The sequence below is a fragment of the Methanothermobacter sp. genome (assembly GCA_030055615.1).
GTDB lineage: Archaea > Methanobacteriota > Methanobacteria > Methanobacteriales > DSM-23052 > Methanothermobacter_A.
Genome location: JASFYN010000002.1, coordinates 251,245 through 308,915, shown reverse-complemented (window position 1 = coordinate 308,915; position 57,671 = coordinate 251,245). Strand labels below are relative to the sequence as shown.

Below are 57,671 nucleotides of genomic sequence, written 5' to 3'. Positions count from 1 at the left end.
TAATCGGTTTTCTGAAAGTGTTATGTAGGTGCATTTACCTGTTAGATGATTGAATTTTATTCCATCAAGGAATAGGCCAAATTCGAAGTCTGGGAAATCGGGGTTTTTTATGGGGATTTTGTCGAAAAATCTTGCTGATTCGTATGAGATGTATCCTACGAGTCCGCCTGCGAAGCCTTTGGATTTGTTTTTTTCTTTTAGGAAGTTTTTTATAATGTTAAATGGGTTTTTGGTGTGTATTTTTTCTTTGTTGTCTTTTGTTTCTATTTCGAGGATGTTTGATCTTGCTCTGATGGTTAAGATGGGATTGAATCCTATGAATGAATATCTTGAGAGTCCTGTGTCGCTTTCCATTGATTCTAGGAGAAAAACAGAATCGTTATTGTAGTATAGTTGTTTGAATAATTTAAATGGGTCTTTTAAGTCGAGTTTGAACGTTTTAGGGGTTTTTCCAAAAATATTCACTTCCTTGCATGGTTATTGCTCCTTGTTGTCTATGCACAAAATACTTATACTTTAAAGTACTATTTAAATCTTACCTGTATAATAATGTACATTGGTGATTTTGATGTGGGAAAAAATAAAACACAAATTCCAAAAGTACCCTGCAAGAATAAGCGTGGCAAAAAAGATCGTAGAACTCGGACTCAGAGTAGACCCCACTGGGAAAATATATTGTGGAGACGTGGAAATAAGCGACATGGCACTTGCAAGAGCCACTAACGTAGACAGAAGGACAATAAGAGCAACCACACAAGTCATACTCCAAGACAAAGACCTAAGAGAAATCTTCGAGAACATAATACCAGCAGGAGCCCTTCTCAAAGAAACAGCGAAAAATCTCGAATTTGGAGTGGTTGAAATAGAAGCAAACGCCAACAGCCCAGGCATATTAGCAAAAGCCGCGACCCTAATAGCCTCAAAGGGTATAAGTATAAGACAAGCACATGCAAGCGACCCAGAACTTGAAGAAAACCCGAAACTGACAATTATAACAGAAAAACCTATCCCAGGCGATCTCCTCAAAAAATTCTTAAAAATAGAAGGGGTGAAAAGAGTTTCAATATACTAATCTAGGTTCTCTTCTTCAAGAACCTTTAAAAGTTCATCCCACGCTTCTAAAGACTCCCTCGCAGCCTGATCAGACAGCACCTCAATAGCATACCCTGAATGTACAAGGACATATCTCCCTTCTCTAACATCATCTACAAGATCAAGCTTAACCTTCTGCCTTACACCACCAAAATCAACTACTGCACTATTCTCTTTCTCGTCAATCTCTATTATCTGAGCAGGCGCTGCTATACACATTGCTAATCCCTCTCCATATATATACAGATAACACTATAATATGATACTTGAAACAGCTTACTTATAAAGATTGTTAAATGGGATAAAATCTAATGGGGGCACATCCTATGAATATCATTATAGGAGGGGGGCCTGCTGGAAGAGCAGCTGCCCTAGAATTAGCATCACTAGAAGAAGATGTTACAATCATAGAAAAGGATCACCTAGGCGGCACATGCCTAAACCAAGGTTGCATGGTCATATGCGGATTAAGAGACATAACAAACTTTTTATCTGATGCCAAAACCCTCAATAAACACCAAATACTTGAAGTTGATTACAACATAGAATATAAGAAAATAGCAGATGGAATCAAAAGGACAATCACAAGGATAAGGAAGATAACAGAAAAGGAAACCAAAGATGCGGGGATAGAAGTAATATACGGAGAAGCAAAAGTCCCGGACGATAAACATGTAGAAGTAGAAGGTGAAAGATTCAACTATGATAAACTGATTATAGCAACAGGCGCGAGACCATACACACCCCCAATCAAAGGGAGTGAAAACGCCATAAACTACCGGGACATCTTAAACCTAGAAGAGATCCCAGAAAGTTTAATTATAATCGGCAGCGGTGTTATATCCGCTGAAGTAGCCAACATATTCTCAATACTGGGATCTAAGGTTCATATCATATGCAGAAGAGAATTCCTAGCAAGAATAGACAGTGAAATAAGAGATTACATAACTAGAATACTATTAAAGGATGTTGAAATCCACACAAACACTACCATAAAAAATATAAAAAGAGGAGCTGTTAAAACAGACAAAGGGTATTTTAAGGGGCTTCCATTCTTGGCTACAGGTATGATCCCCAATTCAGAGATAATAGATATTGTTAAAAAAGGTGAAAGAGGGAATATCATAGTCGATGATAGGATGCAGACAAGTTGCAAAGACATTTATGCTGCAGGTGATGTTATTGGTGGGATTGGAACAACGCCAGTGGCTCGCATGGAAGGTGCAATAGCAGGATTAAATGCTGCGGGAATAGAAAAAAGGATGGACTATACCTACATCCCACATGCAATATCACTAGGCTATGATGTAAGTTACATCGAAATGGAAGAAACAAAAGGAGAAAGATCCGTTGAAGGGAAAATACCAGGAGCTGCGGGTCCTGGTTCATTCTGGAAAGTCTTAGATGGTAATACGGGTTTGGGTAAGGTCCAGGTAGACCTTGAAACGGGAACTATAGAAAAAGTTTATTCAATAGCCCCTTCAAGTCGTAATGTGGTATCTTATCTATCGCTCCTCTTAAAGCTAGGCTTTAAAACCTATGATTTCGAAAAATTTATAGAAACTCACCCTTCGACTGATGTCATTTACAAGTTAATGCGTTTCTTTGCAAAATATTAAATTTCCCCCATTGCAACTTTCATGATTATATTGGCGATTCTGTCACCAGCTTTTATAACCTTTTCACTATAAGAGGATGCTTTTTCCTTCATTTCATCTTTCATTTTAAGAGCTTTTTTCAAAGTGTCTTCGAGATTATTAAAATCGCTTTCAAAAACGGCGCCAGGGAACACGGATGCCATGTTATGATATCTACCATACTTAACACCTTTTAATGCAATTATTGGAAGTTTGCATGCTATGGCTTCATGTATCATGACCCCGTCATCAGATAACACTGCAAGGTCAACAAGACTGTAAAGGTCTGGAACCCAATCTATATATCCTAGGTTTATGATCCTAGGACTTTGAAGGTATTTTTCGTAGCGATCTTTTAGTGGGTGGCCTATTACAATAATATTAGCTTTTATGTCAGTTTCACTTATTTTTTTGGCGGCTTTTGCCATTAGTTCAAAAAGTGAGGAACCAGAGGAAAATAATATTGTTGGAAAATCTTCGTTGAATGATGGTGGCATATTTTTAAGCGCATTATCAGGGTTGCCCATTGTGATCTTTGGGTCTATTGGAGAGTATGAACTGTAAACATTCTTCATGTTTTTGATTTTGAAAAGGCCTGATTCTGGTAACATTATAGTTGGATTGAGGATTCTACATATTCTAGCATCGGTTGGTGTGTTTGAGATGCCCACAGCAGGTACTCTGGCTAATTTAGCCGATAGGCAGCCGATTACGGCCCCGCCACCTATAACACCAACCACTATATCCGGTTTAACCCTTTTTATCAGTTTATAACCTTCCCATGTACCCTTTAGGGCTTTTAAAGCAGCTTTAAATAGGCTAGATTTTGTGGCGGCATGGCCTCCGGCTTGTGGTATCAGAATCTTGTGCCATTTTATATTTCTTTTTTTGAATAGTATACCAGGTGCTGTGTGATCTAATGCAAATTCGCATTCAAAGCCTCTAGTAGAAAGATTCTGCGCTATATTAAGTCCCATTACAGCGTCACCACCCATACCACGGCCTGTGATCATGAACAGTGCTTTCATTTTCTTTTCACCTCAAATGGAGGGGTCCTCCACATTATGGGGGTATTTTTCATAGACTCTTAAAGTCTACCCAAGGATTAGCTTGTATAATTCGTTTGTAAAATCCAATGGATAAGATATTGGGCCTCTATGTTGTAACTGCTGAGATGACTATTATCCTAAAACTTTACATAATAAATTATAATATAATTTTTCTTGTTGGTGGTTATGAAATTTTATCCAGAAAAGCCTGATATAAAGAGACTTAGGGAAATAATCCGAGTATTCTGGAAGTATCAGTTTGGTGAATTCCTTGGAAAAACCAAATTTAAGAGGAGGTTATTCCAGCCATTTAGATTATATTTTAGGGATCCTGAGATGGAAGTTGATGCTTCGGCACCCCAGAGGCTTAGATTGGCCTTTGAGGAGCTTGGGCCTACTTTTATAAAGTTGGGGCAGATGTTAAGCACTCGCCCGGATATAGTGGGTGAAGAAATTGCAGAGGAATTATCAAAGTTACAAGATGAAGCAAGACCATTGACTTATAAGGAAGTTGAGGAGACTATAGAGGGGGAACTTAAAAGGTCTATAAATGACATTTTTGGGGATTTTAGGGAGGATCCGATTGCATCTGCTTCTGTTGGCCAAGTTCATGAAGCTAGGTTGAGGGATGGTAGAAGGGTTGCTGTTAAAGTCCAGAGGCCGGGTATAGAGGATAAAATACGTAAGGATATTATTATAATGAAGTACCTTGCGAAGCTTGTGGATAGGAATGTTCCAAGACTTAGATATTATAATCTTCCAGGTATTGTGGAGGAATTTGAGAGGAGTATACTTAAAGAGCTTGATTATTACAATGAAGCTAATAATATAGAAATGTTTCGTTCTCTTTTTGCAGATGATGAGATGATTAATGCGCCTAGGGTATATAGGGAGTATTCCACTTCTCGAGTTCTTACAATGGAATATGTTGAGGGTGTGAAGTTATCAGATATTTTGAGATCGCCAATTAAATTCAATGGGAGGGTTATAGCTAAGCGGGGATTTGAATGTTATTTTAAACAGGTTTTTATTTATGGATTTTTCCATGCTGATCCCCATCCGGCTAATATTATAATCCAGGAGGGTGGAATATTATATTTCATAGATTTTGGGATGGTTGGATACATCGATGAGGATTTCAGAGATAAGCTCATAGAATTGCTAATTTCGATTATAGATTATGATGTGAATGGTATAATAGAAAAGATTGAGTTGATGGGGATAATAAGCGCAGAAACTGATAAGGAAGCTCTTAAGTATGATATAATGGATTTATTAGAAAGATATTATGGGGCGGATCTTCAAAGGATTGGAAATATCATGAAGGAATTTACAATGCCTAGAATGCTAATACGACACAAGATGAAAATCCCTCGAAACTTCGTACTCCTTGTAAGGGCAATAAGCATGATCGAAAGTATAGGTGAAAGATTGGATCCTCAATTTAATGGGTTAGAAATAGCTCAGGAGATGGTTCAGAAGTTAATCATAGCCCGTTTAAACCCATTAAACATTTTCAAAGTGGACATGAAAAAGATTATCCAATTGGAACATCTGATAGGTAAAATCCCCCAAACCCTCATAAGGGGTCTCCAAGTAATAGAAGAAGGGACAATAAAAATAGAATTAGAACACAAAAACCTTGATGAATTAGCAGAGAGAATTGAACGCTCAAGTAATAGAATATCACTTGCATTATTAGCTTCTGCGTTGATCATCGGATCATCCATGGTTATAACAGCAGAACTTCGCATAGCACCTGGAATACCTTACATTGGATCGCTTGGGTTCATTCTCAGTTTTCTGATAGGCCTAGGACTTCTATTTTCTATCTTAAAAGGTGGAAAATACCATTGATCGTGGGTTCACATATTGTGAGGATTGTGAAATAGTCTTCTAAATCCTAGGGCTTTTAAAATCCTATTTTTGATCTTGAATTTTCTATCCTTTAGTATCAATTGTCTTAGCAAGTCTCCGAGTCCTCCCCCACTTATAACATCCATGAAGCAGTCGCCTAATGTTGGGTTTTCGATTCTGAGGTTTTCTTGGATATACTTTTTCAAGTTTTTTCTTCTTATTAGGGCTATTATAAATGTTGTGAGTAGGAAAAACATCAGAACGGTCTCGAATCCCCCGAGGAGGTGGAAGCTTATTCCGAGGGCTATGGCATAACTGTGGTTACCTATTTCACCCATCATGATCTTTCCTTTGTAATCTAAGGGTGAATATGCAAGACAAGTAACTAATAGTAAAAGGGGGAGGTATATTGGTTGGTTTTTGAAAAATGATAAGACTATAACTAAAATTGAGGTTATTATTATGGTGGTGCAGGCAGCTCCTGGTTGCATGTCTGCAATGTTCAAAGGTTGTATCATCAAAGCTACCAAGATGCTTGAAGCACCCATAATAGGATATCCCACAATTGAAATGGTTATTATTCCGATACCTCTTGCTAATTGTCCCCATTCAATTTTTAAGTTTTTTATCTTTTTTCGTCCTATGATGTCGTCGATGAACGCTAAAATACCCATTATACCCACTAAGAGGTTGTAAGGTACGGGCAAAAATAATATGAGGATAATGAATGGTGCCAGGCCGATTCCGCGTGGAGTGCCTCCACGAATTTTAGTGTAGAGGTTAGTGGATCTAGCATATTTTTCTATGAAAAATTTTATTGTTGGTGTTAGTATTAGTGTTATGATTGTTGCGATGATGATTTTGTTTAACATGGCACTTCCACCATCTTATGGTCCGATGTGACCGTGTGTAGTTTGGACAATGACTGTTTTGAGGCCTTCGTTGTTTAGTATTCTTTTTATTTGGATCATTTCACTGAATGATGGTCTTTTGATATTTTGTCTTCTGAATTCTGGCCTATAGTCTAGTACGCAGACTTGGATTTCTGGGTTGATTTTGCGGATTTTTTCTCCCATTTTTTTGATTTCTTTTATGGTTATTAGTTTTTTATTGTATGGTATGCCGACTCCTATGTATACTTCTTCTTTGTAGTTGTCGTTGATGTATTCTGTGGCGTTCCACGAATTTTTTAGGTATTCTTTGGCGATTTTTTTGTCTTTTATGCCTGTGATGTGTTGGAATGTCCCTATTTTGAGTGCTTTGAGGTCTATGCCTATTTGTGTCATTCCTTTTTTTACTAGTTGGTCTATGTATGTTGGGTTTAGGATTGTTCCGTTTGTGTCGACGTGTATGTTAACCTTTCTTTCCTTTTTTATTCTTTTGATTGTTTCGAGTAACCATTCCTTGTTTAGTGTGCATTCTCCGCCTGAGAATGTTATTGTGCCTGTCATGTATATTGATTCGAGGCCTAGTAGTATATTGGCTGTTTCTTTGGGTTCTAGTAGTGGAGCTTTCGCTGTGAAGGCGATGCGATGGTTTTGGCATTGTGGGCATCTTAAGTTGCAACCGTGTGTGAATCCGACAACTTCTATGGGTGTTATGCTATTTTTTAAATAATAGGGTGTTCCAACGCCACCTACCATGTGGGCGCCGAAGCCACTTATAACTCTCAATGGGGCTTTGATTTTTGTTTTTATTTCCATGCCCTCTGATAGTGGTGTTATGCATGATAGTGCTATTTTTTCGTTGATTTTGACTGCGCAGGCCCAGCAGCCTCCGCATTCGCATGGCATGAATATTGTGTTTTTTGGTGATTTCCCTGCGTCTATTCCAGCGGCTTTTAGGGCGTCTTTCACGAGCCCGGCTACTTTCACTTTTTTACCGTCTACTGTAACCTCTACTTTTTCTTTTCTGGTTTTTTCCACTTTTATGGCCTCATATGGGCATGCTAGTGTGCATGCTCCGCATTCGAAACATTCACCTTTATCTGCAGCTTTTTTAACGTTTCCTGCGGGGCATAGTACTAGTTTGCAAGTGTTGCATCTTCTGCAGTTGCTGATTGTTATCCCCATTTTTTGGTCCCTCAATGGGTTTTTTTAGTGTATTTTGAATCTTAATATGGCTGCTATTCCTCCAAGTGCTTCTAGTTGTTTGCCGCCTTCGTGTTCGCTGCTTATTAGTATTATTTCACCGCCCATGTTTTCGACGAGATCTAGTAATGTTTCTTTTTCGCTTACAAGTTTGTCTAGTATTAATAGTTTTTTTATTGCGCCCATGTTAGCTGCTTCTGTAACTTCTTTTTCTCCATAGGCGATCAAATCTGATGATTTTGCTATTTTTTCTAGTATTTCGTTGACGTTTCTGATTTCTTTTGCTATTCTGTTTTCTGTGGCTGCGCATTCGATTGTACCCTTTTTTAGGACTTCTTGTATTCCTACACGGCCTCCTGTTCCTGTGCTTTCTATTATTGAAATTTTAGCTAATTTTGGATGTTTTTCTTTTAGGTAGGAGTGGAAGTCTGTTTTTGTGAATCCTGGTCCTGCGATGACGATGAGTTCTATTCCTTTCAGGTTTTTTATGGCTTCTATTATTTTTTCATAGAACTGGATGATTTTTTTTCTTCGGTCTTTTTGTTGTATTCTTTTGCCTGGGATACCCCCGATAATGGGGCCATAATATTCTATCCCATATTGTCTTATAAGCCCTATATCGGCTGTGTCGTCCTCTAATGCTAATATTATAGCATATAATTTTTTTGATGATTCTATGGCGTCTTTTAATCTTTTCAGAGCCCATTTGGACCAGGTTTCTTTTTTTATGCGTAATGGTGTGTTTAATTTGATTTCTAGTGTATGGTGTGAGCCTAGTGGTACTAGATCTTCAGGGCCTTTTTCTATGGTTCCTGTTGCCCTTAATTTGCCGGTGTATTTATGAAATTTCACGGATTCTACGCGGATTCCTAGATAGAATGTTTTTTTCACGCCTCTGTCACTTCTTATCCTTTCGCCACTGGTATCTTGTATTCTGCGAGTGGTCTTTGAAGATACAAGGTCGCCTTTTTCTATTATATGGGATAGGTGCCATAGGTCGTCAAGGGTTTCAGGGATTAATTCTATTATTCCTTTTTTTTGGTCCTCTTGGATTATTCTCATTGATTCACACCATAGAAAGATCTAATAATATAAGGGACTTACACTAATACTTAGGTTATGCTTAGAATGATATAATATGTTAGGGAGGAGATGTTGAATGGGTGATTATGAAGCTGGAACAGCCACTTTGATCGGTATAATATTTGGGATTGTGATGTTCGTATTTTTTGGGGGAGTTTTTATATACGTCTTTGTAGGTTTTATCGCCACTTATCTGACTAAGGAGGAGGATAGGAGTTCTAGTGTGGGTGCAATAGCAACTTTGATCCTTGCAATTATGTTATTCATTTATAATATGATAATGGGGCCCGAGATGCCATATTGGATAAGTAGTATGCTTGGGGTTGATATGTTCAGTTTTGTTGCTGGTTTTCTTTTAATATGTTTCTTGGCAGTTTGTCTTGGCGGTTTAGGCGGTTTTTTGGCTGTTAAGGCATCCCAGCTGGGTAAAACTGAGCAGGTAGGGTAATATGGATATTGCGGTTATCGGCGGTACACGGGGCCTTGGAAAGTGGATAGCTGGTTTTCTTAAGGGTGAAGGTTTTAAGGTTATTATAACTGGTAGGGATAGGGTTACTGGGGAGAATGCTGGTAGGGAGCTTGGTGTGGAGTATTGTCCTGATAATGTTAGGGCTGCGAGGGGTGCTGATGTTGTTATTATATCTGTGCCTATTGAGAATACTCTTGATGTTATCAGGGAGGTTGCTCCTAATATGCGGAGGGGTTCTTTACTTGTTGATGTGACTTCTGTGAAGGAGGAGCCTGCCCGTTTGATGGAGGAACTTGTCCCTGAAGGTGTTGATGTTCTTCCTGCTCATCCTATGTTTGGTCCTAGGATACGTTCACTTGCTGGGCAGGTTGTGGTTTTAACTCCTTTGAGGAAGTCTAGGTGGGTTGAAAGGGCTGTTAGTTTTTTGAGGGATCGTGGTGCTAGGGTTTTGATTACTTCGCCTGAGAAGCATGATAGGATGATGAGTGTTGTTCAAGTGCTTACTCATTTTGCTTATATTAGTATTGCGTTGACTATTAGGGATTTGGGTGTTGATGTGGGGGAGTCTAGGCGGTTTGCGAGTCCTATTTATAATCTTATGCTTGATACTATTGCTAGGATAGTTTCGCAGAATCCTTATTTGGCTTATTCTATACAAGTTTATAATAGGTATGGTGAAAGAGTGCGTAGAGAGTTTATAGGGGCTGTTGAACGTTTGGAGGATCTTTTAAGGCGTGGAGAGAAGGATGACTTTGTTAGGTGGATGAGTTTCGCCGCTAAGAGTCTTGATGATGTTGAGGCTTCTCTTGGAAGATCTGATAAGGCTATTTTTGCTTTGAATAAAGAATTGGATGTTCTGAAGGATTCTGTTGGTAAGGAGGTTGGTCTTAAACATATTTATTCTGGTAATGTTCATGTTGGTGTTTTAGAGTCTGTTGATCCTGATTTCGCTGTTTTGAAGGTTGGTAAGAGGCGTGTGAGACTTAAAGTGTCAAATATTCGGGTTTTGGATAAGGAGGAGCTTTGGGATTGGAAGGTGAAGAATCTTCCTAGGCGTAGTTATGATATTTCAGCCATGTTTCTTGAAGGTTGTGATCCCGAGGTTATAAGAAGTGTTATTGAAGGTTTGGATGGTGTTGTGAGGGCTAGTGTAGTTGATATTTATAAAGGTGATCAGATTCCTTCTGGGATGGTAAGTGTGACTTTTAGGTTTGAAGTTATAGATCGGGGAGTTTATGAAAGGGTTAAGGGTTTACTTGAAGGTTTTGGCGCGATCATAAGATAATACAATTTTTATCTTATCATATTTAAAGTTACCGAAAAGTTTATATAATATAAAGTGCATTTGTATTATAGTTACAAAAATTTACTAAAATATTAGGGTAACCCCCATAATATTATAAAATAACAAAAAAATAAGATAATAGGTGACTAAAATGGATAAGAAAGAAATAAAACTCAAAGTAGCTGAAGCATTATCACAATCAGATGTGGGCAGAGGCATAGCCCGCCTCGACCCCCAAGCAATGGAAGAACTAGGCATCAAAGACGGCGACATAATAGAAATAGAAGGAAAAAAGCTCACAGCAGCTACGGCTGCATCATCACAATCAGACATAGGCCTAGGAATCATAAGAATAGACGGATACCTACGTAAAAATGCAAGAGCATCAATAGGAGAAGAAGTAACAATAAGAAAAGCCGATGTAAAAGAAGCCGAAAAAGTCGTACTAGCACCAGTAGAACAACAAATCATAATAAGAGGTGATATAAGATCAGCATTCCTCAACAGAGTACTCGTAAAAGGAGACATAATAGTATCAGGTATAAGACAACAAATAACAACAGGTAGCTTGTTCGACGAAATACTCCGAGACTTCATGGACATATCACCACTAGGAGAAATAAAACTAGCAGTAGTATCAACAAAACCCTCAGGAGTCGTTAAAGTCACAGAAATGACAAACGTCGAAATACAACCACAACCAGTAGACGTAAGCAAACTCGAAGGAGTCACAAACCTCGTGGACGTAACTTATGAAGACATCGGAGGCCTAAAAGAAGAAGTCAAAAAAGTAAGGGAAATGATAGAAATCCCACTAAAAAGGCCAGAACTCTTCGAAAGACTGGGCATAACACCACCAAAAGGCATACTAATGTACGGACCACCAGGTACCGGTAAGACATTACTAGCAAAAGCAGTTGCAAACGAAAGCGACGCACACTTCATAGCAATAAACGGCCCAGAAATCATGAGCAAATACGTCGGAGGATCAGAAGAAAGACTCAGAGAAATATTCCAAGAAGCGGAAGAAAACGCACCATCAATCATATTTATCGACGAAATAGACGCAATAGCACCAAAAAGAGAAGAAGTAACAGGAGAAGTCGAAAGGAGAATAGTCGCACAACTCCTAACACTCATGGACGGTCTTAAAACAAGAGGCCAAGTCATGGTCATCGGAGCCACAAACAGGCCAGACGCACTAGACCCCGCCCTGAGAAGACCAGGAAGGTTCGACAGAGAAATAGAACTCGGAGTACCAGACAAAGAAGAAAGAAAAGAAATACTAGAAATACACACAAGGGGAATGCCACTAGCAGATGACGTCGACCTAGATGAGCTAGCAGAGATAACACACGGATTCGTAGGCGCTGACCTAGAATCACTCTGTAAAGAAGCTGCAATGAGAGTGCTCAGAAGAGTGATACCTGAAATAAAAGTCGACGAAGAAATACCAAAAGAAGTCCTCAAAAAAATGATAGTAACCAAAGAAGACTTCAAAAACGCCCTAAAGGACATACAACCATCAGCACTCAGAGAAGTACTAGTACAAGTACCTAACATAACATACGAAGACATCGGAGGTCTTGAAAAAGCAAAACAAGAACTCAGAGAAGCAGTCGAATGGCCCCTAAAATACCCCGAAAAATTCAAAGAATTCGGCATAAAACCACCAAAAGGCATACTACTATACGGATCACCAGGTACCGGTAAGACATTACTAGCAAAAGCAGTTGCAAACGAAAGTGAAGCCAACTTCATAGCAGTCAAAGGACCAGAATTGCTCTCAAAATGGGTTGGCGAATCAGAAAAAGGTGTGAGAGAAGTATTCAGGAAAGCCAGGCAGACAGCACCCACAATAGTATTCTTCGATGAAATAGACTCAATAGCATCCCGGAGAACAGGATCAGAAGCCGACTCAGGAGTAACCCAAAGAGTAGTCAACCAACTATTAACAGAAATAGACGGCCTAGAAGAACTACAAGACGTGGTTGTAATAGCAGCAACAAACAGGCCAGACATCCTAGACCCTGCCTTGTTAAGGCCAGGAAGATTCGACAGACACGTGAAAGTTGAAGATCCTGACAAAGAAGCTAGACTCGCAATATTCAAAGTCCACACAAGGAAAATGCCACTAGCAGATGACGTTGACCTAGAAAAGTTGGCCGAGATGACAGAAGGATATGTTGGCGCGGACATCGAAGCAATCTGCAGAGAAGCAGCTATGCTAACACTCAGAGAAGACATGAACGCAAAAGAGGTTCCAATGAAAAACTTCAAAGAGGCCATGAAAAAAATAAAACCAAAATCAACCATGGTAGAAGAGCAAGTACAATACCTCTAAAAGAACCTCCCCAGACCTTTTTTTAACATTTCTTTATAGAGGAGAAAGGGATTCTCATGCCATATAATGTAAAAGATATTTCATTAGCCCCAAAAGGGAAAGAGAAGATAGAATGGGTTCAAAGGCACATGCCAGTCTTAGAACACATAAAAAGAGAGTTCGAAGAAAAAAGACCATTTGAGGGAATTACAATAGCTTCATGTTTACACCTCGAGCCAAAAACCATCAACCTTGGACTAACATTAATGGCCGGAGGGGCCGAAGTCGCTATGACAGGTTGCAACCCACTTTCCACTCAAGATGATGCTGCGGCAGCGGGAGCATCCCTCGGCCTTAACATTTATGGTTGGCGGGGTGAAACAACCCAAGAATATTATGAAAATATACATCGTGTCCTTGATCATGAGCCAGACATCCTAATAGATGATGGAGCAGACATGATATTCCTCGCCCACAGAGAAAGACCCGAATTATTAGATAAAATAAAAGGTGCATGTGAAGAGACCACCACAGGTATACACCGTCTCAGGGCCATGGCAGAGGATGGGGCGCTACGATTCCCTGTAATGGCAGTTAATGACGCTTATACAAAGTATCTTTTCGATAATAGGTATGGTACTGGTCAGTCAACCCTTGATTCTATAATGGGCACAACTAACATGTTAATAGCGGGCAAAACTGTTGTTATTTGTGGTTATGGATGGTGTGGTCGCGGGATCGCCATGAGAGCTAAGGGCCTTGGAGCTAATGTTATCATAACTGAGGTGGATCCTATAAGGGCCCTAGAGGCTAGAATGGATGGTTTCAGAGTTATGAAAGTTAATGAGGCTGTTAAATATGCTGATATACTTATAACAGCCACTGGGAATATTGATGTTGTCTCCCTAGAAGATTTTAAGAAGATGAAGGATGGTTGTATAATGGCTAATGCTGGGCATTTTAATGTGGAAATAAACCGTGATGATCTTTTAAGTCTTTCAATTGATAATAGGATTATCAAGGAGGATATTGAGGAATTCATATTAAATGACGGTAGAAGACTATATCTTCTCGCTGAGGGTAGATTAGTTAACTTGGCTTCAAGCAGGGGACAAGGCCACCCTGCAGAGATAATGGATATGAGTTTTTCACTCCAAGCACTTTCTGCACAACATCTTTTAAGCATGGATTATGAACCAGGAGTTTATAAATCCCCTGATAAAATCGATTTAAAAGTTGCAAGGTTGAAACTAAAATCCATGAACATAGAGATAGACGAATTAACACCCAGGCAAGTGGAATATTTGAGTAATTGGCAGGAAGGAACATGAGTTTCTTCAGACTGATAGAAAAAGGAGATGAGCCGAGGAGATTATTCGTGGGGGGCTTACACGGAAAAGAAGGTCTTACAACAATAAAGGCCCTTAAAGCATTGAGTTTTGAGGATGTGAAAAATGGTAAACTTGTAATTTATAATTGTGATCCAACATCCTACCTGAGCACCTTGGAAAGATCATATTATAATACAAGACAAGGAAAGGAGATAATTTCATTAATAAAATATTATAAACCATCAATTTACGTTGAGGCGCATTGTTACAAAAATTATAAAAGACTTATAGATCCTAATCGTAAGAGGAGGATTGGAGTACCACCCCTCATCGAATTAGAAAATGGTGTTCTAATAGGCTCAGTATCCCCGCATATAAGGACTACCTTTTTTAAACGGGCTGATGTTTGCATCACCCTTGAAATGCCATGCATCAAAGATAAAATAGACACCAAAGCCCTTAAAACCTATACTAGTATTTTGAAGGTCATAGCATCAATAAAAGATCGTCCAGAATTGGAGGAAAAGCTCGTGAAGAAATACCCTGAACAAGTTGAAACTGCAAGAAGATATGCCATAGAATTTTTCGGCGATTATCCACCATTTTAACTGGGGGGTTTGCAAAATCAAAATCAAAGAATACGTGAAAAGATTACTAGAACTTGTCGAAATGGAAAGAAAGGCCGAGATCGAAGCCATGATCTCGGAGATAAAGCGTTTATCAGCTTCAAAACGTGAAAAGATAGGCAGGGCCATTACCAACCTTGATGGGAAGATCCTTGGCAGGGAACTTGGATTCACCCTTGTCAAATATGGTAGGAAAACCCCCATCGAAACTGAGATAAGCGTTGGTGACCTTGTACTTATAAGTAGGGGTAATCCACTCAGAAGCGACCTTACAGGTACTGTGGCCCAGAAAGGTAGCAGGTTTATAATTGTGGCCATGGAAAAGGTGCCAAGATGGGCTTTAAAAAATGTTAGAATCGATTTATATGCCAATGACATCACATTCCAAAGGATGGAAGATAATCTGAAAAAACTTAACAAGAACACTTATAATATTTTAGAATTCCTCTTGGAGAAGAGGAAACCCACAACCAAAGTTAGAAGAGTGGAATTCGAGTTAGAAGATGAAAGTCTTAACAATTCCCAGAGGGAGGCGATATCAAGGGCATTAGCCTCTAAGGATTTTTTCCTGATCCATGGCCCCTTTGGTACGGGTAAAACGAGAACACTCCTCGAACTCATATTCCAAGAGGTTAAAAAGGGTGGAAAATTGCTCGTAACAGCGGAGAGTAACTTGGCTGTGGATAATATCCTAGAAGGATTAGATGGGAAAGTCGAATGTGTGAGACTTGGACATCCGCAGAGGGTTTCAAAGGAAAACATAGAAAAAAGTTTGGCCTATAAGGTGGAGAATCATCCAGATTATGAGAGGATCTCTGAATTGGAAGAAAAGATCCAAGAGCTAATAAGAGAAAGGGAAAGATATCATAAGCCCACACCATCATTCAGGAGAGGTTTAAGTGACCGTCAGATATTGGCAAATGCGATGAAAAGAAGAGGGAGTAGAGGAATATCGCCTAATGTCATGATATCCATGGCAAAGTGGATTAAAATCAACAAGAAAATAGATAAATTGTACGAGATGATAGAAGATATAGAAAGTAGTATAGTGGCTGATATATTGGATGAGGCGCCTGTTATACTTTCAACTAATTCATCAGCAGCCTTGGAGTACCTTGATGGTATCAAGTTTGATCTTATAGTGGTGGATGAAGCTTCTCAGGCAACAATACCAAGTATTCTCATCCCTCTTTCACGTGGTGGAAGGTTTGTTTTGGCGGGTGATCATAAACAGTTGCCTCCAACTATTTTGAATCAGGATGCTATTGAGTTAGAGAAGACATTATTTGAAGAATTGATAAGATTGTACCCGTACAAGGCATACATGTTGGATGTTCAGTATCGCATGAATCCTCAGTTGATGGAATTCCCCAACATGGAATTTTATGATGGTAGAATAAAAGCAGCACCTGGCCTAGAATATTTCACTATAGAGGATCTTGTGGATGATACAGACTGTGAATGGGAGCTTGGAAGGGAACTTTTAAACCCTGGAAAGCCATTGCTTTTCATAGACACTGCTGATATTGAAGGAAAGTTTGAGAGGAGGGTGAGAGGGTCACCTTCATTACAGAATCAATTAGAGGCTGATCTTGCAGTTATAGTTTCCAATCTTTTTATGAGGAAGGGTGTTAAACCTTCTGATATTGGTATTATAACACCTTATGATGATCAGGTGGATCTTATATCATCCCATGCTAAAGTGGAGGTCAATACTGTTGATGGCTATCAAGGACGTGAGAAGGAGATTATAATTATATCCATGGTTAGGAGCAATAAGGATGGTAGGATAGGCTTTCTCAGCGATTTAAGGCGTCTTAATGTTTCACTTACAAGGGCTAGGAGAAAACTTGTGATTATAGGTGATTCGGAGACTCTTCAAGCGCATCCATCTTATAGGAGGCTTATAAGGTATTCTATTAAAAAGGGTTTTTATTATAGGCTTGGGAAAGAGTCTGTTAGAACCAGTCTGTCAAACTTTTCTGGATAGATTTTTCAATTTGCATCTTTTTTATGGCGTTTTGCACCCTTTCTTCTGAAAATTCATGTTCATGGCAAAGGAACTTTATTATACCATCCTTGTCTGGGCTCCTCCATGAAAGTTTGTAATCATCTGTAACCTCTGGATTGAGGAAGATCTCCCTTAAAATTTCAGGGTCTTCATCTAGTTCTTCGCCTAGATCTTTTAGTACGTTATAGATGTTGCCTTTTTCTTTTATAAGTTTAAGGGCTCTTTTTGGGCCTATCCCTTTTATTCCTTTGTTGAAGTCCGTGCCTACAAGTAATGCTATGTCAACTAACTGTTCTCGTGTGATTTCCAATCTTTTTAGGATAACTTCTAATTCTAGAAGTTCTAGTTCTTGTGCTCTTCCTGTGATGGCAAGGTTTCTAACGATTCTTGGGGCTCCGAATAGTAGGCAGTCGTAGTCTTGTGACGCGACAGCCCATGCATCACCTTTTTGGACTATATAAGACGCTTGAGCTTCGCCTTCTGCCGGTGCTTCAACAAATGGTATGCCCATCAAATCTAAAAGCTTTTTTGAAGTGGATATTATATCAGGGGATATTCTGGCGGATCTTACAGCATATTTTCTGGCTTCATCGATTTCTCCTTCTCTGAGGGCTTCTTTCCATTTTTTTTCGGCTTCAACTCTTACAGATTTCCTTTTTGTGATTGTTTCCATTTTTAAGTGTGGGCTTTTACCATCGAACACATAAACTACTTTTATGCCCTTTTCTATGATGGCTGAGGTTCTATAAAGTATGCCGCTAAGATGTGATGTTATTCTCCCTTTTCTGTCCATTAGGGGTGTTCCATCTTTTTGTCTAATACTGGAGAGGAACTGGTATATGGTGTTTGGGGCGTCGATTGCTATAATGCGCCCATTCAGATCCTCGAATTTTATCTTAGAGGAATATATTATATCCTTGAGTTTAACACCCATAGTTTTATAACTCCAAAATGTTCTCATCCCTATTTGAAGTATGTGAGTGGGAATGTTTCTTTTATTCTTATTAGGATTTTGTCTTTGTGTATGATATTATATGTGCGTGTTAACATTAATGAATTTGTGTGGAATATCCTTTTAAGATCCCTTGTGGGTTCTTCAATGTCTATTTTTTCCACTTCTCTTCTTGATTCGATGTTATGTTTGCGTAGTATTTTCCCGATTGGTATGTCTGCCCTTATCAGATCCTCTTTAAAGTCGTTGTTTAATCTTGCAAGGGGGATATATGATATCGCATGTATGAGGGGCTTTTTGTTACCAATTAGAACTATTCTGTAATTTATTTTTTCCCCGGCAGCTATGTCAAGTTTTTCAGCGATTTCTTCGCTGGCTTCTCTAAACTCTTGTACCAAGGTTTTTATAGTCACTTCCCCAAAAATGACGTCGAGTATTCTTGTAACTGAACCATCAGTTGCCAATAATATCTTTTGAGTATTCGAAAGCGGGCCTATTAGTCTTTCAAGCCTTCTGATTTCCTCCACAACATCTATATCCATTCCATATCCCCTTTTTCCTATTCTGGTATGGAGATTTCACCTTTGATGGCTGATTGGGCTACTATTATAGGATTTGCAAGGTAAATCTTTGATTTGGGGTCTCCCATACGTCCTTGGAAGTTTCGGTTACTTGTAGATATGCAAACTTCCCGGGGGCCTAGGACACCCATGTGGGCTCCGAGGCATGGGCCACAGCCTGGGTTGCATACTATAGCCCCCGCATCTATGAAGATCTTTATGATACCTTCCTTTAGGGCTTTGAGGTAGATTTCAGAAGATGCTGGGACTACTATCATCCTCACGTCATCGTGTATCTTTTCATTTTTCAGTATTTCAGCCGCCATTTTAAGGTCTTTAAATCTTCCATTTGTACAAGAACCCAGGAAGGCCTGATCTATATGGGTTCCAATGACTCTTTTAACATCTTTGACATTGTCAACTGAGTTTGGACATGCTACTTGTGGTTCAAGATTATCTATGTTAAAATAAAATTCTTCATGGTAATCATAATCTGGGTCTGAAGTGTAGATTTCAAATTTTTTTTGAGAGGTTCTTTTTTTGAGGTATTCTATGATGGCCTTGTTGGGTTCTATTATCCCATTTTTGGCTCCCATTTCTACTGTCATGTTGCAGATGGTCATCCTTTCTGGGACTCCGAGCCTTTTTATGGTCTCTCCTGTGAATTCAATGGATTTGTAGGTTGCGCCGTCGACTCCAAGTTCTCCTATGATGTGTAATATGAGGTCTTTGGCTGTTACATGTTCTTGGAATTTGCCTTCGACTTCTATTTTCATCGATTCCGGGACTCTTAGCCATGTTTTGCCAGTTGCAAATATCATGGCCATGTCTGTAGCACCCATTCCAGTGGCGAATGCTCCGAATGCTCCGTAGGTGCATGTGTGTGAGTCCGCTCCTATTATGATGGTTCCTGGTTTTATGAACCCTTTTTCTGGGAGTACTTGGTGGCATATGCCTTCCCCGTGCTTGAAAATGTTTTTTATTCTCTGTTCTTTTGCGAATTCTCTTGTTATTTGTTGGAATTCAGCCGCGCCGATGTTGTTTGGGGGTATGTTATGGTCGTAGACTATTACTATCTTTTTAGGGTCCCATACTCTTTTTTTTCTTGTTTTTTCGGCTATTTTTTTGAAGGTTTTTATGGTGGGTGGGCTTGTACCATCGTGTGTCATTGCAAGGTCGACATTGACTTCAATGATTTCGCCGGGTTGTACTTCTTTTTTATTCGCGGCTTTGGCTAGTATCTTTTCGGTCATGTTCATGGGGGATCACTACATGTCTACTGGTCCTTTAACTGAACTTATGATTTCTTTAAATAGTTCATCATTTATGAATCTTCCTTTCTCTCGGGCTTTTTTCACTTCTTCGACTATTTTGCAGAGTTCGTCTCGTGTTACTTCTATTCCGTATTCTTCGAGTTTTGCTTTGACTGCTCTGCATCCTGAGTGTTTGCCTAGGACTATCTTTCTTTTGTGTCCTATTAGCTCTGGTAGGAATGGTTCATAGGTTAGTGGTTCTTCTAGGACTGCGTCTACGTGTATTCCTGATTCATGCCTGAAGACATTTTTTCCTACTATGGGTTTGTTTTCTGGGACGGTCATGTGTGTGCATTTTTCCACTAGTTTTGAAAGTTCACAGAGTACTTTTATGTTGAATCCTAGGTCTATGCCATATAAAATTAGGAGGGCCATTATTAGTTCTTCTAGGGCTGTGTTCCCTGCTCTTTCGCCTATTCCATTGACTGTGGTGGATATTGCGTCCGCTCCTGCTAGTAGGCCTGTGATTGAATTTGCGACTGCGAGTCCGAAGTCGTTGTGGCAGTGTAGTGCTATTCCTGTGTTGAGGAATTTTTTGAGTTCTTTTACGAGGAATTCCATGCCTTGGGGTGTGATGGCGCCTACTGTGTCTGCTATGTGGACTCTGTCGACTCCGTAGTCTTCTGCTTTTTTATAGATTTTTTTAAGGAATTCGAGGTCTGTTCTTGTGGCGTCTTCTGCTGAGAATGCTACGAATATTCCGTGGTCTTTTGCGTATTCTATTGAGTTCATGCAGACGTTTAGTGCTTGTTCTTTTGTTAGTTTTAATTTGTGTTTGAGGTGTAGGTCTGATGTGGCTATGAATGTGATTATTCCGTCTACGTCGCAGTCTATGGCTGTTTCTATGTCTTCTTTTTTTGTACGTGATAATGCTAGTATGTCGGCGTTTAGGCCTTCATTTGCGATTTTTTTAACTGATTTTCTTTCTTCTTCAGATACGACTGGGAAGCCTGCTTCTATCTGGTGTATTCCTAATTCGTCGAGTTTTCTTGCTATTGCGAGTTTTTCTTTTGTTCCTAGGCAGACTCCGGGGGTTTGTTCTCCGTCTCTTAAGGTGGTGTCGTAGATTGTGATTTTTGCTGGGAATTTTAGTTTTACTTTCTTGTTGAAGGGGCTTACAAAGTACTTCAAGTGATTACCACCCAGATCTTTTTGATGGGGATAGTATCATTCAAGTAGTAATTCGAGGTATGATTTTCTTTGGAATCCTTTTCGGATTCCGAGTTTTTTGTAGATTTTGAAGATTTTTTGGAGTGTTTCATCATAATCTTCATTTTCTTTTATATCTTTTTCTATTTCGATGTAGGTTCCAAGGCCCTTAACGTTATCGATGGTGGCTGTGAAATCGTCTAATTGGTATATTTCTCTTTTTTTCACTATTTTGTGTGCTTTTTTGAATCCTAGACATTCTAGTATTTTTGTCATTTTTTGGGGGTTTGGGATTTCTGTTTCTATTTCTTGTCGGGTTTTGCTTTTTTCATCTATTTTAGGCCCTTTGTATGTTAAGAGGGTTTTTGTTGGTGTTTTTCTTATTCTTAGGGCTTCATCTGTGACTTTGAAATCCTTGTGGGGTGCGTTGAAGTATATGTCTTCTTGTTTTTCTGTTCTGATTTTTTGGGCTCCGATGGATTCAAGTTTCTTTTTTATCATGGGGTCTGTTTTGGCTTTTACTTCTACTTCGATCAAGGAGGCTCACCGATCCTATTTTTAGATGACTGAGATTATCAATTGTTTTTTCATGTGATTTTTTTATTATTATATGGGATAATTTATATAATTATTATAATGTTTCATGTGTTTGTTTGAAAAGATTTTAAATTGAAGAGTGTGTAATAAAAAATTGGTATTTGATAGTAATCAATTTTTAAGTACTTATAATATTATATAATTTAGCGTTTAAAGACTCCAATGTAGATTTTCAACTTCACTGGGAGGTATAATAATTGAATGATGTAGACATTAAAATAGAAAATATAGTGGCCTCTGCAACCCTTGGAAAATCTATAGACCTTACAAGAGTATCTAAAGCACTGAAGAATGTTGATTTTAACAGAGAACAGTTCCCAGGACTTGTATATAAATTGAAGAATCCAAAGACAGCCGCCTTGATATTCGGCTCAGGCAAACTTGTATGTACAGGTGCAAAGTCAATCGAAGATTCCAAAAGGGCCATAAAAATAACAGTGGATAAAATGAGGACAATGGACCCTGAAATTCCAGAGGATTTCGAAATTAAAATACAGAATATAGTGGCTTCTGCTAACCTGGGGAAACCCCTTAACTTAGAAGCCGTGGCATTAGGCCTTGAAAACACTGAATATGAACCTGAACAATTCCCGGGACTCGTATATCGTTTAGATGATCCTAAAGTTGTCCTTTTACTCTTCGGATCGGGTAAAGTTGTCTGCACAGGGGCTAAAAGTGCTGAAGATGCCAAGCTTGGCGTTGAAAGGACAAAAGCCCGCCTTGCCGAGCTGGATCTTATTTAATGGTGATATTATTGATTAAACTTGTAGTCTTTGACCTTGATAACGTGATAATAGACGCAGAAGCCATAGACGAAATCGGAAAACTAATGGGGGTCGAGGAAAAGATAATGGAACTCACAAGAAAAGCCATGGAAGGGGAAATGGACTTCAAAGAATCAATAGAAGAAAGAGTGAAACTCCTTAAAGGAGCTAAGGTGGATGATATAAAAAAATTGGCCCAAGAACTCCCATTAATGAAAGGAGCCGAGGAAACCATCCAATATCTCAAGGAGAAAGGCTACAAGATAGCCACTATAACAGGCAGTTTTGATATTATAGCAGATATAATAGGTAAAAAATTGAACCTAGATTATATAATCTGTAACAAATTACACCAAAAAAATGGCTTCTTAACAGGGAAAGTTAGCGGGCCCCTTGTGGAAAAGACAAAATATGATGTTCTACAAAAATTATTAGAAGATGAAGGTTTTAGTTTTGATGAGTGTGTTGCCGTAGGCGATGGTGCAAATGATATATCCATGATAGAATCTGCCAGGTTGGGCATAGCATTCAATGCTAAACCAATAGTCAAAGAAAAAGCCGATGCCATAGTAGAAAAAAAGGATCTCAGGGAGATAATACCTCTCCTAGAAGAACTTGAAGAAACCCATGATGTAAGTCTCGAAGAGGTTCTCGATAAAAAAAAGGAATACGAGGATAAACTTTCAACCACCCTAAAAGAACGGGAAGAATTCAACGAGAAAGCTAAAGAAAAAAAGGAACTCCGAGACAAACTCAACAAGAAAGTTAAAGAAAATCTGGATTTAGCCATTGAATTCAGGGATAAAAGAAATGAAATAAATAAAATGGTTGAAGAGAACAAAAGACTTAGAGACGAGACCAATAAGAAGATCCGCAAATTAAAATGGTCACCTACTAGTAGAAAACGTTTAAAGTTAGAAAAAGAGATTAAAAAAATCGATAAAATAATCGAAACACAAGTCCTAGATATGAAAAAAGAAAACGAACTAGTTAAAAGAGCAAACGATCTCAGAAGAGAACTGGCAAAGATACGCGAAGATGAAAAAACACGAAAGAAGGCCCTTAAACTTAAAAGATTATCAGAAAAATACCATGAAAATGTTGTCAAACTCTCCAAGGAAGCCCAAGAATACCATGAAAAAATGATAGAACAATTCAATAAAACGGACAAAATAAGAGCTAAGGCAGATGAAGCCCACAATGAGTTCGTGAAATTCATGAAACTAGCATCAAAGAAACATAAAGAATCAAAAAAGATCATAAGAAAGATAAAACAAGCTAACATCGAAATAAAGAGGATTAAATCGAGGATGGATAAAGTGGACGCGGCTAAAGACCATAAAAGAAGGATACTAGAAAAGAAAAAAGCAGAAGAAATATACAAATTATTCAAGGATGGTAAAAAGCTCACAAAAGACGAATTATTACTCTTACAAAGATACAAAATAGTATAGTAAAGATGAAATCCAAAAACAAAAAAGAAAAAATAGAAACTTGTTTCATTTGCCAAAGAAAATTCAACATAAAAGCTGATGACAACAGCCACTATCATTATGGAAAATATCCAATGTGTAATTACTGCAGCGAATTTTACGGATTCTACCTATAAAATGTGATCACCATGGATGAAGTCATAATATGCGAAAAACCACGCTCATCAGAAAAAATAGCCAAAGCACTATTCCCAAATGCAAAAAAGAAAAAATATAAAAAAACATACTACTGGGAACATCAAGAAGAAGATAAAAGAACCATAATAATACCGGCAGTAGGCCACCTTTACACCCTAAAGCCGAAAAATCCAAATGATGAACTTTTTTTCGACCTTGAATGGGCTCCTGTACCCGAAGTTGATAAAAAGAAACGTTATATCCAAGATTACATAGATGCCATTGATAGTTTGGCTAAAAATGCGGATAGATATTTCCATGCTTGTGATTATGACATAGAGGGGACTCTCATAGGCTACAATGTCCTCAAACACCTCTGTGGGGATGAAGCCCTCCAGAAGACCGTGAGGATGAAATTCTCCACACTAACAAGGGATGATATCATAAAAGCTTATAAGAACCCTATAGAACTTGATTATGGCCAGGTAGACAGTGGAATAGCTAGGCACGTGTTAGATTTCATCTTCGGAGTTAACATTTCACGTTCATTGATGAAATCAGTTAAAGAATCAACTAACAGGTTCATAAAACTTTCAGCAGGGAGAGTTCAAACCCCAGCCCTTTCGATATTGGTAGACAGGGAAAAAGCCATCCGGAACTTCAAACCAGAACCTTACTGGATCATAAAAGCCATTCTAGAAAATGATATAATAGCATTAAACCAGAGGGGTAGGATATTCCAGAAAAATAAAGTTGAAAGTATACTAAGAGAATGCCAGGGGAAAGATGCCATTGTAGAAGAGGTTAAAATAAACAAGATAAATAGGATGCCCCCTCCACCTTTCAATCTTGGGGGTCTTCAAGCCGAAGCATACAGGATATTCGGTTTAAGCCCTAAAAAGACACAGAGTGTCGCCCAGAACCTTTACCTTGAAGGTTATATATCATATCCAAGGACGTCATCTCAGAAACTTCCAGAAACTATACAATATGAGAAAATCCTCAAAGGACTTTCAAAGGATCCGAGATTTAAAGAAAAAATAAAAAATTTGAAAAAGCCGTTAAAACCGCATGAGGGCAAAAAAGAGGATGAAGCACATCCAGCAATCCACCCTACAGGACTACTACCCGAAAGGCTGGGAAAATATGAAGAAAAGGTTTATGAATTGATAGTATACAGGTTCATAAGCGCATTCGGTGAAAAAGCCATCATTGAGTCAATAAATGCAAAATTAAATATAGGCGGGGAAATTTTTAAATTTTCGAGAAAAAGGGTTGCGAAGAAAGGTTGGATGGAACAATACCCTTACCAGAAAATAGAAAATGAAAGATTCCCAGAATTAAAAGAAAGAGAAAAAATCCCCGTCAAGGAAATAATAGCAGAAGAAAAAGAGACAAAGCCGCCAGCAAGATACAATGAAGCATCGCTCATAAAAGAGATGGAAAAGAGGGGTCTTGGAACTAAATCAACAAGAGCGGATATAATCTCAATACTCTATGATCGAAAATACATCGAAGGAAAAAAAATACAGGTAACACCACTCGGAGAGAATATAATAGACACCCTTAAAAAATACTGTGAAAAGATAACCAGCGAAGAACTCACGAGACAATTCGAAAAAGAACTCAAAAAGATAATGAAAGGAAAAACATCAAAGGATAAAATCATCAAAAAAGCCAAAGAAGAGATCATATCAATAATAGAAGAGATAGAAAAGAACAAAGAGGAAATAGGAAAACACCTTTACAAGGCTTACCAAAAAGGACGTATAATAGGAGAATGTCCAGAATGCGGAGGTAACCTACTAATAAAGTATTCAGATAAGACTAAGAGCAGTTTTGTCGGCTGTTCAAGGTTCCCAGAATGTAAAATAGTATATCCACTACCAAAAGGTGCTCGTATATTAAAAAGCAAATGTGAAAAATGTGGCCTCCCATTAATATCTTATGGCCGGCCCCGGCAGAGAGCATGCCTAGACCCCCATTGCGGTAAAACTAAAAAAGATAAGATGGAAGTTGTGGGGAAATGTCCAAAATGTGGAAACGACCTTGTGAAACGTTCAGGAAGATATGGTGAATTTATAGGTTGCAAAGGATTCCCAAAGTGTCGTTTCACAGCTTCAGTACAAGAAGTTATAGAAAAAGGATAAAAAAATATTTATACAAGGTAAGATAATCATATCCAACAAAAAAATATTGTGAAGATCTACCATGAAACTAGAGAAGATCAAACCCTTGATAATCATCACAGTTTTATTCCTATTGGCATTCGCTATCAGAGCGGAAGCCTATAATATTGGTGGAGTCCCAAAGGACTCTAAACAATTCTACAAGGATCAGAATGGTCTTCCCTATTTCAGTGAAATGGACTCCTATTACAATTATAGGCTGACAATGAATTACTTAAATAAGGGCATTTTAGGCGATACAAAAGTTAATGGGCAAGAATGGGATCTACATTCATATTATCCCCCAGGTAGGCCCGTGGATTACCCCCCACTTATAGTATATGTTACAAGTTTTGCTTATCGTCTTGCTAACATGTTTGGTGATTATTCCCTCACTGTTGTTGCTTATTGGATAGGGGCTATCATAGGCTCGTTATGTGTAATACCGGCCTATCTTTTCACAAGGAAGATAAGCAATGATTATGGTGGTGTGGCCGCGGCGATATTAATAGGACTTACACCAGTATATGTATCACATACTTATGCTGGCTTCTTTGACACTGACATGTTTAACATGATCTTACCATTATTATTTATATGGTTTTTTATTGAGAGTATAAACTCTGATAATCTTAAAAGGAGATTAGCATTCGTATTAGCGGCTATCATATCACTCTTGCTCTTTTCAATGGCATGGGTAGGCTATATATTCTATATTGCGGTTATAGGAGTTTTCACAATAGTCTATTTCTTTTTAAAGCATTTGATGGGCGTGGAAAGGGAAACTTATAAGAGTAAAATTGAATGGCTAATTAATCAAAGGGAACTTTCAATGTTCCTACTCCTCATAATCATAGGAGGGTTCCTCTTCGGACTCTTGAAAGGATTCCCAGCACTCATAAATTCAATTTCTTTACTGGTTTCAGGTGTGCAGTTGCAAGCCACGGCCCAGACCACCAATTATCCTAATGTTTATGTTTCGGTTTCCGAGTTACAAGTGCCAACTTTCACAGAGGGTAATCCGCTCTTACCCAACCAAGTATCAGTACTCGGGGGTGTTGGCGGACTATTACCCTTCCTCTGCGGATTACTTGGTGTGGGGGCGCTTATATGGAGAATAATATCATTAGAAGCGCCTAGAGTAGAAGTGAAAAAGAAGGGTAAACGTGCCGGTAAGAAGAGCAAATTCATTAAATATCAGAATATCCCCAACCTAGGGAAGAAGAAAAAAGAATACCTATCATACTTATCATTAATGTTAGCATGGTTCCTATTAACCGGATACGCAGTTACAAAAGGTTTCAGGTTTGTGTCATTATTCGCCATGCCACTAGGGATATCTGCAGGGATATTCACAGGATACTTTGTAGAGTATCTTAAAGATAATCTTAAAAGCACGACATCTATTGCTATCGTGGCATTCATAGCAGGAATACTTATAATCTACCCCTTCAAAGTTTCCGTGCTAGCTAAAATATTAGCAGGGATGATAGCAATAACCCTAGTATTATCGATAAAAAACGAAAAATTCAGGGCTACTTCTATGATGATACTTGTAACATTAGCTATAGTCTCTGCACCTATAAGCGGAGCTCATGCACTAACTTCATCGGTAGTCCCTGGGACAGATGATGGAATGTGGAATTCCCTAACATGGATAAAGAATAATACAAGTAAAGATACTGTGGTGATGTCTTGGTGGGACTTTGGACACCTTTTTGCAGTGGCTGCTGACAGGCCAGTGACATTCGATGGGGGTTCTCAGAATAGTCCAAGAGCATTCTGGATCGGTAAGGCCCTCTTAACTGATAATGAGTCATTATCACTTGGCATACTTACAATGTTGTCAACAAGTGGTGACATGGCATATAATACACTTGATAATTATACCCATAATACTTCATTGTCTGTTAAGATACTCACAGAGACCTTAGGAGTCCCCAAGGATGAAGCCAGAGAAATTATGATAAACAAGTATAAGTTAACAGCAGATCAGGCCGATAATGTGTTAAGGTATTCCCATCCTGATAAGAAAAAGCCTTTTGCCTTAATATTAAGTTCTGACATGTTGGCAAAGGCTGCATGGTGGAGCTACTTCGGAAGTTGGAACTTTGATAAAAAGGAGGGTGAGCATTCTGCTTATTATACTTCATTGGCGGCTTCGAAACCTGAAGTGACCGGTGATAATGTGACGAGGATTGTTACCGTGAATGATCCCTCAGGTATGGTAGGAGTCCTCATAGAGAAGAAGGCTAATGAAACTAATGCAACCATAGTAGTAGTTGGGGCTAATGGCACGTCCGAAAAGATAAAACCCCACAAGTTAATATTCATTGAGGGTAATCAACTAGTTAAAAATGAGATAGTAGATAAGAATAGTCCTTTTGGTTTGCTTGTGATAGGGAGTGAAGGTTCATATATGAGTGTTATAATGGATAAGAAACTTGAAGATTCCATGTTCACAAAACTTTTCCTCTTAGGCGGTTTTAACCAGACATCCTTCAAGTTACTCCATCAAGAACCTGGAGTTCTTGTATGGACGAGGGCTTAATATCTCTTCGCCATTTTAGCCTTTAGAATGTCAGTAGCACTTATCATTCCGATAATCTTATCGTCCTCTTCTACTAGGAGCCTCCAGACTACATTGGTAACCATCTTATTTGCTGCTTCCCTGATACTTGCCTCGGGAGATATTGTAACAAGATCTCTTTCCATAACCTCCCATACTTTCACTTCACTTAAGTCGTCACCCTCGGCGATGGCCTCAAGAACATCCCATGTCGTTACTATCCCAACCTTCACGTTATCCTTTGTCACTACAGCGCTACCATGTCCCTTTTCCACAAAATTCCTTAAAACATCCTCAAGATTACTGTTAATATCAAGTGTTTCCACATCTTTAACCATAACATCCTTCACTTTCATAAAGACACCTAATACCATTATTATGGATGGACTTTATATAAAAAATTTTAGTATCTAATCTTTGTGATGGCCATGGACATAGAAGAAAAAATAAAAGAAATTGAGGATGAGATCAGGAAAACACCATACAATAAGGCCACTGCACATCATATAGGTAAATTGAAGGCTAAATTATCTAGGTTGAGGGAGGAGGCCGCTTCAAGGACCGCGAGGAAAGGTAGGGGTTTCCATGTTAAGAAGTCGGGTGATGCTACTATAGTTCTTGTAGGTTTTCCTTCGGTGGGTAAATCCACTTTACTCAATATTATAACAAATGCCCAGGCAAAGGTTGGAGAATACCAATTCACCACATTAGATGTCATACCAGCCATCATGGAATATAAAGGTGCCAGGATCCAAGTATTAGACATACCAGGGATAATACCAGGAGCTTCAAAAGGTAAAGGCAGGGGAAGGGAAGTATTGTCAGTTGCAAGAAACGCAGACCTTATAGTAATGATAATAGACATTCTAGACCCCAAACAAAGGAATATTGTACTAAAAGAGTTGAGGAATGTTGGTATAAGACCTGATGAAAAACCTCCAGACATTAAAGTGAAAAGGAAAAAAAGGGGTGGCATCCAAGTTTCAGCCACAATACAAGCAACTCATCTTAACGAACAAATAATAAGATCCATACTCAATGAATATGGGATACACAATGCTGAGGTTATTTTGAGGGATGATGTTACCATAGATCAGTTCATAGATGTCATAGAAGGTAACAGGGTATACATACCCACTTTAACAATCTTTAATAAAATGGATCTTGTAGATGAAGAATATGTGGAGAGGATCCAAGCGGAGGTGCCGGGATCCGTTTTTATATCTGCCAAAGAGAAGATTAATATCGATGAAGTTAAAGAGAAGATATTTGAAAAACTCAACCTTATAAGGGTTTACCTGAAACCTCAACATGGCGAACCAGACTATGATGAGCCACTCATAATCAAGAAAAGATCAACAGTAAAGGATGTATGTGGAAAACTCCATAGGGATTTCATAAAGAAATTCCGCTATGCAAGAGTATGGGGCAATTCTGTGAAATTCCAAGGCCAAAAGGTTGGAATGGACCATATCCTAGAAGATGGAGATCTGATAACCATAATAACAAGAAGATAAGAGGGTGCGAAAATTGAAGCTGGATGATATAAAAATCTCAAAGGCGATAATAGAAGAATACATGAATGAATTAGTGGATTATCTCGATGTTGACGTGGCTATTGGTGGTGGAGGACCATCAGGGCTCACAGCAGGCTATTACCTGTCCAAGGCCGGATTTAAAGTGAGTCTATTTGAAAGAAAACTCTCAATTGGGGGTGGAATGTGGGGCGGTGGCATGATGTTTAATAAAATAGTGGTCCAAGAGGCTGGAAAAGAAATACTCGAAGGAGAATTTGGAGTGAACTGCAGAGAACACGAAAAAGGCTATTATGTTGCCGATTCCATAGAAGCCGTCTCCACTCTATGTTCAAAGGCTTGCAAGGCCGGTCTTAAAATATTTAACCTGATAAGTATTGAGGACGTTATGATAAGAGATGATAGGATAACAGGCCTAGTACTAAATTGGACTGCAGTAGAGATGGCAGGTTTACACATTGACCCCTTAACTATAAGGTCAAAGACCGTTATAGATGCAACAGGCCATGATTGTGAAATAGTGAAAGTTGTGCAGAAAAAGATAGGCCCAAGGCTGATGACCGAAACTGGTAAGATCATGGGTGAGAAGCCGATGTGGGCTGATAAGGGAGAGGCGAGCCTACTTGAGAATACTCGTGAAGTTTATCCTAACCTTTATGTGGCTGGTATGGCGAGTAATGCTGTTCATGGTTCGTATAGGATGGGACCAATCTTTGGGGGTATGCTACTTTCCGGTAAAAGGGTGGCTGACCTCATCATGGAAAAATTGAGATGAAGATGATGAAGCCAATTATATGTATTACAGGAACGCCTGGGGTGGGTAAGACAAGCATATCCCATCGGCTTAGTGAAGAGTTGGATGGGAATCTGGTCGAAGTTAACAGGTTAGCTGAGGAGAAAGATCTTTTCATTGGAGAGGATCCGGTTAGGGGTTATAAGATTGTGGATATACCCTCCCTTTGTAAGGAGATCGTTAATGTTATAGATGATGATTCTTTTAATATCGTGGAGGGTCATTTGTCACATTATTGCAAGATCTGCGATCTCGTAATAGTTTTAAGATTGCATCCGAGGATTTTATTCCAAAGACTGGAAAAGAGAGGATACGATGAGAGGAAGGTGAAAGAGAATGTTGAGGCTGAGGCTCTTGGAGTGTGTGCTTATGAAGCTTACCAGTTACATGATGACATGGTCCATGAAATAGATACCACTGGCTTATCCCTTGATGAAGTATTAGATGAGATTATCAGAGTCATTAAAGGTGAGAAGCCCTGCACATTTGGTAGTGTAGATTTCGTGGAATGGTTCCTTGAAGAAGGGGAAACTTTTTAAATGATTAAATATAAGATCTTACATAATAATCCTTCTTGTAATAGTAAAAATATTCCTTTGCATAGGGAAATATTAGGGGATTGTCTATTCTATTAGTCTGATTTGAGAGGATCTAGTTTGCCGGGGAGAAGGCCACGATGGGTAATAAGGATAGCCAAGGAGAGAATAGACATCCTTTTCCAGTTAGCGGATAGGGAATTCTCGAAGCATCCTGAAAGATCCCATCGTTATGTTGAACTTGCAAGGAGGATCTCGAAAAAATATAATTTGAGAATCCCAAGGAAATGGAAAAGGAGGTTCTGTAAAAGTTGTTACAGGTTCCTGAAGCCTGGTTACAATTGTAAGATAAGATTGTCCAGGGGTAAAATACATTACCACTGCCTAGAATGTGGGAGGATTATGAGATTCCCATATATTCGGGAAAAAAAGATTAGAAGGAGAAATAAAATTGAATATCACACCTTCAAAAAAAGAGCTAATGAGAAGATCCCTATCGGCAATAACACTACAGATAGGGAAAGCAGGAGTCAATGAGAAGGTTATAAAAGAGATTAAAAGGCAATTAAAGGATAAAGAACTGATAAAGATAAGGTTCGCGAAGAGTATATCTTCTGAAAAGGAAACTTATATTAACGAGATCATCAGAAAAACCAATGCCAAGCTCATAGATTTAAGAGGAAACGTTGCCATAATATTCAAGAAAAAAGGATAGGGAGGAAATTTAAGATGACCACAGTTTATGATGTGCCAGCAGATTTACTCATAAATCAGGTTGCAAATGAATTACGCAAAGAAAAAAAGGTCAAACCACCAGAATGGGTGCCATTCGTCAAAACAGGCGTCCATAAAGAAAGACGCCCAGACAATCCAGATTGGTGGTATGTAAGGGCTGCAGCACTCCTTAGAAGAGTATACATTGATGGTCCGATAGGTGTGAACAGATTAAGGACAAGATACGGTGGTAAAAAGGATCGAGGTTCAAGGCCTGAAAAATTTAGGAGGGGCAGTGGCGCCATCATAAGAAGGGCTCTTCAACAATTAGAAGAAGCAGGTTTCATAGAAAAGGTTGAAGGTGGGAGGAAAATAACTTCTAAGGGGAGAGCATTCCTTGACAAAATCGCATATAAGGTCAAAAATGAGGTTAAAGAACTCGAAAAATATTAAACTGGGGGTTTATTAAAGGTGACAGACATAGAAGAGATACGCCGGAGAAAAATGTTAGAAATGCAGCAGAGGGCGCAGCAACAAGCTGCGGAAGCTGAAAAGGAGGAACAATTGCGGCGACAGTTTGAAATACAGAAGAGACAGTTACTCATGAAAATACTAACCCCTGAGGCTAGAAGCAGACTCGCAAACCTAAGGCTTACAAGACCCGAATTCGTTGAACAAATCGAATTACAATTAATACAATTAGCCCAAGCAGGTCAGATACGTTCAAAGATCACGGATAAACAGCTAAAGGAACTTTTAAGGAGAATCAGCGGTAAAAAGAGGGATATAAGGATCATTCGCAGATGATATTATTTTCGTGCTTATGAAGGCTTGTGTACTTTACAGTGGCGGGAAGGACAGTTCATTAATGGCCACAATACTCAAAAGATTAAATTTAAAGGTTGAACTTGTAACCGCAAACTTTGGAGTTTACAAATCATGGATTCCCGCCGCAGAATCGGCAAAAGCTCTTGGATTCCCACATAAAATCCTAAAATTAGATAGAAGCATACTAGATGAGGCCGTCGAGAAGATAATAGGTGATGGTTTCCCGAACAATGGTATAGATTTTGTTCACCGACAAGTATTAGAAGCTGCCGCGGAAGAATATAATATAATAGCAGATGGTACAAGAAGGGATGATAGAACCCCCAAACTTACAAAGAATGAAATAAGAAGTTTTGAAGATAGAAATTCTGTTGAATATATTAATCTCGCAGGTTTCGGTTATAAAACAATAAATAGGCTTGCATCCCAATTATTTATACTAAAAAGGGAAAAATCAGATATTCATAATAATTCGGATTATGAGATAGAGATAAGATACCTTATAGATAAAATAAAAGGTAGAGGCGAATCTTCAAAATTCTTCCCGGAACATTATCAGACACGAGTAATAGGATGGAGATAGGAGGGAATAAGCAAATGAGCAGAAACAAACATGTTGCCAAGAAAATAAGACTATCAAAGGCTAGAAAACAGAATAGAAGAGTCCCAGTATGGGTTCTCTTAAAAACAAACCGTAAAGTACGCACCCATCCCAAGATGAGGCATTGGAGAAGAACCAAATTAAAAGTCTAAAAGTGGTGGATAAAAATGGAGAGAACATATATCATACCATTGAGAAAGGTCAAAAGTGTTCCAAGAACGAAAAGAGCACCCCGAGCAATAAGATTCATCCGTGAATTCCTAAAAAAGCACATGAAATCTGAAGATATAATATTAGACTCATCAATCAATGAAAAAGTATGGGAAAGAGGCATTCAAAAAATCCCACCAAAGATTAAAATAAAAGCCATCAAAGAAGAAGACGGAACAGTTAAAGCAGAACTAGCAGAATAAAAGGTTTCGTAATATGATAAAGAGAACAAACCTCGACGGAAACCCTAACATAGGAGTTTATATTTCGGTCACGGAAACCCAAGCACTCATACCATTCCACGCATCCACAAAAATAGAGGAAATAATAGAAGAAGTATTAGAAGTGGAAGTTTTCAGGGCCACCATAGCAGGCAGCAGCTTAAACGGTATATTATCTGTTGGAAATTCTAATGGTATCATAGTTTCTCCTTATATCCTCGAAAGAGAGATAGAATCATTAGAGAAAGCAGGTTTTGAAGTTTTTGTGTTACCTGAAAAGTTCACTGCAGTAGGCAATTTGATATTAGCAAATGATTATGGTGCTCTTGTAAGTCCGTTGTTTTCTGATGAGTCAATGGAATTAATAGAAAAGGCATTGGAAGTTAAAGTCGAACAGGGGACAATAGCTGGTTTCAACATTGTAGGATCCGTCGCAACAGCTACAAACAAGGGTGTACTATTACATCCAAAAGTTGCAGTGGAAGAATTAGAATTTGTCGAAGAAATCTTGAAAGTGCCGGCTGATGTTGGGACGATCAATCATGGCATGACCATGATAGGCGCATGTTCCATAGCCAACTCAAATGGGGCCATAGTAAGTGAAAATACTACAGGCCCGGAATTAGCCAGGATAGAAGAGGCTTTAGGCTTTCTTTGAAAGGGGGATTATATATGAAGACGAGAATATTCAGAGTAAAGGGAAATTTTATGATGGGTGAGAAATTACAGCCATTCACTAAGGAATTAAAGGCGATTAAAAAGGAAGAAGTTTATGAAAAAATATATTCTGAATTTGGCAGTAAACATGGTATAGGCCGCAACAGGATATACATAAGGAGTATAGAGGAAATCTCTCCTGATGAGGTGGAGGATCCTATATTAAAGGCTATATTGGAGGCATGATCTTAATGGAAGAACAGCAGCCATCGGATGACCAGCAACGCCTAGAGGAGATCGTAAACCAGTTAAATTTTTACAAGGAACAAGCAGAGCTGATCCAAAACCAGATAGAGGTGATGAGAAGTTCATTAACAGAATTAGAAGTGCTGGAGGATACTTTGGAGGCTGTGGAGGGTAATGAGGGCGCTGAGGCATTAGTACCGGTAGGCGCTGGTTCATTTATAAAAGCCCAGCTCAAAGACACTGACGAGGTCATAATGAGCATAGGAGCAGGTGTAGCTATGAAAAAAACACTAAAGGATGCTAGGAGGATCATAGACGAACAAAAAAAGGAATTGGAAGATGCTATGGGCAAATTGTCCGAAAATCTTAAAAAGGTAACAGATATAATACTCAAATTATCTCCACAAGCAGAAGAATTATACCAAAAAATCAGAGGAAGTGAAGGGTAATTGTTCGAAGCACTGAAGAAAAAAATCAACAAAACAATCACTAAGATCACAGAAAAAATCTCAGATAAAGAAAAAGAGACCGTCGAGGAAAAACCAGAAGATAAGACCGTAGAAGAAACTATAAAAGAATCGGATAAAGTAGAAAAAGGTGAAAAGTTAAAAATTTTCTCTTTTATACGAGAGAAGACAATCTCTGAAAAAGATATCGAAGATGTGCTCTGGGACCTTGAAATGTCACTACTTGAAAGTGACGTAGCAATAGATGTAGCCGAAAAAATAACAAAAGAACTCAAAAAACAACTAGTAGGCAAAAAAGTCAAAAGGAGCACCGACATCATTGAACACACACAAGAAGCCCTAAAAGATAGTATAAGAGATATATTAACCGTCAGTGGTAAAGACATGGAGAGTATCCTCCAAGAAAAACAAAATAAAAAAGAACCATTTATAATAATGTTTGTGGGCATCAACGGCACAGGCAAAACAACAACCATAGCAAAAATGGCGAAATACTTCCTAGATAAAGGATTAACTCCAGTCATCGCGGCTTCAGACACCTTCAGGGCAGGGGCAATAGAACAATTAACTCATCATGCAGAAAAACTTGGAGTGAAAATAATAAAGCATGAAAAAGGCGCCGACCCAGCCGCAGTAGCATTCGATGCGGTAGAACATGCCAAGGCAAAGGGAAAAGATGTTGTCTTAATTGATACTGCTGGTCGGATGCAGACAAATGTCAATCTCATGGATGAAATGGCAAAAATAAAAAGGGTTGTGAAACCAGACTTCATAATATTCGTTGGAGATTCGCTCACAGGTAATGATGCTGTTGAACAGGCCATAAAATTTAATGAGAGCGTTGGGATCGACGCTATAATACTGACAAAGGCGGATGCTGATGCAAAAGGTGGCGCGGCCCTCTCAATAGGCTATGTTATAAAAAAGCCAATAATATTCCTTGGAACAGGTCAAGATTATGAAGACCTCGTGGAATTCAAACCAGAATGGATGATCCACCAACTATTCACATAATAATTTTACGGTTGGTAAATTTGACAAAAATAATAGAAAATAGAGATTTTAGGGATAAATTTTTTGTTTTCAAGGATCGTGAAGAAGCTGGGGAAATTCTCGCCAAGATGCTAGAGGATTATAGAGATTCTGATGCTATTGTACTTGGCATCCCTGCAGGTGGCGTTCCAGTAGCATCTATTATAGCGAAAAACCTCAACTTACCTTTGGATGTCCTAGTTGTAAGTAAGATAACATTACCTTGGAATAGGGAAGCAGGGTATGGTGCGGTGGCATTCGATGGGACCATAAAGTTAAACCAACAACTTATAAATTCACTTGGATTAACCGGGGAAGAGGTAGAAGCTGGTATCAGAGAAACCCTTAAGAAAGTTAAAAGGAGGGTTCATATTTTCAGGAAGGGTAAAAAACCTTTAGAGCTTAAAGGCAAGACTGTAATAGTGGTCGATGATGGTTTAGCATCAGGATATACTATGCTCACGGCTTTGGAGGCTCTTAGAAAGGCTGGTGCCGCGAAGATAATCGTCGCAGTGCCCACAGCCAATTTAGATGCCATCAAAAAACTAGAGGGGAGAGTGGATATAATATGTTCTCCTAACATAAGACAAGTATCCCCTTATGCAGTTGCAGACGCCTACAAACATTGGTCAGACGTATCAGAGGAGGAAGTCATAAGTATACTTGATGAATCCTAATTATAGGAATCTTTCAAGGGAGGATGCGATGGCTGTTGCACTATTAAAAAATACAGAAGACAAAACACCAACAATTTTACCATCTTGTATGATTGGAGATCCACTATCACCTGGCAATGGCAACCTTCTATGGGCAAATGCAAGGTAATGAAAAGTTCTACCCACAGATAGGATAGTACAATAATTTTTCTTCCCTTCATTAAGGGAGTAAGCTGGTCCGAGCCTAGGAGAACCTATCTCCACCAATTTAACAATTGAAGAAGGCACCTTGAAAGTTGCGATTGCAAGATCCAAATCATATAATATTTCAGTGATTATACCTTTAAATTTCCCAACATAGACAGGATCCTTCAGATGACAACCTCCAACCTTTAAAAGATGTTGAACAGTTATAACCTTAAAATCTCCATCTCCTGGGAGAACTGCACCTATCACAGCCTTTTTCTTATTGCACCGAATTATTGAACCAGGCCCGATACACATTTCAAGATTATAATTTAATTTTTATCCTATTTTTACTTTTCCATAATAAGAGTTCCCCAACACTCAGAACTTTTATAAACGTATTATAAAAAGAGACATCCCCCCCAAAACCGACATGAATTTAGGGGGATATCACCAGAGAAGAGTCTTAGAACTATCTTTTTTTTAGAGATTCCGAGGACTTCCTTAATGGAAATATGATAAAATGTTCCTCTAATTATAATTTGAGTGCAGTGATGGTGGAAATAGAAGCTGGTGGTTATGCCAGTGTATTATCAAAACTTCAAAATGATATTCTGAAATGACTACAAGAGCGCCGGACAAAATGATTGGATCTAGGACAGAGAAACACAGATTATTTCGTCCTAGATAATTGAAAAATGTAAAAAAACTTTTATAGAATGGGGGAGGAAGCAACTCCCCAGTATTTTTTTCTTCTTCTGATATCATCCCCCTAATATCATTCAATGGGGGTTTAATGGTTCAGTAGCGCTTAGAATAATTGATCTGGTTTAGTAGTTTAGGTATCCTTCGTTGTAAAGTTTTTGGAGGTCTGAAGCGTGCATCATCTCATAGACTGCATATGGATTGCTGAGGTAAGGTTCTATAAGGCCCCGTGCTATGTAGTAGTATGCGCCGAGTCTGCCGTATTGTTTCCATACTAGTTGTACATATAATGGGAAGCCGCATCCTGGGTTGATGAATACGTTGCCTTGACGGACTGTACCATGGAAGTATAATGGTATTGGACCTTCTTGGCCATTTTCTTTGGCTAGGTTCTGGACATATGCGACTGCCTCGTCTAGTGTGTCGAATTCGTACCCGTCGACTCTGTAACGGTATTTGTCATCGGGGATCCCGAATATGAATGTTTGTATGACTTCGTTCCAGTCAATGTCTGTTCTAGGGCCTTTTGGGTCGATGAATGCGAAGTTTATTATTGTAATATTTCCTTCCTGGTAGTGGGAGTAGGAAGCGTCTCCAGCATAGTGTACTATGACGACGCATTTAGATCCTTTCTTTTTGGCGTAATTGGCAGCGACTTTTGATTGTGGGTGTCCGGCTGCCATGTCGGGGTTTGCGAGTTTAACTATTCCGAGACGTCCAACGGGTTCGAAGGGGCCTGTGATAGTTGCAATGTAAAGGTAGACTCCGAATAGGGCTATTAATCCTATGAGAATGTAGGTAGCCTTTGTCATTTGCGATCCCGGTGAAATTTTTTTACTATAGAATAGGCTTCCCAACCTATAAAATTAACGGTCAAAATTTGGGGATTAATTTTTTCATGATTTCTTTTAATTCTCTGATTTCACTTTGAATTTTGTCTATCTTTTTTTTCTATGAATTTTATTTTGTAATTCTTTTTCCTTCTTCTGGGTTTTTAACAAACCATGATGCTAGTGAGGCTGTTAGAAAGCCGAAGAATGTTATCCCTACAAACATTAAAAAATTGTTATAACTTTATCATAGAATGTTATGGGGGGTTATTACAACTTCTCCAGCCATTTTGGTTGTTATGGTATGCCAGAAGGAATCTGCGAGATTCTTGAGGAATGGATTTACACCCCATTCTGTGCTATAGAATAGGAGTGTGCCGCAGAACATGGCGAATAGGAGTATCCCAATCGCTTGATCCATATGTGTTTCAATGAGAATTTGAACAAGCTTTTGAGATACCTTTTAAATAGTACTAAAGTTTTCAAGAGGCGTAATAGTCTGATAAACATTGCAAACTTGAAAATCCTGAAGTAATAAATGGGGTATGAATGCTATTATATCAGTCCAATTCTCTTTGATGAAGACCCCACTTATCATCTTCCATTTTAATATTATAGAGAATTCTATGAATAATATTACACAGAGTAGAAAATCGAAACAGTAATGGAATATATTGATTTGGTCGGATAAAATGATATATAGATTATGGCGATTATATCTACCAATATACGGGAGGTTCAAGATCAGTTCTTTATATTTTAGTTTTTGATTGGATGACAAAATTGGGATCCCCCCCAAAATGAGATCTTGGCTTAAGTTTTGATTATTCCTATACCATTTTTGGTTTGGATTTCTATGTTTGAATATGATTCGAGCTCCTCTAGGAATTTGTTGGCCTCATCCACATCCATTGGATAGGGGTAATAACCTATATTTATAGGATAAATATGGACGAGGGAACTGTTACCTTTAATTGTTACAACTATTATCATAGATTTTTTCGTCTCAGGGTTTTGCATGTCAAACACGCAATTTCCAAGACTATAAAAAATTAAATGGCCTTTATATTCTTCTATACCACCTGGAACATGAGGATGATGTCCAACTACCATGAACGCGCCTTCATCAATACATTTATGTGATATGTTCCTTTGTAGGTCATTTGGAGTGTAACGGTACTCATTCCCATAATGGAACTCGCAAATAATATAATTAGCCCCGGCCTTTTTGGCATCATCTATGGCGGATTTTATATGATTCCATGATATTGGAGCGAAACCGGGCCTGTTTTTGGTTGCAGGTGGCATATAATATTCATCTGCGAATTCTGATGCTTGTATGATAGCTATCCTTTTTCCTTTTATGTCTATTATGAGGGGTTTGTAGGCTTCTGTTATATTAGAGCCGGCACCCACATACATTATATCATTTGCTTCCAAGTTTTTTATGGTGTCATTGAGGCCTTCTTCCCCGTAGTCCATGATATGATTGTTTGCGAGGCATGTAACGTCAACTCCAGCGTCTTTGAGTGATTTTGTAAATTGTGGATCTGCTTTGAATGTTATCAGTTTATCTCTTTGGTTGGTTGATGTGGTGATTGGTGATTCTAGGTTTATAACGGTTAGATCTGTCCCATTGGTGATGTTGATCACGTTTTTGAATGGTTGTGGATCCTCATATAAAACCGGGTTAACATTTCTCCCTAACATCACATCCCCAGTAAAAGTGATGTTAATGGGTTTTTCCGGCTCAGACACTCGTTCCTTTGGATTTGTAATATTAAAATATAACAAAGTAATGATTAAAAAGACAACAGCTACTATGATTATGTTTTTTCTCATAATCTTATGCTTTTTACAATGTTCAATATAAACCTTATTCAGAGAAATTGAATAGGGATATCCCGCATGTAGACAATCCCAATTTATAGGAATTTTGGAGGGGTTGAAGAATCCTATCCGAACTATGACTGTTTTAATAATTTTTTTGGAGAATAGTAAAATATATAGGTAAGAAATAAATAATATTTTGTAATATCATATTACGTTATGGGGGTGTTTCACAATTGGTATTTAGGGATCAGTTCAATGAGAGAGAATGGTTAACGTTACAAGCAGCTCCTATTTGGGTTTTTGAAGTCGTAGCCATAGCTGATGGTAGAATTGAGGAAAGGGAATTAGAAGAAGTGTTAAATCAATCAAAGAATGTGATAGAATATTCCAGTGGATTTACTTATGAAGTCTTCAGGGATCATGTCGCCACTGTAATGAATAACAATCTTGAATTCAGAATTTTACTGAAAAAGAACCCTTTGGAAGGCCTTAGGATAGTCGCAGATTTGTTAGGGAGAGTTAAACATTCTGAGGCTCAAAATTTCAAAAAAGTATTATTAAAGATGGCGATAAAAGTCGCTGACTCTTCAAGTGGAGTTGATAAAAATGAAGAAAAAGCCATTGCAATAGTAATGGGGATACTCGACGGCATGTTATAAGATATTATTCCACCCCCTTCACGCGAAATTTTATTCTTATTCTCGAAGCATTATCACATTTAAAAGGCGACTAAAATCCCAAACACTTTATTTTTTTGTCCACTAAATTCCCACTCCATCATCCCTTGGCTAGCTTTCGATTTAATTGCAAAGAAGCCACCAACCTGGGAATGGACTTTCAACTGGTTAAAAAGGATCCATAAGCTCATTGTTGAATGGTTACAGTGGGGTTTGTTCCACAAAATAGGAGACTTTTTATCGCAAAAAGTGATAAAACTAGATTCCATCAAAACTTTTATATGGGGGGAAAACAACAGATAAAGAGGTTGGTGGGTTAAAACACTTTAATGGGGGGATCAAAGAATTAAAACAACATAATCTGTGGAGGGTTTCTTATAACTCAAAAGCTTAAAATTGGGAAATTTAAGAAAATTTTTATCTCAACAGCTATAATTTTAATAATTGCTTTTGTAATCTTTTATACAAGTTTATTTCATGTTCATTCATATTGGCATAATACTTCCAATAATACTACTCCATTAATTCCTTACAAAACATATGCCGATAATGGGATCACTTTTAAATATCCTGCGGATTGGAAACCTATAAAGAACCTTCATAGCCCCAGTAGGTGGGGATACCCTCCAGATCCTATCGTGGCTTTTTATGATCCAAGTGGTAATCGCACTGAAGCTGATATTAGAACCTATTTTTACATTAAACAGTTAAATGTAAGATCCCTTGATGAACAACTCAGTCGATATAGGAGAGATATTGCAAAAATTGGGCAGACGGAAGTTTCAGAACGAAACATTACAGTCAATGGGATGCGGGCCGTCGAGCTCATTAAAACATGGCACGCAGATGGAATACAATATCAAGCTTTAACTGTGCATATTGAAGCCGTCCCAGGATCCAAGTATTATAGAATAGGATGTGTCACGCCCTTAAGCGAGTACAAGGAGACGCTGCCTGAATTCGAATTAGTGATAAACAGCTTTAAACTGTTAAAATGGGGCATCCTTAATGGAGTATAATAAACAACTCCATCTTTTTCTCCCCCTTTTTCTGTGAGTACAAAAAAAGAGAATTTAAAATGAAAATTTAGGAGGGATTATAATGCCCTCCATATGGAATATCCAATGATTATTTAGGCGTAGTATGTTGCGATGATTTGTCTTACACTCGCACATGTGGTATAATACGGTTTACTTCCGTACTTTCTGGTAACTAGGGATGGGTCGAAGTTTATCCATTTGCCATTTATTAGTACTTGTACCCATCGGTGATTACTTGCTTCTACTGATGCTCCCTGCACTATTCTAACGGTGTATCCATTGTCGTGTAATACTTTAGCCGTCCAAGCGGATAGGCCCCAGCAGTCTCCACGTCCGGTTCTTTCCACACCTTCTGCTGTGGTGGCTGCTCCATACTGATGGTTCAGGTTTTTATTGATATACTTTGCTAGAATTTGTAGACCTTCGATTCCTTGTAACCCGTTTAATTGGCCATTTCCGAAAGTGGTAATTCCATTTCCTCCGTTACCGCTGATAATTCCATTTCCTCCGTTGCCGTTGACGGTACTTGGTACTGTTACGTAGTTTGGTAGTCTTTTGTTGGTTTTTTGGAAGTCCATGATTTTGGCGAAGATGTAGACTAGTGTCTCGTATTTTATTTGTCCTATTGATGTGCTGGCGTTGCCTGGCGCTCTGCCAGTTGAATCTATGATACTTTTTATATTCCGGGCCAAGTTAGTGTATTCTGTTCTTGTTAAAGTTCCACCTTTTGTTGTTCCAATGGAATTTGAAGGTGCTTGCACGTTTTTAAGCGTTATTGATGCTACTGAACCTTGACTGGTCTGCACAACATCTGTAGTTAGAAGGTATAGAAATTGAGGCATTTTAACCTGTTTATTTTTGATGGTCACATAATCCGGTAATCTATGGTTGGCGTCACAAAAGTTTTTCACTTTAGTTGCCGCGTCATTTACTTCATTTGGCGTGTAGGTTACTTGAGAACTTACTTGCGACGTTGCCTGCGAATTTAAGGTGGTTGAATTGTTACCGGTTGCAGCGGAAACGTCGCTGACATTTAAAACCAATGCTATACCGAAAAGTAATAGCATTGGGAATATCCATTTTCGCTTAATTTTACCGCCTCCATATCCTATATAATAGGATTGTTATTTTTTTGTATGAGTACATAGTCGCATGGATATAATATATAAATGTTTTGGTTTTTTTTCCGGAAAAAAACGACTATAGAACTCTTTTTAAGATTTAAAGGTCGCTGAGAAGCCCACTATATAATGTTTTTAAGATAAGTTTTCTCCATTGTAATTTTCAATCATAGAGGCGATTTGGATTATTATTTTCCCAAAAGAACCTTTATAGATGGTCTGAGGCTAATCTAACCGTCCTTTCACTCAACAAAGTGAAGATATCAAAACTCCATTATAAAAAAGTATGGACGTCAGATGCCCAATATACATTTAAAAGATTATAATACCGACAAAAATAATTTAAAGATTATAGATTACTTAACTAAAACTTTAAATATAAACTATTATATAATTTAATCTCCAGTTCTTTATTATTGCTCATAATATGTATTTGAATGTTTCCCTTGTAGTTTTGTTCGTTATAACACTATGAATTTGAATAGGGTGTAAAATTCTGTGCAAATTAAATCATGATATGGGGAGGCTACTGCTTTAACTGAAGTTTATGCTCTTTTTTTGTATTTTAGTTCTTTGAATGTTATGGTGGTTTTGTTGTTTTTTGTTTGTAGTTTTGCGTCGAGTTGTTGTGTTAGTGCTTTTATCAGGAGGTTTCTGATCTCCCCCCCCCCCCGGGTGGCTGGTTGGTGTTCCGTTGTGTGTTATGGTTAGTTTGTGTTCTTTTTTGTGTTTTTGGATTTTTGTTTTTATTTTGGTGGGTTTTGTTTTGATGGATTGTTGGAGTAGTTCGTTGATGAGCATGGCTAGTGGTATGCTGGTTTCTAGGTTTAGTTTGGTTTTGCAGTTTGTTTGGAATTTTATGTTTTTGTGTTGGGTTTTGAGGCTGTTTGTGAGTTTTTCTGTGTATTTTTGCATGTCTATTTTGTGTGTTTTGGTTTCGTAGAGTGTTTCGTGTATTGTGGCCATGGATTTTATGCGGTTTTGCACTTCTGATAGGACTTTTTTTGTTTTTGGGTCTGCCTTTTGGGCTTGAAGATTTAATAGACTTATTATGATTTGTAGGTTGTTTTTTATGCGGTGGTGTAGTTCTCTTAAGAGGGCGTCTTTCTCCTTGATGGTTTCTTTTAGTTGTTTTTGTGCTTTGATGAGGTCTGTTATTTCTGTTAGGGATATTATGGATTTTTCTTTGTCGAGTGGGACGACCCAACCAGTAAAGTACCTGTTATCCTTTTTGATATGGACAGGGGTATCTTTAAGTTTTTCCCAATAATCTTGGATTTTGAAGTTTAGTTTTTCCATTTGCTTGTTCTTGTATATTGTTTTTCCTTTTTTGTCCAGGACTGCTATGGCATCTCCTATATTCTCCACAACACCTTCAAAGAATTTCCATGCATTTAGGGCTTCTTGGTGGGATTTCGCCCTTTTCTGGTCCATCCTGTTAAGGCGCTCAACCGCAACACTTATCATGAAGAGGCTGGTGGCCAATGCCATTGCAAGAAGAAATATTCCACTTGGAAATGGTAGGTGTTCCCTCAATGATAATATCACAGGTCCTATGATGAGGATGATGGTTACAAGTGAAGGTATTAGTTTTCTTGCCATTTGACCTCCAGCATATTTCGAATGAAACGGTGCAACAACACCTTCACCAGGATAAATGGACAATATACTTACAGCAGCTAACAAATGCAACAAACCATCCAACAAGGGCATTTGAAGTCTTGGAGAAGGTAACAAACCAGTTAAACAAGACACAACACTACAATATGCCACTATACCCACAACATATCCAAAGATTTGGCCAAAACCATAAAACCCAAAAAAGAAAAACAGGAAAATTAAAGCATACATGAAGAATAGGATTCCTGAAGAAAGAGGGGAGGTCAAAGCGGCCAATATAATGAAGGCAAGAAGCGCTATTATGGGTTTTCTTTGATCCAAACCCAAAAGGATCATGGAAACTCCAACAACAAAAAATCCCACACCACTAACAACCCCACTAATCAAAAATTCAACAGGCGCAAGACCAACTATCACCATTCCCAGGAAAATTGAAAACCGCCTCGCAAATACCAAGGAATCCACCAAGATCACCAATAACCTTCATTTATTGTTAAAAGGGTTTTTCTGAAATATCTTGATAAAATATTTTTCTATTTTTTGTTAAATTGTGTAATTTTGACTATATTCTACGACGCAATGTTCCCAACATCAAGGATACTTTTCATAGAAGAAGAAATCTTTCACGTTGTAGATATGAAAAAAGGTCTTAGGAAGCATCCGTAATAAAAAGTTAGAGTGTGAGGGTTGACAAAAAAATACTGGCCAACAAAAAAAAACATTTTAAAAAGGAATGAACTTATCGACCTATTAACAAATTGGAAAGCAAAAAAAAAAAAAAAAAAAAAACAAACACTTGAAGAAATGAAAAAATAAGATATTATACCAAACAAGGTTGAAGTGATTCCAACTTGTAGATCATAGACTTGAACTTTATATAAGATCACCATACTTATTAGCATCAAATCTAAAAAAATAATGGAAAGGAGTGTCGTTAATTCATTGTTTGTTTTTGGTTGTTTCTTTGAAGTTCATTAGAGTCTCTTAAAAATAGACTCTTACTTACCTTTTAATGCAATATGCATATGCAAAATCTTTCTCTTTGCCGCTTTGGATTTCATCATTGTCTAATTGTAAATTTAAGATTTTTTTCATAGAATCTCGCAACTGATTCTCTGCTTTTTCTGCTCTACTCGTCTTTGCTTCTAGGAATAATATTTCCAAGTTTTTATCTATGATTACACCGAGGCCATCGAACTCTCCAATAGTATCTCTATTTTGATCTATCAAATTAATTCTTTGCCCTATAATACCTATTTTAAATTTTAAATTATCTATTACCTTATTTAGAGACTTGAATTCTGCTTTTTTGCTTTTAAGTTCTTTTACTTTATCTTGATTTTTTTCATTTTGTAGTCTGTTTTCTATTTTTTGAATTTTCCTTTCTATTTGCTTTTTAAGTTCTTTCTTTTCGCCTACAAATAATCTATCTTCGATAGTGTCAAAATGAAACTTTTTGAAAGAATATTTCTGAAATATCGTTCTTAATATGAATTTGAAAAATCGAGGATAGAATTCGTTTCTAAATAATTTAAAGAATTTTATTTTAAATAATATGAATTCTAATTTTTCTTCCTTATGGGATTTTTTTATCTTTTTAACATCTTTTTTAATGTCTTTATTTATATTTCTCAAAATTTCGGAAAGTTTAAAGACAAAGTCTCTTATTAATTTTCCTATTCTGTTTTCTTTGTAAATTGCGAGATTTATCACGATATGTTTGTTATTAGACCCTGGTTGATATGTTACTAGAGCTTCCTTTCTCTCGTTATTCCTTCCATCTTTTTTATGATAATATTCTTCATTTAACTCTTCTTCTAGTTTATAAAAAATACTATGGAATCCCTTTTTGTCTAAATAACGGAATTCTTTTTTTTCTAGGTCAAGTAGGACATGGAAAGTTAACATTGGTTGTCGAAATCCTGGATAAAGCTTACTTTTTTTCTCTTCTATAAAGTTATTGAAACTTTCATGTTTCCCGTTTTTAAAAAGCCACTCCTTAAAGATTTCTTCAACTCTTTTTGAATGGATACCCATTTGGGTTATTGTAATCTTTGAATGATATAATGTTACGGAAAGGAGATCCTCGAGTGTCTCTAAAGTTTTGCTAAATTGGCTAGAAGGTTCCAGCATCTCATCATAACTTCTCGGATCCAAGAATATCTCAGAAATGTCAATATCTATTATCGGAGATCTTATATGACTTAAATCTAAAAATAGGAAAGATAAACGCCTTATCATTTCAAAATAAGATTTCAATACTTCTATTCTTTCAGGCCTTCCACCTTCTTCAAAGTAATAAAGTAATAATTTGAGAGACAAATCATACATTTTATCGTCAATAGCCTGTATATTCTCCTTTAGTTCTTTTAAGTATATTGCTGATAAAATTTTGGGAAAACTAAAAATATCTTTCCTCTTGACAACCTTTTTAAATATATCTTTAAGTCTCTTGGGAACTTTTTCTTTTAACATTTCATCATCTTGGTACAGAACTGACACTATTCCCCTTATTGTGGCAAAAGTGCCCGGAGGATGCCCCATATTAAAAAGAAATACCCACAATTGCAAAACTTCAACGCCAAAAATGTTAAGCTCCTTAATTTTACCGAATCTTCCTCTTTCTTCACGTATCAATTTTTGAATCAGATATAATTGGAGAATCATATATTCCCATCTTGTATGTGAAGCAGACTTTTCAATTTGACTAATCACACCCAACTGTTCAACTTTCTTTAACCTATCAATGAATCCATTTTCCTCTAACAATTTATAAAATTCAGCAGCTTTACCATAAAGCGTTAAATTTATGCCTCTTTCTAAAATAGGCAAATATTCCCGGATGACAGTTGCTTTCATACAATTTCACTATTAAACCACTTCTTTATAAACATTTTTTCTGTGTTTATTAATTTTACATTCTTTCAAGGGAGGGAAACTGTATTTTTTCACGGTTCAATTCTCCACAAAGGGGGCGAATCCTCTACATTAATAATTTTTTATTTTGATTTGACTTTTCTGCCTTCGGGCCAATAAGCATATCAGTATGGGCTATGGGGGTACCTTGTGCATCCTTCTTTACCACAGTTTACTTTTTCGAGTTGGTATGTTATTGATCCTACTTCTTTCATCTTAACTTCCTCTTTTTACTTATCTTTGGTGTTCTTGGAGTTAATCTTTTTTCAATGTACTTTTTTATTCCCCTAATTTTTCATCGTTTGTGTCTTCTCGTTATTGGGGAACCGTGCCCCCACATAATAACATCCAAAAAAGAGCTTCATCCTTTATTGTTTTATTTTCTACTTCATCCCACAAAGAGAAGATAAAAAATTTTTTGTATGGAGAGTCCTAAATCAAAGCCTTTATAAAAAGAAAGAAATGGGAGAAAACTAAAAAGAACTGTGAACAGCCTCCAACATAACATCATCGTCAATCGTCGAAGAAGGTCTGACAAGCCATTTAACGCTTCTACCACGGCTGCAGCCGATGATTTCAATTAAAAAGCAGAAGCGTGAAAAGCCGGCCGATAAGCATGCAAGAGCATTCCAGTTCACCGAAAATAGGGTACAAAAAACTGGGACATGGCTAATAATTGAAAGTATTCTTTCGAATGGTGAAAAACGCCAAGCTTATTAAAAATTCCATTTCTTGGCGGGTTTATTTCGTTATAGCAATGTTTAACGAAGTTAAATTTCAACCATACATACACCTTCATGACTTTACATATAAAAGGCCCCTAAAAAATTTATGATAAAATCCGACCTATTCATATCATTTTTAATTTAAAAAATCCATTCAACACAATATTACGCCATAATTTGGCCAATCTGGATCTTTCATGATTCTAAGCAACCCACTAAAATCGAATATACAATGATAGATACTTATTGACATTTTAAGGTTTTGACGAAAAATAGAAAAAATTAAATATAATAAACTCCAAACATATATTATTTAATATTTTTTTTGGGGGGGTGTTAAAGTGGCATTTAGGAACCAATTTACTGAAAGTGAATGGTTAACTTTGCAAGCAGCTCCTATTTGGGTTTTTGAGGTTGTAGCCGTGGCAGATGGTAGAGTTGATCTAGAAGAAATGATAGAAGTAACAAATCAGATAAAAAATGTGGTAGAATATTCTTCAGGATTTACCTATGAAGTCTTCAGAGACCATGTCACTAATATGCTGAACAACAACCCTGAATTCAAGAAATTACTGGAAAAGAACCCCGTGGAGGGCCTTAAGATAGTTGCCGATTTGTTAGGGAGAATAAAACATTCAGAAGCCCAAAATTTCAAAAAAATACTATTAAAAATAGCAATAAGAGTTGCAGGTTCCTCTGGGGGAATCGTCGAAGACGAAGGAAAAGCCATAGCGATAGTAATGGGGATACTCGATGGCATAATATAATTTTACTAGGGAACTACAATGAACCTAAAGCTCGTAGAAGTCTTAAAGTTAGTCATTTCAATATTAATATGTTTAATCGCGGGTTTTTTAGGTTCGCTTGCCACAATACAATCTATACCCACATGGTATGCTTCCCTAACAAAACCGGCTTGGACCCCGCCAAACTGGCTATTCGCGCCGATCTGGACTACACTCTACATACTAATGGGTATAGCAGCTTTTCTAGTGTGGCGTGAAGGATTCTATGAAAAAGAAGTTAAAATTGCCTTGGGGATATTCGGTCTACAGCTTATATTAAACATTTTATGGTCGGTGGTGTTTTTCGCTTTTAAATCTATCCTAGGAGCTCTCATCATAATAGCACCATTTTGGATAATGATACTTCTGACAATAATCGTATTCTACCGGATATTTAAACCAGCGGCTATAATCCTCATACCATACATCACATGGGTGACCATAGCAGCAGTACTAAACTACGCAGTATACATCCTAAATGTATAAGGGGGTAAGCTGAGCTTAACCCCCAAGTCGAGCGGAACCAAGGATTTTAAACCTGAACCCCCTGAAGATGATAAACTAAAACAATAGTGCCCAAATTCTGATCCTACCATATGGATTAGATTTTTTACTTTTTTATGATAAAGGTTGATATTAACTTTCCCCCAGCTTTTTAGAATTTCATTAAAAAAGTTTAGACTGGTTTTAGGATGTTTCTTTCAAGTTCAAATGATGCTGCGAATATAAAAGCCATCATTACTGGGAGAAGACATATCTTCACAACTTCGAGCTCAACTAAAGGTATGAACTCCTTTATGAATCTTACAAATAATAATATGGTCCCAGTTAAAAAACTAATAGATATAAGGCCCCAGATGCCTGAGGCAAATTTTGTTAACATATAATTTTTTATTGCTATTATGCTTGCAAGGGCCATGAAGACGAGCGCAATAAATTTAAGTATTAATATTATCATAGATTAGCCTCCAGTTTCCTATTTGACTTGAAAGTAGCATAAAAGAACAAGAAAGTTGCAAATACAATGAAAGTCCATTCAATTGTTCTGAAAAGGTTGAAAAATAAAAATTCCCTCATAAAACCCATGATAGTTGATATAAACAACATGAAAACCGCAAGGGTCATATTAACCCATTTTCTATCATGCAATGAGACCCTTATCATATAAACAAGACTTAAACCAGTTATAACCGTGGATATAAATTGAGCAAGCCGAAATTCAGGCCCATAAGGGATCATACGATCACCCACCATAATTCTATTATCAATATTAGAGTCCCGCTACCAAATAAAATATTCCCCTTCAATAAGAAAAACTTTAAAATAAGGTACTCATAGCATGAAACAAAATCAAAGATTATAAGAATATGATTTATTAGAATAATAACTAAAAAGAGAAAAATATTGTCCCCCTGAATACTACAAATTTAGTGAAAAGATGAACGACTTTAAAGATCCAAAGGCCAAAAAATGGTTTAAAAAAGCTAACCATCTTCTAATAGAAAACAAATACGAAGAAGCCCTTTTCTATTATGATAAAGCCCTTGAAGCAGACCCAGAAAATACAAGAATATGGGATAACAAAGGAGTCGTATTATCAGACATGGGAAAACACATAGAAGCAATACAATGCTTCGAAAAAGCTTTAGAACTGAAACCAGACAATGCTAAAGCATGGTCTAACATGGGAGTTACACTCGGAGCCCTCAGAAGATACAATGAGGCCATAGAATGCTTCGACAAAGCCCTAAAATTAAGACCTGAAAGTAGCAGAACATGGACCAACAAAGGAACCGCCCTCTTCTGCCTTGAAAGACACCCGGAAGCAATAGAATGTTTCAACCAAGCCTTAAAGATAAACCCGAAAAATTCCGAAGCATGGGCCGGTAAAGGATCCGCCCTAAGGCTCATAGGAAAATACCAAGAAGCCATAGAATGTTTCGAAAAATTTATAGAATTGGCCCCGCAGAGGGCTCTGCCACTCATAGAACAGGCTAAAATCATCGTGGAAGAGCTCAAAAGGATATTGGAAGAAAATGAACCTTAAAATATTATAAGTTTCACTTTTCCACTAATTTTTGATGATTTTGGAACAAAATAATGGATATAAATTATGAAATACGAGATGAATGCTATTTACCAAAAATCATATTAAAATTATCCGTTACCAAACTTTTTTTTGGATCCCAAAAAATATGGTTTTCAGTTATAATATTCTATAATATTAGTTACAATTAAAATAATGGCAAATCCAACATGTTACTTCCAACTCACTTTGGGGTTAGGATTAAACATGAAATGCATCATAAAAAGCATAAAATGGAAAGGAAGCATGTTCATGCTGGCATGATTGAGGACTTAAAGAGGAGATTTATAGTATGTATAATTATAACGGTTCCTATTCTACTTTTATCGCCTTTAATTCAGGAAATTTTTGGACTTGAGTTTATCAGATTTCCTGGTGATTTATATGTGGTTTTCATATTATCATCATTTGTTTACTTTTATGGTGGATATCCATTTTTTAAGGGTATTTACAATGAACTTAAATCACGGACTCCGGGAATGGATACATTAATCAGTGTGGCGATTACAAGCGCGTATATTTACAGTAGTGCAATTGTTTTTGGACTTGGTGGAAGCGAATTTTTCATGGAGCTGGTTACTCTTATAGATATCATGCTTATAGGACACTGGATTGAAATGAAATCTGTTCTTGGAGCTTCCAGTGCACTTGAAGAACTTGCAAAACTCATGCCATCAAGTGCCCATAAATTAATGCCCAGTGGAAAAATAATGGAAGTTTCATTGGATGAATTAAGTGTGGGAGACCAAGTTATAGTGAAACCCGGAGAAAAAATCCCTGTAGATGGGGAAATTGTAAATGGAAGCACTTCCATTGATGAATCCATGCTCACAGGAGAATCAAAGCCCGTTTTCAAGAAAGAATGCGATGAGGTTATAGGCGGTTCAATAAATGGCGATGGATCCATCACAGTAGAAATAAAAAAGACTGGCAAGGATTCATTCCTTTCCCAAATTATAAATCTTGTTGAAGAAGTACAGGCAAGCAAGTCAAAAACCCAGGACATAGCAAACCGTTTTGCACTCTGGCTCACAATACTATCCCTTACAGGCGCTCTTATAACCTTTTCAGTATGGTTAGGCTTGACCCATCAAACTCTTAATTTTGCACTGGAAAGAGCCGTAACCGTTATGGTTATTAGTTGTCCCCATGCCCTTGGACTCGCAGTTCCCCTAGTTGTCGCAGTATCTACAGCTCTAGCGGCAAGTAATGGATTATTAATACGGGATCGTGTAGCATTCGAAAATACACGAAACGTTGATGCCATAATTTTCGATAAAACAGGCACCCTAACCGAGGGAAAATTTGGCATAACTGATATCCTCGCTCTAAACGATGAATATGATAAAGATGAAATTTTAAAATATGCCGCATCCCTCGAAAAATACTCTGAACATCCTATTGCAAAGGGAATCGTATCAGCTGCAAAAGAAACTTTCCCTGTAGAAGATTTCCAGGCAATCCCAGGAAAAGGCATACAAGGCAACATAAATGGAAAAAAAGTCGAAATTGTAAGTCCAGGATATCTAAGAGAACTCAACATCTCATTTAATAACGAGAAAGTGGAAAAACTTTCATCACAAGGAAAAACCATCGTCTTTGTAATTATCAACGAAGATCTAAAAGGTGCAATCGCCCTAGCAGACATCATAAGACCCGAATCAAAGGAAGCAGTTTCAAAATTTAAATCAATGGGGATCAAATGCATAATGATAACAGGAGACAAAAAAGAAGTTGCAGAATGGGTGTCAAACAAAATAGGACTTGACGAATATTTCGCAGAAGTTCTACCACAAGAAAAAGCCGAAAAAGTAAAGGAAATCCAATCTAAGGGATTAACCGTGGCCATGACAGGTGATGGTATAAATGATGCGCCCGCACTCGCCCAAGCAGATGTTGGTATCGCAATTGGCGCCGGCACAGACGTTGCCATCGAAACCGGAGACATTATCCTTGTAAAAAGCAACCCACTTGATGCATTATACCTAATTAAACTTGCCAAGTCAACCTACAGAAAAATGATCCAAAACCTAATATGGGGAACAGGCTACAACATCTTCGCAATCCCAGCAGCAGCTGGCGTACTATACGCCTACGGAGTCCTCTTAACACCCGCAGAAGGAGCGGCGCTAATGGCCCTAAGCACAATCATCGTAGCAATTAATTCCAGATTCCTCAAAATTGAAAAATAAAATACCCATTATCTCTCGAATGAGTGATATCAGGTTTCTCAACATATCATATTCTTCAGTTTTGCATCTATATTATCAAGTAGCGGTCTCTTTTTATTTTGTGCATGAAATTTGGGGGACTTTCTCATTGATTCCAATACGCGGATTATAATAAGCTCTTAAAGATAATAATATTTTTAAGCTTTCTGGGGAGGACAGTTTTTTCTTTCCTTTAGATGTTCCGATCTAATTTATTTTTTGGCTTATCTAACATCCCTATTGTTCCTGGTCTGATACCACATTATGTAAGTGTCAGCAAAATTCCACCTCATGAGAGTCCTAATGATACTTGTTCTAATTATATACTCTAAGATTAAGGGTACTCATTTGACAGGTTTTATAAGCTTTGGGAAAGTAAAAGTTTTACCTTAATTTCATGTTTTTCACCTTATCATCATCAACAAAGAATAAAAGAGCGCTCATAAAAAAAAGATTAAAATAACAAATGAAAAAATATTCTATACAATCCTAAAAAAGGGGACTCAAAATGGGACTACTAGACCGCCTTTTCAGCCAAAAAATAAAAAAGCTAATAAAAGAACCAAAAGACCCAGATGCGTATGTTCGTCGGGGAGCAGCATTGGCCTTTGGAGAGATAGGTGAGCCTGCAGTAGAACCGTTAATACGGGCATTAAAAGACCCACAATCGCATGTTCGCTGGGCAGCAGCCCGAGCCTTTGGAGAGATAGGTGAGCCTGCAGTAGAACCTCTAATACAGGCATTAAAAGACCCAGATGCGTATGTTCGTCGGGGAGCAGCATTGGCCTTTGGAGAGATAGGTGAGCCTGCAGTAGAACCGTTAATACGGGCATTAAAAGACCCACAATCGCATGTTCGCAGTGTAGCAGCCCGAGCCCTTGGAGAGATAGGTGATTCTCGTGCAGTAGAACCTCTAATACAGGCACTAAGAGACCAAAACGAGAATGTTAGCCGGGCAGCGGCCTTGGCACTTGGAGAGATAGGTGAGCCTGCAGTAGAACCGTTAATACGGGCATTAAAAGACCCGGACAAGGATATTCGCCGGGCAGCGGCCTTGGCACTTGGAGAGATAGGTGATTCTCGTGCAGTAGAACCTCTAATACAGGCACTAAGAGACCAAAATGAGAATGTTCGCTGGGCAGCAGCCCGGGCTCTTGGACTGATAGGTGATTCTCGTGCAGTAGAACCGCTAATACAGGCATTAAAAGACCCACAATGGCATGTTCGCGAGGAAGCAGCCCGGGCCCTTGGATATATAGATGAGCCTGTAGCCCGGGCTTTCGGGGAGATAGGTGATTCTCGTGCAGTAGAACCGTTAATGTGGGCATTAAGGGACCCAGATAAGGATGTTCGCAGTGTAGCAGCCCGGGCCCTTGGATATATAGGTGATTTTCGTGCGGTAAAACCGTTAATGTGGGCATTAAGGGACCCAGATAAGGATGTTCGCAGGGAAGCAGCTTTGGCACTTGGAGAGATAGGTGATTCTCGTGCAGTAGAACCTCTAATACAGGCATTAAGAGACCAAAATGAGAATGTTAGCCGGGCAGCAGCTTGGGCTCTTGGACTGATAGGTGATTCTCGTGCAGTAGAACCTCTAATACAGGCATTAAAAGACCCGGACAAGGATGTTCGCAGTGTAGCAGCTTTGGCACTTGGATATATAGGTGATTTTCGTGCAGTAGAACCGCTAATACAGGCACTAAGAGACCAAAATGAGAATGTTCGCTGGGCAGTAGCCCTAGCCCTTGGACTGATAGGTGATTCTCGTGCAGTAGAGCCTTTAATACGGGCGTTAAAGGACCAAAAGTGGCATGTTCGCAGGGAAGCAGCTTTGGCACTTGGAGAGATAGGTGATTCTCGTGCAGTAGAACCTCTAATACAGGCATTAAAAGACCAAAATGAGAATGTTAGCCGGGCAGCAGTTTTGGCTCTTGGACTGATAGGTGATTCTCGTGCAGTAGAGCCTTTAATACGGGCATTAAAGGACCAAAAGTGGCATGTTCGCAGGGAAGCAGCTTTGGCACTTGGAGAGATAGGTGATTCTCGTGCAGTAGAGCCTTTAATACGGGCGTTAAAGGACCAAAAGTGGCATGTTCGCCGGGCAGCGGCCTTGGCCCTTGAGGAGTTGGGTGTTTGGTAGGGTTTTTATTTTGTGCTTTGTCTGGGGGGGTTAGGTTAATTTTTGAATGATTATTAGGATTTTTTTAAGTTTATTGTGCTATCATGTTATTTTTTCCTTTTGAGATTATTTCTACAAATTAATTCCTAACGGATTCCTTGGGGGGATGTTTTAAACTTATATATCTAATGCTTGCTGATGAGTGATATGTCCTCCAATATTTGCCCTTAAATGTTTATAAAAGATCATCTTTATGGCCATCAAATGTTACTTTATTAGCTGTGGATACAAACAACCTTCGTTTTATATCAAAGTTGTCTGACACATTTTATAGAGTACTATGTCGGTGCGATGAAGTTTCCATGTACCTTCGTATCAAAAATTGGCTCTTGAAAACTGCCATTAGTTTCGATGTCTATTTTTTAAATCGATCTGGATTAGGCATCTTACTCTTTCTGCCCATGGGGATGGTCTGCATGCAGCTTTTAAGTCCGTTGGTGAGAATAATATGCATACTAGTGCGTTTGTTGGGCCTCCATGCATTGCCATTTTTATCCCGCAGATAACCTTTTTTCTATTTCCTTGAGTTGGTCGAAGAAAAAAAATTCTTCTGTTAGGCTCTTTTTATAGTAGCCTTCCTCGTTTAAGAGTTCTTTTATTCTATTGTTTATTTAGTCCTTGCTTGAGCAGCTGCCGGCCCATTCATCTTTTTTAGAAAATTTGAAGTTGTTGAGAGCTTCATATATTCTTTTTTTCCACGTTTGTAACTTTAAGCCAATCAGTAACATCCAAAGAAGAATTTTCATTGAATTATTCAAAATCGGCCGCGAAATATGAACCATCAAGTACTACTGGGGGTGATTTAGCATCTAATATTGCCTTGTAAGCCTTGAAATAGGCCCCCCAATACTTTCACCTTTAATATAACCCATCAAAACCCCCCAAGCCAATATTATCCAAAAAAATTTTCTCTATAATATCATTTTTTCATGTAAAGATTCACACATACTATAAACATTTTTTTTGAAAGTAGACAGCCCCTATTGTGCTATATTCCCCTCAGAGATAATGTGACTGCCTTGATGGTGCAAAATTAGTATAACATTAGGGTTACTTCCCAGCCAACTTTTTATTTACAAAATGGGAAACCTAATAGTCAGGAGTTCAAAAAAAAAGACACTCTATTTTATTTGAAGATTTCTTTATAATGTTCCAAGAAAACTTCTCTTGGAATAAACTTTATCGCTAAAAACACTAACAAAGGAACTATTATCAAATCATCCAATTGGCCCAGCACTGGGATAAAATCAGGTATGAGATCTATTGGGAGAAAAAAGTATCCCAAAGCAACAGCTAAAAGAATCTTAGAAACTCTGGGAACCCGTTCATCTTCTTTCAAAGCCTTTGCTAATTCCATGCTCCTCTTCACATTAACCTTAATCCTACTAAAAGATACCATAAAGCACACCTTAGCGATTCCCCAACCAGAACTGTTGGGTGAACCTACGGTACTTTCCACCAATTCATCTAATATATGAGTTCATGAAAAAATAATCTTTTTTTTGATAAGAAGTGTATTAGGCTTACATATTTTAGCTCATGATCTTCATTTTTTTAATGGGTGTACCATCACTCCAATTACCCATACCCAAAAGTCCATCATATCAGCATCACTAATAGTTTTATTATTCTCTGATAACTTCATAAGAATATCTAAAACTTTCCAATAGCCACTATAATCCAAGTTATCTACTAGGATACCATATTCATCTGAAATAGCAAGAGGA

The 57,671-nt window shown here is 38.0% G+C and carries 61 protein-coding genes (1 of these 61 running past the window's edge); 38 read left to right on the top strand and 23 right to left on the bottom strand.

Features of this window, described 5'->3' with window-relative positions; genetic code table 11:
* Positions 1–465, bottom strand: partial view of an anthranilate synthase component I gene (gene trpE, locus QFX38_04825; protein MDI9624190.1) — the 5' portion only. It extends 891 nt beyond the left edge of the window; only the first 465 of its 1,356 coding nucleotides appear in the window; the start codon lies at positions 463–465; its stop codon lies beyond the left edge, outside the window.
* Between the two features lie 103 nt (positions 466–568).
* On the opposite strand from trpE, the gene QFX38_04820 reads away from it, so the two are divergent.
* Positions 569–1,072 carry an amino acid-binding protein gene (locus QFX38_04820; GenBank protein ID MDI9624189.1) on the top strand — a complete coding sequence of 168 codons (504 nt, stop codon included), beginning with the start codon at positions 569–571 and terminating at the stop codon, positions 1,070–1,072.
* On the opposite strand, the gene QFX38_04815 is transcribed toward QFX38_04820, so the two are convergent.
* Positions 1,069–1,311 carry a HypC/HybG/HupF family hydrogenase formation chaperone gene (locus QFX38_04815; GenBank protein MDI9624188.1) on the bottom strand — a complete coding sequence of 81 codons (243 nt, stop codon included), beginning with the start codon at positions 1,309–1,311 and terminating at the stop codon, positions 1,069–1,071. The two genes, QFX38_04820 and QFX38_04815, sit on opposite strands and share 4 nt — an antisense overlap.
* Positions 1,312–1,418: 107 nt before the next feature.
* On the opposite strand from QFX38_04815, the gene QFX38_04810 reads away from it, so the two are divergent.
* Positions 1,419–2,711: an NAD(P)/FAD-dependent oxidoreductase gene (locus QFX38_04810; protein MDI9624187.1), complete on the top strand. Its 1,293-nt coding sequence runs from the start codon at positions 1,419–1,421 to the stop codon at positions 2,709–2,711.
* On the opposite strand, the gene QFX38_04805 is transcribed toward QFX38_04810, so the two are convergent.
* Positions 2,708–3,757: a glycosyltransferase gene (locus QFX38_04805; protein MDI9624186.1), complete on the bottom strand. Its 1,050-nt coding sequence runs from the start codon at positions 3,755–3,757 to the stop codon at positions 2,708–2,710. The two genes, QFX38_04810 and QFX38_04805, sit on opposite strands and share 4 nt — an antisense overlap.
* Before the next feature lie 207 nt (positions 3,758–3,964).
* Here QFX38_04805 and QFX38_04800 point away from each other — a divergent pair, with 207 nt between their 5' ends.
* Positions 3,965–5,635, top strand: coding sequence for an AarF/ABC1/UbiB kinase family protein (locus QFX38_04800; protein MDI9624185.1), 1,671 nt, complete (start codon positions 3,965–3,967; stop codon positions 5,633–5,635).
* An 8-nt stretch (positions 5,636–5,643) separates the two neighbouring features.
* Here QFX38_04800 and QFX38_04795 read toward each other — a convergent pair whose 3' ends face one another.
* From QFX38_04795 to QFX38_04785, 3 genes are read right to left on the bottom strand one after another with little or no spacing between them, the layout of a single operon-like run.
* The gene (locus tag QFX38_04795; protein ID MDI9624184.1) at positions 5,644–6,507 is read right to left on the bottom strand and encodes a cell wall biosynthesis protein; all 864 of its coding nucleotides are present in this window, start codon (positions 6,505–6,507) and stop codon (positions 5,644–5,646) included.
* A 15-nt stretch (positions 6,508–6,522) separates the two neighbouring features.
* Positions 6,523–7,707: a radical SAM protein gene (locus QFX38_04790; protein ID MDI9624183.1), complete on the bottom strand. Its 1,185-nt coding sequence runs from the start codon at positions 7,705–7,707 to the stop codon at positions 6,523–6,525.
* Positions 7,708–7,731: 24 nt separating this feature from the next.
* Complete coding sequence (locus QFX38_04785) at positions 7,732–8,787, bottom strand: mRNA surveillance protein pelota (protein ID MDI9624182.1); 1,056 nt, start codon at positions 8,785–8,787, stop codon at positions 7,732–7,734.
* 97 nt (positions 8,788–8,884) lie between these two features.
* Between QFX38_04785 and QFX38_04780 the strand changes: the two genes are divergently transcribed.
* From QFX38_04780 to QFX38_04755, 6 genes are all read left to right on the top strand, one after another.
* Positions 8,885–9,256 carry a hypothetical protein gene (locus tag QFX38_04780; GenBank protein MDI9624181.1) on the top strand — a complete coding sequence of 124 codons (372 nt, stop codon included), beginning with the start codon at positions 8,885–8,887 and terminating at the stop codon, positions 9,254–9,256.
* Between the two features lies 1 nt (position 9,257).
* Complete coding sequence (locus tag QFX38_04775) at positions 9,258–10,562, top strand: prephenate dehydrogenase (protein ID MDI9624180.1); 1,305 nt, start codon at positions 9,258–9,260, stop codon at positions 10,560–10,562.
* 151 nt (positions 10,563–10,713) lie between these two features.
* Positions 10,714–12,906 carry a CDC48 family AAA ATPase gene (locus QFX38_04770; protein MDI9624179.1) on the top strand — a complete coding sequence of 731 codons (2,193 nt, stop codon included), beginning with the start codon at positions 10,714–10,716 and terminating at the stop codon, positions 12,904–12,906.
* Between the two features lie 56 nt (positions 12,907–12,962).
* Positions 12,963–14,216, top strand: a complete 1,254-nt coding sequence (gene ahcY / locus QFX38_04765; protein MDI9624178.1) for an adenosylhomocysteinase — start codon at positions 12,963–12,965, stop codon at positions 14,214–14,216.
* On the top strand, positions 14,213–14,824 hold the full coding sequence (locus QFX38_04760; GenBank protein ID MDI9624177.1) for a DUF2119 domain-containing protein: 612 nt from the start codon (positions 14,213–14,215) through the stop codon (positions 14,822–14,824). The genes ahcY and QFX38_04760 overlap by 4 nt, the downstream gene beginning before the upstream one ends.
* Positions 14,825–14,858: 34 nt before the next feature.
* Positions 14,859–16,832 carry an IGHMBP2 family helicase gene (locus QFX38_04755; GenBank protein MDI9624176.1) on the top strand — a complete coding sequence of 658 codons (1,974 nt, stop codon included), beginning with the start codon at positions 14,859–14,861 and terminating at the stop codon, positions 16,830–16,832.
* Here QFX38_04755 and fen read toward each other — a convergent pair.
* The 5 genes from fen to cyaB are packed head-to-tail and all read right to left on the bottom strand — an operon-like array spanning position 16,801 to position 21,364.
* On the bottom strand, positions 16,801–17,787 hold the full coding sequence (gene fen, locus QFX38_04750; protein MDI9624175.1) for a flap endonuclease-1: 987 nt from the start codon (positions 17,785–17,787) through the stop codon (positions 16,801–16,803). The two genes, QFX38_04755 and fen, sit on opposite strands and share 32 nt — an antisense overlap.
* A 29-nt stretch (positions 17,788–17,816) precedes the next feature.
* Complete coding sequence (locus QFX38_04745; protein MDI9624174.1) at positions 17,817–18,347, bottom strand: chorismate lyase; 531 nt, start codon at positions 18,345–18,347, stop codon at positions 17,817–17,819.
* A gap of 17 nt (positions 18,348–18,364) precedes the next feature.
* A complete protein-coding gene (gene hacA / locus QFX38_04740) occupies positions 18,365–19,624 on the bottom strand; it encodes a homoaconitase large subunit (GenBank protein ID MDI9624173.1) in 1,260 nt (419 codons plus the stop codon).
* 9 nt (positions 19,625–19,633) lie between these two features.
* The gene (locus QFX38_04735; GenBank protein ID MDI9624172.1) at positions 19,634–20,809 is read right to left on the bottom strand and encodes a homocitrate synthase family protein; all 1,176 of its coding nucleotides are present in this window, start codon (positions 20,807–20,809) and stop codon (positions 19,634–19,636) included.
* Between the two features lie 36 nt (positions 20,810–20,845).
* Positions 20,846–21,364 carry a class IV adenylate cyclase gene (cyaB, locus tag QFX38_04730; GenBank protein ID MDI9624171.1) on the bottom strand — a complete coding sequence of 173 codons (519 nt, stop codon included), beginning with the start codon at positions 21,362–21,364 and terminating at the stop codon, positions 20,846–20,848.
* 257 nt (positions 21,365–21,621) lie between these two features.
* On the opposite strand from cyaB, the gene QFX38_04725 reads away from it, so the two are divergent.
* From QFX38_04725 to QFX38_04705, 5 genes are all read left to right on the top strand, one after another.
* Entirely contained in the window at positions 21,622–22,167 is a 546-nt protein-coding gene (locus QFX38_04725) for a TATA-box-binding protein (protein ID MDI9624170.1), read from the top strand.
* An 11-nt stretch (positions 22,168–22,178) separates the two neighbouring features.
* Positions 22,179–23,642 carry a phosphoserine phosphatase SerB gene (serB, locus tag QFX38_04720; GenBank protein MDI9624169.1) on the top strand — a complete coding sequence of 488 codons (1,464 nt, stop codon included), beginning with the start codon at positions 22,179–22,181 and terminating at the stop codon, positions 23,640–23,642.
* Between the two features lie 5 nt (positions 23,643–23,647).
* Complete coding sequence (locus tag QFX38_04715) at positions 23,648–23,797, top strand: hypothetical protein (protein ID MDI9624168.1); 150 nt, start codon at positions 23,648–23,650, stop codon at positions 23,795–23,797.
* A 12-nt stretch (positions 23,798–23,809) separates the two neighbouring features.
* Positions 23,810–25,948 (top strand): DNA topoisomerase I, encoded by a 2,139-nt coding sequence (topA, locus tag QFX38_04710; GenBank protein ID MDI9624167.1) that lies wholly within the window; start codon positions 23,810–23,812, stop codon positions 25,946–25,948.
* 61 nt (positions 25,949–26,009) lie between these two features.
* The gene (locus tag QFX38_04705) at positions 26,010–28,517 is read left to right on the top strand and encodes an STT3 domain-containing protein (GenBank protein MDI9624166.1); all 2,508 of its coding nucleotides are present in this window, start codon (positions 26,010–26,012) and stop codon (positions 28,515–28,517) included.
* Here QFX38_04705 and QFX38_04700 read toward each other — a convergent pair.
* Positions 28,514–28,891, bottom strand: a complete 378-nt coding sequence (locus QFX38_04700; protein ID MDI9624165.1) for a CBS domain-containing protein — start codon at positions 28,889–28,891, stop codon at positions 28,514–28,516. The genes QFX38_04705 and QFX38_04700 overlap by 4 nt on opposite strands.
* Before the next feature lie 72 nt (positions 28,892–28,963).
* On the opposite strand from QFX38_04700, the gene QFX38_04695 reads away from it, so the two are divergent.
* From QFX38_04695 to QFX38_04625, 15 genes are all read left to right on the top strand, one after another.
* Positions 28,964–30,052 carry a GTP-binding protein gene (locus tag QFX38_04695; GenBank protein ID MDI9624164.1) on the top strand — a complete coding sequence of 363 codons (1,089 nt, stop codon included), beginning with the start codon at positions 28,964–28,966 and terminating at the stop codon, positions 30,050–30,052.
* 13 nt (positions 30,053–30,065) lie between these two features.
* Positions 30,066–30,845 (top strand): sulfide-dependent adenosine diphosphate thiazole synthase, encoded by a 780-nt coding sequence (locus QFX38_04690; GenBank protein MDI9624163.1) that lies wholly within the window; start codon positions 30,066–30,068, stop codon positions 30,843–30,845.
* A gap of 5 nt (positions 30,846–30,850) precedes the next feature.
* Complete coding sequence (locus QFX38_04685; protein ID MDI9624162.1) at positions 30,851–31,402, top strand: adenylate kinase family protein; 552 nt, start codon at positions 30,851–30,853, stop codon at positions 31,400–31,402.
* 117 nt (positions 31,403–31,519) lie between these two features.
* A complete protein-coding gene (locus tag QFX38_04680) occupies positions 31,520–31,936 on the top strand; it encodes a ribonuclease P protein component 4 (GenBank protein MDI9624161.1) in 417 nt (138 codons plus the stop codon).
* The gene (locus tag QFX38_04675) at positions 31,857–32,114 is read left to right on the top strand and encodes a YhbY family RNA-binding protein (protein MDI9624160.1); all 258 of its coding nucleotides are present in this window, start codon (positions 31,857–31,859) and stop codon (positions 32,112–32,114) included. Before QFX38_04680 ends, QFX38_04675 begins: the two co-directional genes overlap by 80 nt.
* Before the next feature lie 14 nt (positions 32,115–32,128).
* Entirely contained in the window at positions 32,129–32,566 is a 438-nt protein-coding gene (locus QFX38_04670; GenBank protein ID MDI9624159.1) for a 30S ribosomal protein S19e, read from the top strand.
* 18 nt (positions 32,567–32,584) lie between these two features.
* Positions 32,585–32,920: a DNA-binding protein gene (locus tag QFX38_04665; GenBank protein MDI9624158.1), complete on the top strand. Its 336-nt coding sequence runs from the start codon at positions 32,585–32,587 to the stop codon at positions 32,918–32,920.
* Positions 32,921–32,936: 16 nt separating this feature from the next.
* A complete protein-coding gene (locus QFX38_04660; protein ID MDI9624157.1) occupies positions 32,937–33,524 on the top strand; it encodes a hypothetical protein in 588 nt (195 codons plus the stop codon).
* Positions 33,525–33,538: 14 nt separating this feature from the next.
* Positions 33,539–33,694 carry a 50S ribosomal protein L39e gene (locus tag QFX38_04655; protein ID MDI9624156.1) on the top strand — a complete coding sequence of 52 codons (156 nt, stop codon included), beginning with the start codon at positions 33,539–33,541 and terminating at the stop codon, positions 33,692–33,694.
* A 15-nt stretch (positions 33,695–33,709) separates the two neighbouring features.
* Positions 33,710–33,955, top strand: coding sequence for a 50S ribosomal protein L31e (locus QFX38_04650; GenBank protein ID MDI9624155.1), 246 nt, complete (start codon positions 33,710–33,712; stop codon positions 33,953–33,955).
* Between the two features lie 13 nt (positions 33,956–33,968).
* Positions 33,969–34,631, top strand: a complete 663-nt coding sequence (locus tag QFX38_04645) for a translation initiation factor IF-6 (GenBank protein MDI9624154.1) — start codon at positions 33,969–33,971, stop codon at positions 34,629–34,631.
* A 14-nt stretch (positions 34,632–34,645) separates the two neighbouring features.
* On the top strand, positions 34,646–34,876 hold the full coding sequence (rpl18a, locus tag QFX38_04640) for a 50S ribosomal protein L18Ae (GenBank protein MDI9624153.1): 231 nt from the start codon (positions 34,646–34,648) through the stop codon (positions 34,874–34,876).
* 5 nt (positions 34,877–34,881) lie between these two features.
* Positions 34,882–35,325: a prefoldin subunit alpha gene (gene pfdA / locus QFX38_04635; protein MDI9624152.1), complete on the top strand. Its 444-nt coding sequence runs from the start codon at positions 34,882–34,884 to the stop codon at positions 35,323–35,325.
* A complete protein-coding gene (gene ftsY, locus QFX38_04630) occupies positions 35,326–36,357 on the top strand; it encodes a signal recognition particle-docking protein FtsY (GenBank protein ID MDI9624151.1) in 1,032 nt (343 codons plus the stop codon).
* 11 nt (positions 36,358–36,368) lie between these two features.
* Positions 36,369–37,052, top strand: a complete 684-nt coding sequence (locus QFX38_04625) for a phosphoribosyltransferase family protein (protein ID MDI9624150.1) — start codon at positions 36,369–36,371, stop codon at positions 37,050–37,052.
* On the opposite strand, the gene QFX38_04620 is transcribed toward QFX38_04625, so the two are convergent.
* From QFX38_04620 to QFX38_04605, 4 genes are all read right to left on the bottom strand, one after another.
* The gene (locus QFX38_04620) at positions 37,053–37,535 is read right to left on the bottom strand and encodes a SpoIVB peptidase S55 domain-containing protein (GenBank protein ID MDI9624149.1); all 483 of its coding nucleotides are present in this window, start codon (positions 37,533–37,535) and stop codon (positions 37,053–37,055) included.
* Between the two features lie 512 nt (positions 37,536–38,047).
* Complete coding sequence (locus tag QFX38_04615) at positions 38,048–38,734, bottom strand: hypothetical protein (protein ID MDI9624148.1); 687 nt, start codon at positions 38,732–38,734, stop codon at positions 38,048–38,050.
* A 265-nt stretch (positions 38,735–38,999) separates the two neighbouring features.
* Positions 39,000–39,173, bottom strand: coding sequence for a hypothetical protein (locus QFX38_04610; protein ID MDI9624147.1), 174 nt, complete (start codon positions 39,171–39,173; stop codon positions 39,000–39,002).
* 392 nt (positions 39,174–39,565) lie between these two features.
* Entirely contained in the window at positions 39,566–40,594 is a 1,029-nt protein-coding gene (locus QFX38_04605) for a CapA family protein (GenBank protein ID MDI9624146.1), read from the bottom strand.
* 224 nt (positions 40,595–40,818) lie between these two features.
* Here QFX38_04605 and QFX38_04600 point away from each other — a divergent pair, with 224 nt between their 5' ends.
* Together QFX38_04600 and QFX38_04595 are read left to right on the top strand one after the other, a co-directional pair.
* Complete coding sequence (locus QFX38_04600) at positions 40,819–41,244, top strand: hypothetical protein (protein ID MDI9624145.1); 426 nt, start codon at positions 40,819–40,821, stop codon at positions 41,242–41,244.
* A gap of 437 nt (positions 41,245–41,681) precedes the next feature.
* Positions 41,682–42,281, top strand: coding sequence for a PsbP-related protein (locus QFX38_04595; protein MDI9624144.1), 600 nt, complete (start codon positions 41,682–41,684; stop codon positions 42,279–42,281).
* A gap of 113 nt (positions 42,282–42,394) precedes the next feature.
* Here the strand turns inward: QFX38_04595 and QFX38_04590 are convergent, their stop codons facing one another.
* Positions 42,395–43,369 (bottom strand): pseudomurein-binding repeat-containing protein, encoded by a 975-nt coding sequence (locus QFX38_04590; GenBank protein ID MDI9624143.1) that lies wholly within the window; start codon positions 43,367–43,369, stop codon positions 42,395–42,397.
* Positions 43,370–43,957: 588 nt separating this feature from the next.
* Positions 43,958–45,115, bottom strand: a complete 1,158-nt coding sequence (locus tag QFX38_04585; protein MDI9624142.1) for a histidine kinase dimerization/phosphoacceptor domain -containing protein — start codon at positions 45,113–45,115, stop codon at positions 43,958–43,960.
* Positions 45,116–45,583: 468 nt separating this feature from the next.
* Between QFX38_04585 and QFX38_04580 the strand changes: the two genes are divergently transcribed.
* Positions 45,584–45,709, top strand: a complete 126-nt coding sequence (locus tag QFX38_04580; protein MDI9624141.1) for a hypothetical protein — start codon at positions 45,584–45,586, stop codon at positions 45,707–45,709.
* 336 nt (positions 45,710–46,045) lie between these two features.
* Here the strand turns inward: QFX38_04580 and QFX38_04575 are convergent, their stop codons facing one another.
* Positions 46,046–47,902 carry a hypothetical protein gene (locus QFX38_04575; protein MDI9624140.1) on the bottom strand — a complete coding sequence of 619 codons (1,857 nt, stop codon included), beginning with the start codon at positions 47,900–47,902 and terminating at the stop codon, positions 46,046–46,048.
* 1,123 nt (positions 47,903–49,025) lie between these two features.
* Between QFX38_04575 and QFX38_04570 the strand changes: the two genes are divergently transcribed.
* Complete coding sequence (locus tag QFX38_04570) at positions 49,026–49,451, top strand: hypothetical protein (GenBank protein ID MDI9624139.1); 426 nt, start codon at positions 49,026–49,028, stop codon at positions 49,449–49,451.
* An 18-nt stretch (positions 49,452–49,469) separates the two neighbouring features.
* Entirely contained in the window at positions 49,470–49,955 is a 486-nt protein-coding gene (locus QFX38_04565; GenBank protein MDI9624138.1) for a TspO/MBR family protein, read from the top strand.
* A gap of 190 nt (positions 49,956–50,145) precedes the next feature.
* On the opposite strand, the gene QFX38_04560 is transcribed toward QFX38_04565, so the two are convergent.
* A complete protein-coding gene (locus QFX38_04560; protein MDI9624137.1) occupies positions 50,146–50,427 on the bottom strand; it encodes a hypothetical protein in 282 nt (93 codons plus the stop codon).
* Between the two features lie 66 nt (positions 50,428–50,493).
* On the opposite strand from QFX38_04560, the gene QFX38_04555 reads away from it, so the two are divergent.
* The 4 genes from QFX38_04555 to QFX38_04540 all read left to right on the top strand — a co-directional run bounded on the left by QFX38_04555 (position 50,494) and on the right by QFX38_04540 (position 55,905).
* Positions 50,494–50,637, top strand: a complete 144-nt coding sequence (locus QFX38_04555; GenBank protein ID MDI9624136.1) for a hypothetical protein — start codon at positions 50,494–50,496, stop codon at positions 50,635–50,637.
* A gap of 270 nt (positions 50,638–50,907) precedes the next feature.
* Positions 50,908–51,516: a tetratricopeptide repeat protein gene (locus tag QFX38_04550; protein MDI9624135.1), complete on the top strand. Its 609-nt coding sequence runs from the start codon at positions 50,908–50,910 to the stop codon at positions 51,514–51,516.
* Between the two features lie 251 nt (positions 51,517–51,767).
* Positions 51,768–53,747, top strand: coding sequence for a heavy metal translocating P-type ATPase (locus QFX38_04545; GenBank protein MDI9624134.1), 1,980 nt, complete (start codon positions 51,768–51,770; stop codon positions 53,745–53,747).
* Between the two features lie 526 nt (positions 53,748–54,273).
* A complete protein-coding gene (locus tag QFX38_04540; protein ID MDI9624133.1) occupies positions 54,274–55,905 on the top strand; it encodes a HEAT repeat domain-containing protein in 1,632 nt (543 codons plus the stop codon).
* A gap of 381 nt (positions 55,906–56,286) precedes the next feature.
* Here the strand turns inward: QFX38_04540 and QFX38_04535 are convergent, their stop codons facing one another.
* The 3 genes from QFX38_04535 to QFX38_04525 all read right to left on the bottom strand — a co-directional run.
* Positions 56,287–56,433, bottom strand: a complete 147-nt coding sequence (locus QFX38_04535) for a hypothetical protein (GenBank protein ID MDI9624132.1) — start codon at positions 56,431–56,433, stop codon at positions 56,287–56,289.
* 637 nt (positions 56,434–57,070) lie between these two features.
* Positions 57,071–57,403 carry a YkvA family protein gene (locus QFX38_04530; GenBank protein ID MDI9624131.1) on the bottom strand — a complete coding sequence of 111 codons (333 nt, stop codon included), beginning with the start codon at positions 57,401–57,403 and terminating at the stop codon, positions 57,071–57,073.
* A gap of 87 nt (positions 57,404–57,490) precedes the next feature.
* A partial coding sequence (locus QFX38_04525; GenBank protein MDI9624130.1) for a hypothetical protein occupies positions 57,491–57,671 on the bottom strand: 181 nt, incomplete at its 5' end.

Excerpts from the sequence above, each read along its gene's own strand:
- QFX38_04820 (MDI9624189.1), top strand. The coding sequence starts at position 569 with ATGTGGGAAAAAATAAAACACAAATTCCAAAAGTACCCTGCAAGAATA.
- QFX38_04815 (MDI9624188.1), bottom strand. The coding sequence starts at position 1,311 with ATGTGTATAGCAGCGCCTGCTCAGATAATAGAGATTGACGAGAAAGAG.
- QFX38_04810 (MDI9624187.1), top strand. The coding sequence starts at position 1,419 with ATGAATATCATTATAGGAGGGGGGCCTGCTGGAAGAGCAGCTGCCCTA.
- QFX38_04805 (MDI9624186.1), bottom strand. The coding sequence starts at position 3,757 with ATGAAAGCACTGTTCATGATCACAGGCCGTGGTATGGGTGGTGACGCT.
- QFX38_04800 (MDI9624185.1), top strand. The coding sequence starts at position 3,965 with ATGAAATTTTATCCAGAAAAGCCTGATATAAAGAGACTTAGGGAAATA.
- QFX38_04795 (MDI9624184.1), bottom strand. The coding sequence starts at position 6,507 with ATGTTAAACAAAATCATCATCGCAACAATCATAACACTAATACTAACA.
- QFX38_04790 (MDI9624183.1), bottom strand. The coding sequence starts at position 7,707 with ATGGGGATAACAATCAGCAACTGCAGAAGATGCAACACTTGCAAACTA.
- QFX38_04785 (MDI9624182.1), bottom strand. The coding sequence starts at position 8,787 with ATGAGAATAATCCAAGAGGACCAAAAAAAAGGAATAATAGAATTAATC.
- QFX38_04780 (MDI9624181.1), top strand. The coding sequence starts at position 8,885 with ATGGGTGATTATGAAGCTGGAACAGCCACTTTGATCGGTATAATATTT.
- QFX38_04775 (MDI9624180.1), top strand. The coding sequence starts at position 9,258 with ATGGATATTGCGGTTATCGGCGGTACACGGGGCCTTGGAAAGTGGATA.
- QFX38_04770 (MDI9624179.1), top strand. The coding sequence starts at position 10,714 with ATGGATAAGAAAGAAATAAAACTCAAAGTAGCTGAAGCATTATCACAA.
- ahcY (MDI9624178.1), top strand. The coding sequence starts at position 12,963 with ATGCCATATAATGTAAAAGATATTTCATTAGCCCCAAAAGGGAAAGAG.
- QFX38_04760 (MDI9624177.1), top strand. The coding sequence starts at position 14,213 with ATGAGTTTCTTCAGACTGATAGAAAAAGGAGATGAGCCGAGGAGATTA.
- fen (MDI9624175.1), bottom strand. The coding sequence starts at position 17,787 with ATGGGTGTTAAACTCAAGGATATAATATATTCCTCTAAGATAAAATTC.
- QFX38_04745 (MDI9624174.1), bottom strand. The coding sequence starts at position 18,347 with ATGGATATAGATGTTGTGGAGGAAATCAGAAGGCTTGAAAGACTAATA.
- hacA (MDI9624173.1), bottom strand. The coding sequence starts at position 19,624 with ATGAACATGACCGAAAAGATACTAGCCAAAGCCGCGAATAAAAAAGAA.
- QFX38_04715 (MDI9624168.1), top strand. The coding sequence starts at position 23,648 with ATGAAATCCAAAAACAAAAAAGAAAAAATAGAAACTTGTTTCATTTGC.
- topA (MDI9624167.1), top strand. The coding sequence starts at position 23,810 with ATGGATGAAGTCATAATATGCGAAAAACCACGCTCATCAGAAAAAATA.
- QFX38_04705 (MDI9624166.1), top strand. The coding sequence starts at position 26,010 with ATGAAACTAGAGAAGATCAAACCCTTGATAATCATCACAGTTTTATTC.
- QFX38_04700 (MDI9624165.1), bottom strand. The coding sequence starts at position 28,891 with ATGAAAGTGAAGGATGTTATGGTTAAAGATGTGGAAACACTTGATATT.
- QFX38_04695 (MDI9624164.1), top strand. The coding sequence starts at position 28,964 with ATGGACATAGAAGAAAAAATAAAAGAAATTGAGGATGAGATCAGGAAA.
- QFX38_04685 (MDI9624162.1), top strand. The coding sequence starts at position 30,851 with ATGAAGCCAATTATATGTATTACAGGAACGCCTGGGGTGGGTAAGACA.
- QFX38_04670 (MDI9624159.1), top strand. The coding sequence starts at position 32,129 with ATGACCACAGTTTATGATGTGCCAGCAGATTTACTCATAAATCAGGTT.
- QFX38_04660 (MDI9624157.1), top strand. The coding sequence starts at position 32,937 with ATGAAGGCTTGTGTACTTTACAGTGGCGGGAAGGACAGTTCATTAATG.
- QFX38_04655 (MDI9624156.1), top strand. The coding sequence starts at position 33,539 with ATGAGCAGAAACAAACATGTTGCCAAGAAAATAAGACTATCAAAGGCT.
- QFX38_04650 (MDI9624155.1), top strand. The coding sequence starts at position 33,710 with ATGGAGAGAACATATATCATACCATTGAGAAAGGTCAAAAGTGTTCCA.
- QFX38_04645 (MDI9624154.1), top strand. The coding sequence starts at position 33,969 with ATGATAAAGAGAACAAACCTCGACGGAAACCCTAACATAGGAGTTTAT.
- rpl18a (MDI9624153.1), top strand. The coding sequence starts at position 34,646 with ATGAAGACGAGAATATTCAGAGTAAAGGGAAATTTTATGATGGGTGAG.
- pfdA (MDI9624152.1), top strand. The coding sequence starts at position 34,882 with ATGGAAGAACAGCAGCCATCGGATGACCAGCAACGCCTAGAGGAGATC.
- QFX38_04620 (MDI9624149.1), bottom strand. The coding sequence starts at position 37,535 with ATGTGTATCGGGCCTGGTTCAATAATTCGGTGCAATAAGAAAAAGGCT.
- QFX38_04615 (MDI9624148.1), bottom strand. The coding sequence starts at position 38,734 with ATGACAAAGGCTACCTACATTCTCATAGGATTAATAGCCCTATTCGGA.
- QFX38_04610 (MDI9624147.1), bottom strand. The coding sequence starts at position 39,173 with ATGGATCAAGCGATTGGGATACTCCTATTCGCCATGTTCTGCGGCACA.
- QFX38_04605 (MDI9624146.1), bottom strand. The coding sequence starts at position 40,594 with ATGAGAAAAAACATAATCATAGTAGCTGTTGTCTTTTTAATCATTACT.
- QFX38_04590 (MDI9624143.1), bottom strand. The coding sequence starts at position 43,369 with ATGCTATTACTTTTCGGTATAGCATTGGTTTTAAATGTCAGCGACGTT.
- QFX38_04575 (MDI9624140.1), bottom strand. The coding sequence starts at position 47,902 with ATGAAAGCAACTGTCATCCGGGAATATTTGCCTATTTTAGAAAGAGGC.
- QFX38_04565 (MDI9624138.1), top strand. The coding sequence starts at position 49,470 with ATGAACCTAAAGCTCGTAGAAGTCTTAAAGTTAGTCATTTCAATATTA.
- QFX38_04560 (MDI9624137.1), bottom strand. The coding sequence starts at position 50,427 with ATGATAATATTAATACTTAAATTTATTGCGCTCGTCTTCATGGCCCTT.
- QFX38_04555 (MDI9624136.1), top strand. The coding sequence starts at position 50,494 with ATGAAAGTCCATTCAATTGTTCTGAAAAGGTTGAAAAATAAAAATTCC.
- QFX38_04550 (MDI9624135.1), top strand. The coding sequence starts at position 50,908 with ATGAACGACTTTAAAGATCCAAAGGCCAAAAAATGGTTTAAAAAAGCT.
- QFX38_04545 (MDI9624134.1), top strand. The coding sequence starts at position 51,768 with ATGCATCATAAAAAGCATAAAATGGAAAGGAAGCATGTTCATGCTGGC.
- QFX38_04540 (MDI9624133.1), top strand. The coding sequence starts at position 54,274 with ATGGGACTACTAGACCGCCTTTTCAGCCAAAAAATAAAAAAGCTAATA.
- QFX38_04535 (MDI9624132.1), bottom strand. The coding sequence starts at position 56,433 with ATGGCAATGCATGGAGGCCCAACAAACGCACTAGTATGCATATTATTC.